Annotated in this window: 59 protein-coding genes and 3 pseudogenes (2 of these 62 cut by a window edge); 47 read left to right on the top strand and 15 right to left on the bottom strand. The window is 38.5% G+C overall.

Annotated features, from left to right (window positions below; genetic code table 11):
* The 3 genes from bioD to htpX all read left to right on the top strand — a co-directional run.
* Positions 1-659 carry the 3' portion of a dethiobiotin synthase gene (bioD, locus tag PSH50_RS00575; protein WP_273587311.1) on the top strand. The gene continues 25 nt to the left of window position 1, outside the view, so the window shows 659 of its 684 coding nt (coding positions 26-684); its start codon lies off the left edge, out of view; the stop codon is at positions 657-659.
* Positions 660-804: 145 nt separating this feature from the next.
* On the top strand, positions 805-2376 hold the full coding sequence (locus tag PSH50_RS00570; RefSeq protein ID WP_273587310.1) for an FAD-dependent oxidoreductase: 1572 nt from the start codon (positions 805-807) through the stop codon (positions 2374-2376).
* Positions 2377-2605: 229 nt separating this feature from the next.
* Positions 2606-3469 (top strand): protease HtpX, encoded by an 864-nt coding sequence (htpX, locus tag PSH50_RS00565; protein ID WP_024033579.1) that lies wholly within the window; start codon positions 2606-2608, stop codon positions 3467-3469.
* 82 nt (positions 3470-3551) lie between these two features.
* On the opposite strand, the gene gloA is transcribed toward htpX, so the two are convergent.
* The 3 genes from gloA to PSH50_RS00550 form a co-directional block, all read right to left on the bottom strand.
* Positions 3552-4079 carry a lactoylglutathione lyase gene (gene gloA, locus PSH50_RS00560; protein ID WP_024033580.1) on the bottom strand — a complete coding sequence of 176 codons (528 nt, stop codon included), beginning with the start codon at positions 4077-4079 and terminating at the stop codon, positions 3552-3554.
* Positions 4080-4249: 170 nt separating this feature from the next.
* On the bottom strand, positions 4250-4735 hold the full coding sequence (locus PSH50_RS00555; RefSeq protein WP_273587308.1) for a hypothetical protein: 486 nt from the start codon (positions 4733-4735) through the stop codon (positions 4250-4252).
* Between the two features lie 19 nt (positions 4736-4754).
* A complete protein-coding gene (locus PSH50_RS00550) occupies positions 4755-5534 on the bottom strand; it encodes a hypothetical protein (protein WP_273587307.1) in 780 nt (259 codons plus the stop codon).
* Between the two features lie 284 nt (positions 5535-5818).
* Between PSH50_RS00550 and PSH50_RS00545 the strand changes: the two genes are divergently transcribed.
* The 10 genes and pseudogenes from PSH50_RS00545 (at position 5819) to PSH50_RS00500 (ending at position 13422) form a co-directional block, all read left to right on the top strand.
* Positions 5819-7825: a DNA/RNA non-specific endonuclease gene (locus tag PSH50_RS00545; RefSeq protein WP_273609214.1), complete on the top strand. Its 2007-nt coding sequence runs from the start codon at positions 5819-5821 to the stop codon at positions 7823-7825.
* A gap of 9 nt (positions 7826-7834) precedes the next feature.
* Positions 7835-8587, top strand: a complete 753-nt coding sequence (locus tag PSH50_RS00540) for an immunity protein YezG family protein (protein ID WP_273587305.1) — start codon at positions 7835-7837, stop codon at positions 8585-8587.
* A gap of 130 nt (positions 8588-8717) precedes the next feature.
* Positions 8718-9104 carry a hypothetical protein gene (locus tag PSH50_RS00535; RefSeq protein WP_273587304.1) on the top strand — a complete coding sequence of 129 codons (387 nt, stop codon included), beginning with the start codon at positions 8718-8720 and terminating at the stop codon, positions 9102-9104.
* 48 nt (positions 9105-9152) lie between these two features.
* Positions 9153-9724, top strand: a pseudogene (locus PSH50_RS21190) (hypothetical protein).
* A gap of 302 nt (positions 9725-10026) precedes the next feature.
* Positions 10027-10473, top strand: a complete 447-nt coding sequence (locus PSH50_RS00525) for a hypothetical protein (RefSeq protein WP_273587302.1) — start codon at positions 10027-10029, stop codon at positions 10471-10473.
* Positions 10474-10481: 8 nt separating this feature from the next.
* Positions 10482-11408 carry a hypothetical protein gene (locus PSH50_RS00520; RefSeq protein ID WP_273587301.1) on the top strand — a complete coding sequence of 309 codons (927 nt, stop codon included), beginning with the start codon at positions 10482-10484 and terminating at the stop codon, positions 11406-11408.
* 70 nt (positions 11409-11478) lie between these two features.
* A complete protein-coding gene (locus PSH50_RS00515) occupies positions 11479-11871 on the top strand; it encodes a hypothetical protein (RefSeq protein ID WP_273587300.1) in 393 nt (130 codons plus the stop codon).
* A 148-nt stretch (positions 11872-12019) separates the two neighbouring features.
* Positions 12020-12403, top strand: a pseudogene (locus PSH50_RS00510) (DNA/RNA non-specific endonuclease); the annotation flags it as partial.
* 9 nt (positions 12404-12412) lie between these two features.
* On the top strand, positions 12413-12805 hold the full coding sequence (locus PSH50_RS00505) for a hypothetical protein (protein WP_126009393.1): 393 nt from the start codon (positions 12413-12415) through the stop codon (positions 12803-12805).
* A gap of 95 nt (positions 12806-12900) precedes the next feature.
* Positions 12901-13422 (top strand): hypothetical protein, encoded by a 522-nt coding sequence (locus PSH50_RS00500; RefSeq protein WP_273587299.1) that lies wholly within the window; start codon positions 12901-12903, stop codon positions 13420-13422.
* Between the two features lie 1200 nt (positions 13423-14622).
* On the opposite strand, the gene PSH50_RS00495 is transcribed toward PSH50_RS00500, so the two are convergent.
* Entirely contained in the window at positions 14623-14814 is a 192-nt protein-coding gene (locus tag PSH50_RS00495; RefSeq protein WP_273587298.1) for a hypothetical protein, read from the bottom strand.
* Between PSH50_RS00495 and PSH50_RS21185 the strand changes: the two genes are divergently transcribed.
* The 5 genes from PSH50_RS21185 to PSH50_RS00470 all read left to right on the top strand — a co-directional run bounded on the left by PSH50_RS21185 (position 14771) and on the right by PSH50_RS00470 (position 17479).
* On the top strand, positions 14771-15055 hold the full coding sequence (locus PSH50_RS21185) for a hypothetical protein (protein ID WP_337939318.1): 285 nt from the start codon (positions 14771-14773) through the stop codon (positions 15053-15055). The genes PSH50_RS00495 and PSH50_RS21185 overlap by 44 nt on opposite strands.
* A gap of 86 nt (positions 15056-15141) precedes the next feature.
* Positions 15142-15675 carry an RHS repeat-associated core domain-containing protein gene (locus PSH50_RS00485; protein WP_273587297.1) on the top strand — a complete coding sequence of 178 codons (534 nt, stop codon included), beginning with the start codon at positions 15142-15144 and terminating at the stop codon, positions 15673-15675.
* A gap of 329 nt (positions 15676-16004) precedes the next feature.
* Positions 16005-16205 carry a hypothetical protein gene (locus tag PSH50_RS00480; protein ID WP_273587296.1) on the top strand — a complete coding sequence of 67 codons (201 nt, stop codon included), beginning with the start codon at positions 16005-16007 and terminating at the stop codon, positions 16203-16205.
* On the top strand, positions 16206-16958 hold the full coding sequence (locus PSH50_RS00475) for an Imm49 family immunity protein (protein ID WP_273587295.1): 753 nt from the start codon (positions 16206-16208) through the stop codon (positions 16956-16958).
* 23 nt (positions 16959-16981) lie between these two features.
* Complete coding sequence (locus tag PSH50_RS00470; protein ID WP_273587294.1) at positions 16982-17479, top strand: hypothetical protein; 498 nt, start codon at positions 16982-16984, stop codon at positions 17477-17479.
* A 144-nt stretch (positions 17480-17623) separates the two neighbouring features.
* Here the strand turns inward: PSH50_RS00470 and PSH50_RS00465 are convergent.
* Positions 17624-18716 (bottom strand): annotated as a pseudogene (locus PSH50_RS00465) (IS3 family transposase).
* Positions 18717-18809: 93 nt separating this feature from the next.
* On the opposite strand from PSH50_RS00465, the gene PSH50_RS00460 reads away from it, so the two are divergent.
* The 12 genes from PSH50_RS00460 (at position 18810) to PSH50_RS00405 (ending at position 25440) form a co-directional block, all read left to right on the top strand.
* On the top strand, positions 18810-19313 hold the full coding sequence (locus PSH50_RS00460; RefSeq protein ID WP_273587293.1) for a polymorphic toxin type 15 domain-containing protein: 504 nt from the start codon (positions 18810-18812) through the stop codon (positions 19311-19313).
* Between the two features lie 95 nt (positions 19314-19408).
* Positions 19409-20092 (top strand): GAD-like domain-containing protein, encoded by a 684-nt coding sequence (locus PSH50_RS00455; protein WP_273587292.1) that lies wholly within the window; start codon positions 19409-19411, stop codon positions 20090-20092.
* Positions 20093-20170: 78 nt separating this feature from the next.
* Entirely contained in the window at positions 20171-20644 is a 474-nt protein-coding gene (locus tag PSH50_RS00450; protein ID WP_273587291.1) for a hypothetical protein, read from the top strand.
* A 78-nt stretch (positions 20645-20722) separates the two neighbouring features.
* Positions 20723-20878 (top strand): hypothetical protein, encoded by a 156-nt coding sequence (locus tag PSH50_RS00445; RefSeq protein ID WP_273587290.1) that lies wholly within the window; start codon positions 20723-20725, stop codon positions 20876-20878.
* Between the two features lie 143 nt (positions 20879-21021).
* On the top strand, positions 21022-21405 hold the full coding sequence (locus tag PSH50_RS00440; protein WP_273587289.1) for a hypothetical protein: 384 nt from the start codon (positions 21022-21024) through the stop codon (positions 21403-21405).
* Positions 21406-21485: 80 nt separating this feature from the next.
* A complete protein-coding gene (locus PSH50_RS00435; RefSeq protein ID WP_273587288.1) occupies positions 21486-22016 on the top strand; it encodes a hypothetical protein in 531 nt (176 codons plus the stop codon).
* Between the two features lie 55 nt (positions 22017-22071).
* Complete coding sequence (locus PSH50_RS00430) at positions 22072-22506, top strand: hypothetical protein (RefSeq protein WP_273587287.1); 435 nt, start codon at positions 22072-22074, stop codon at positions 22504-22506.
* A gap of 160 nt (positions 22507-22666) precedes the next feature.
* Positions 22667-22951: a hypothetical protein gene (locus PSH50_RS00425; RefSeq protein ID WP_273587286.1), complete on the top strand. Its 285-nt coding sequence runs from the start codon at positions 22667-22669 to the stop codon at positions 22949-22951.
* Positions 22952-22989: 38 nt separating this feature from the next.
* Positions 22990-23469: a hypothetical protein gene (locus PSH50_RS00420; protein ID WP_273587285.1), complete on the top strand. Its 480-nt coding sequence runs from the start codon at positions 22990-22992 to the stop codon at positions 23467-23469.
* 332 nt (positions 23470-23801) lie between these two features.
* Positions 23802-24272, top strand: a complete 471-nt coding sequence (locus tag PSH50_RS00415) for an SMI1/KNR4 family protein (protein WP_273587284.1) — start codon at positions 23802-23804, stop codon at positions 24270-24272.
* A 242-nt stretch (positions 24273-24514) separates the two neighbouring features.
* Complete coding sequence (locus PSH50_RS00410; protein ID WP_273587283.1) at positions 24515-24823, top strand: GNAT family N-acetyltransferase; 309 nt, start codon at positions 24515-24517, stop codon at positions 24821-24823.
* Positions 24824-24930: 107 nt separating this feature from the next.
* Positions 24931-25440 (top strand): DUF421 domain-containing protein, encoded by a 510-nt coding sequence (locus tag PSH50_RS00405; protein WP_096041721.1) that lies wholly within the window; start codon positions 24931-24933, stop codon positions 25438-25440.
* 70 nt (positions 25441-25510) lie between these two features.
* Here PSH50_RS00405 and PSH50_RS00400 read toward each other — a convergent pair whose 3' ends face one another.
* Complete coding sequence (locus PSH50_RS00400) at positions 25511-26131, bottom strand: trimeric intracellular cation channel family protein (protein ID WP_058550084.1); 621 nt, start codon at positions 26129-26131, stop codon at positions 25511-25513.
* Positions 26132-26547: 416 nt separating this feature from the next.
* Here PSH50_RS00400 and PSH50_RS00395 point away from each other — a divergent pair, with 416 nt between their 5' ends.
* Positions 26548-27144, top strand: coding sequence for a cold shock domain-containing protein (locus PSH50_RS00395; RefSeq protein ID WP_273587282.1), 597 nt, complete (start codon positions 26548-26550; stop codon positions 27142-27144).
* A gap of 304 nt (positions 27145-27448) precedes the next feature.
* Entirely contained in the window at positions 27449-29161 is a 1713-nt protein-coding gene (locus PSH50_RS00390) for an AIPR family protein (RefSeq protein ID WP_273587281.1), read from the top strand.
* A gap of 1081 nt (positions 29162-30242) precedes the next feature.
* On the opposite strand, the gene PSH50_RS00385 is transcribed toward PSH50_RS00390, so the two are convergent.
* Both PSH50_RS00385 and PSH50_RS00380 read right to left on the bottom strand, forming a co-directional pair.
* Positions 30243-30845: a thiamine biosynthesis protein ThiC gene (locus PSH50_RS00385; protein ID WP_273587280.1), complete on the bottom strand. Its 603-nt coding sequence runs from the start codon at positions 30843-30845 to the stop codon at positions 30243-30245.
* A gap of 401 nt (positions 30846-31246) precedes the next feature.
* Positions 31247-31948 (bottom strand): metal-dependent hydrolase, encoded by a 702-nt coding sequence (locus PSH50_RS00380; RefSeq protein WP_273587279.1) that lies wholly within the window; start codon positions 31946-31948, stop codon positions 31247-31249.
* Positions 31949-32251: 303 nt separating this feature from the next.
* Here PSH50_RS00380 and PSH50_RS00375 point away from each other — a divergent pair, with 303 nt between their 5' ends.
* From PSH50_RS00375 to PSH50_RS00360, 4 genes are all read left to right on the top strand, one after another.
* Complete coding sequence (locus PSH50_RS00375; protein WP_273587278.1) at positions 32252-33067, top strand: ABC transporter ATP-binding protein; 816 nt, start codon at positions 32252-32254, stop codon at positions 33065-33067.
* Positions 33067-34515, top strand: a complete 1449-nt coding sequence (locus PSH50_RS00370; RefSeq protein ID WP_273609213.1) for a DUF3526 domain-containing protein — start codon at positions 33067-33069, stop codon at positions 34513-34515. The genes PSH50_RS00375 and PSH50_RS00370 overlap by 1 nt, the downstream gene beginning before the upstream one ends.
* Complete coding sequence (locus tag PSH50_RS00365) at positions 34512-35774, top strand: DUF3526 domain-containing protein (protein ID WP_273609212.1); 1263 nt, start codon at positions 34512-34514, stop codon at positions 35772-35774. The genes PSH50_RS00370 and PSH50_RS00365 overlap by 4 nt, the downstream gene beginning before the upstream one ends.
* A gap of 90 nt (positions 35775-35864) precedes the next feature.
* Positions 35865-37973, top strand: a complete 2109-nt coding sequence (locus PSH50_RS00360; RefSeq protein ID WP_273587275.1) for a TonB-dependent siderophore receptor — start codon at positions 35865-35867, stop codon at positions 37971-37973.
* A gap of 53 nt (positions 37974-38026) precedes the next feature.
* On the opposite strand, the gene PSH50_RS00355 is transcribed toward PSH50_RS00360, so the two are convergent.
* Together PSH50_RS00355 and PSH50_RS00350 are read right to left on the bottom strand one after the other, a co-directional pair.
* Positions 38027-38785 carry an ABC transporter substrate-binding protein gene (locus tag PSH50_RS00355; protein WP_273587274.1) on the bottom strand — a complete coding sequence of 253 codons (759 nt, stop codon included), beginning with the start codon at positions 38783-38785 and terminating at the stop codon, positions 38027-38029.
* A gap of 137 nt (positions 38786-38922) precedes the next feature.
* The gene (locus PSH50_RS00350; protein ID WP_273587273.1) at positions 38923-39837 is read right to left on the bottom strand and encodes a 2OG-Fe(II) oxygenase family protein; all 915 of its coding nucleotides are present in this window, start codon (positions 39835-39837) and stop codon (positions 38923-38925) included.
* A 187-nt stretch (positions 39838-40024) separates the two neighbouring features.
* Here PSH50_RS00350 and PSH50_RS00345 point away from each other — a divergent pair, with 187 nt between their 5' ends.
* Positions 40025-40321: a hypothetical protein gene (locus PSH50_RS00345; RefSeq protein WP_273587272.1), complete on the top strand. Its 297-nt coding sequence runs from the start codon at positions 40025-40027 to the stop codon at positions 40319-40321.
* A 46-nt stretch (positions 40322-40367) separates the two neighbouring features.
* On the opposite strand, the gene msrA is transcribed toward PSH50_RS00345, so the two are convergent.
* A complete protein-coding gene (gene msrA / locus PSH50_RS00340; RefSeq protein WP_273609211.1) occupies positions 40368-40967 on the bottom strand; it encodes a peptide-methionine (S)-S-oxide reductase MsrA in 600 nt (199 codons plus the stop codon).
* 236 nt (positions 40968-41203) lie between these two features.
* Between msrA and PSH50_RS00335 the strand changes: the two genes are divergently transcribed.
* Positions 41204-41398: a CPXCG motif-containing cysteine-rich protein gene (locus PSH50_RS00335; protein WP_004586615.1), complete on the top strand. Its 195-nt coding sequence runs from the start codon at positions 41204-41206 to the stop codon at positions 41396-41398.
* A 63-nt stretch (positions 41399-41461) separates the two neighbouring features.
* Here the strand turns inward: PSH50_RS00335 and PSH50_RS00330 are convergent, their stop codons facing one another.
* A complete protein-coding gene (locus tag PSH50_RS00330) occupies positions 41462-41665 on the bottom strand; it encodes a hypothetical protein (RefSeq protein ID WP_004586614.1) in 204 nt (67 codons plus the stop codon).
* Between the two features lie 99 nt (positions 41666-41764).
* On the opposite strand from PSH50_RS00330, the gene PSH50_RS00325 reads away from it, so the two are divergent.
* On the top strand, positions 41765-42247 hold the full coding sequence (locus PSH50_RS00325; RefSeq protein WP_273609210.1) for a GNAT family N-acetyltransferase: 483 nt from the start codon (positions 41765-41767) through the stop codon (positions 42245-42247).
* A gap of 172 nt (positions 42248-42419) precedes the next feature.
* Positions 42420-43034, top strand: coding sequence for a MarC family protein (locus PSH50_RS00320; protein ID WP_273609209.1), 615 nt, complete (start codon positions 42420-42422; stop codon positions 43032-43034).
* A 294-nt stretch (positions 43035-43328) separates the two neighbouring features.
* Here the strand turns inward: PSH50_RS00320 and PSH50_RS00315 are convergent, their stop codons facing one another.
* Together PSH50_RS00315 and PSH50_RS00310 are read right to left on the bottom strand one after the other, a co-directional pair.
* Entirely contained in the window at positions 43329-44465 is a 1137-nt protein-coding gene (locus PSH50_RS00315; protein WP_154944475.1) for an MFS transporter, read from the bottom strand.
* 203 nt (positions 44466-44668) lie between these two features.
* The gene (locus PSH50_RS00310) at positions 44669-45880 is read right to left on the bottom strand and encodes a porin (protein ID WP_273609208.1); all 1212 of its coding nucleotides are present in this window, start codon (positions 45878-45880) and stop codon (positions 44669-44671) included.
* A gap of 636 nt (positions 45881-46516) precedes the next feature.
* On the opposite strand from PSH50_RS00310, the gene PSH50_RS00305 reads away from it, so the two are divergent.
* The 5 genes from PSH50_RS00305 to PSH50_RS00285 all read left to right on the top strand — a co-directional run bounded on the left by PSH50_RS00305 (position 46517) and on the right by PSH50_RS00285 (position 53781).
* On the top strand, positions 46517-48106 hold the full coding sequence (locus PSH50_RS00305; RefSeq protein WP_083901794.1) for an ABC-F family ATPase: 1590 nt from the start codon (positions 46517-46519) through the stop codon (positions 48104-48106).
* Positions 48107-48256: 150 nt separating this feature from the next.
* A complete protein-coding gene (purE, locus tag PSH50_RS00300) occupies positions 48257-48739 on the top strand; it encodes a 5-(carboxyamino)imidazole ribonucleotide mutase (RefSeq protein WP_024033606.1) in 483 nt (160 codons plus the stop codon).
* Between the two features lie 2 nt (positions 48740-48741).
* Complete coding sequence (locus PSH50_RS00295) at positions 48742-49893, top strand: 5-(carboxyamino)imidazole ribonucleotide synthase (RefSeq protein WP_273587267.1); 1152 nt, start codon at positions 48742-48744, stop codon at positions 49891-49893.
* A 115-nt stretch (positions 49894-50008) separates the two neighbouring features.
* Positions 50009-51172, top strand: a complete 1164-nt coding sequence (locus tag PSH50_RS00290; protein WP_273609207.1) for an endonuclease/exonuclease/phosphatase family protein — start codon at positions 50009-50011, stop codon at positions 51170-51172.
* Between the two features lie 104 nt (positions 51173-51276).
* Positions 51277-53781: a prolyl oligopeptidase family serine peptidase gene (locus PSH50_RS00285; RefSeq protein ID WP_273587265.1), complete on the top strand. Its 2505-nt coding sequence runs from the start codon at positions 51277-51279 to the stop codon at positions 53779-53781.
* A gap of 70 nt (positions 53782-53851) precedes the next feature.
* Here PSH50_RS00285 and rrtA read toward each other — a convergent pair whose 3' ends face one another.
* Positions 53852-54436, bottom strand: a complete 585-nt coding sequence (gene rrtA, locus PSH50_RS00280) for a rhombosortase (RefSeq protein ID WP_273587264.1) — start codon at positions 54434-54436, stop codon at positions 53852-53854.
* Between the two features lie 97 nt (positions 54437-54533).
* Between rrtA and ggt the strand changes: the two genes are divergently transcribed.
* Both ggt and PSH50_RS00270 read left to right on the top strand, forming a co-directional pair.
* Positions 54534-56312, top strand: a complete 1779-nt coding sequence (gene ggt / locus PSH50_RS00275; RefSeq protein ID WP_004586603.1) for a gamma-glutamyltransferase — start codon at positions 54534-54536, stop codon at positions 56310-56312.
* Between the two features lie 142 nt (positions 56313-56454).
* Positions 56455-57671, top strand: partial view of an NAD-dependent malic enzyme gene (locus PSH50_RS00270; RefSeq protein ID WP_004586602.1) — the 5' portion only. 478 nt of this gene lie beyond the right edge of the window; the window shows 1217 of its 1695 coding nt (coding positions 1-1217); the start codon lies at positions 56455-56457; its stop codon lies off the right edge, out of view.

Below are 57671 nucleotides of genomic sequence, written 5' to 3'. Positions count from 1 at the left end.
CCGACACCGACGCCGGAAAAACCCACGTGACTAGTTTGCTATTAAAGCTACTTGCCCAACATAAAAAAAACGCAATTGGCTTTAAGCCACTTGCCGCAGGCTGCAAAATGGCGTTTGATCAGCTAGTAAATGCTGATGCACTAATGCTAATGGAAAGCGCCACGGTCAGTGCCAAATACGATGTAATAAACCCCTTTGCCTTTGCGCCGCCCATTGCGCCGCACATAGCCGCAGAGCAAGTAGGGGTTAACATTACGCTCGATAAACTAAGCGCAGCGTACTCAACACTCAAACAACAAGGTGCCGATTACCACCTAACCGAAGGCGCTGGTGGCTGGGCACTACCAATTAATAACACCGATTATTTATACGACTGGGTTAAGGCCGAGCAACTACCCGTAATTTTAGTAGTAGGCATGAAACTAGGCTGTTTAAACCATGCTTTACTTACCGCTGCCCATATGCAAAGTTTAGGCATTAATTGTGTGGGCTGGATTGCCAACCAAGTAGACCCAAATATGGACGAATACCAAGCTAACCTTGATTCGTTAAAAGCACGCTTGCCATTTCCTATTTTGGCTATAAGCCCATACAGCGAGCAAACCCCTAAACTGCAAATATACAAAACCTTACTTAATACCCTCAATATACAGAGCTAATTGTGGCTGCTTTGCGTTTTTAAATGCAAAGCAGTTTTTATATTAAATACATGAGCTTATTAATTGCATTTACGGCTTGAAATTACCCCCTTTAGTACACATATTACAAGTTAAAGCTATTGTTACTAAGGAAATAAACCGCTACATGACGCACCCATATATTAAACGCTTCGCTCAAAACACACAGGTAACGGGTGAACCCGAGGTAAAGCCAAGTGCTCAGCCTAAGACCCGTGTGGGCATTTTAGGTGGCGGCACAGCAGGGGCAACAATAGCTATTCGATTGGCAGCGCTAGGGATTCATACCACTATTTTTGAGAAAAAAAAGTCACTTATAGATGGCCCACCTATGTGCCATTTACACGCCGGTGGTAATTTATACCGTGAAATACCAGACGAAGACTGCATAGATTTACTCAAACAATGTATTGATATTTTACGGCTATACCCCTACACCATAGACGTACGCCCAACCGTGTTTGCAGTGCCTACGCGCGATGACGATTCACCCGATGATTTACTACCACGATTAAATAAAATCACCAACGCGTATAAAGAGTTAGTTGAGCAAGATCCTAATAACAAAGTACTTGGCGAGCCCGACAATTACTACCAGCTGTATAGCCATGAACAAATGATAGCGCTGAGTAAAGAAGAGCAGGTTGCAGAGCCTAAAACGCTAGATGAGTGGATGATCCCCGTTGCTAAGCACCTAAACTTAAACAAAGTAAAATACCCGCTAATTGTTGCTCAAGAATACGGATGGAATATTTTTAGGTTATCGGCCAGCGCCCAACTTGCGCTTGCCCAGTACGAACACGCTAATGTACTTACCAGCACAGAGGTAAAGCAAGTTAGCCAAGCTGAGCAAACCAGTGCCAATAACCAATCGCCAACTTGGAAAATTGAATACCAAAATAACCAAAGCGACTCTACGCAAACAGTAGAGGTAGACTACCTAATTAATGCCTGTGGCTTTCAAACCGGTATTGTAGATGACATGGTAGGCGTAGAGGCCAAACGTATGGTCGAATTTAAAGCCTCTTACATTACGCATTGGCAAGGTGCTGGCGGGCAAATTCCAGAAATTATTATTTATGGTAACCGTGGCACGCCAGAGGGCATGGCACAGCTAACGCCTTATCCTAATGGCTATTATCAAATTCATGGTATGACCAACTCAATTACCTTGTTTAACGATGGCCTAGCCGATACCAACGAGCAAAGTGCACAGCCGCAATTGCCAGCTAAATACTTAAATTACATAAACAATGGGTGGGATCAGCAGGTACTAAAAGCACGTAGCCAAAAAGCCATTGATTATGTAGCCGAGTTTGTTCCGGCATTTAAAAACGCCAACACGCAAAATAATGCCTTGTTTGGTGGCCAGCAAATCCCAGGAGAAGACGATACCTTGCGCGTTGCAGATGTTAGCTTATATTCGCATATTAGCTACGCACGAGCCGAAAACGTAAAAGCGTCATCTACCTTAATCGCTGCCGATGAAATAGTGGCTGAATTTACTAAACTTGGCCTAATAAGCGACGATGCGCACATAAATGAGCATCGTACTCATCACCAGTGGACGTATCTTCAACAACACAACCATGCAGATATAACCAAGGTTGCACAATTACTTGCAAAAGAGCGCGGCTTTCCTACAGATATGGCAACAATTAATAATTGCATTACAAGTAGCGGCATAACCAGCAACTAATTGTTTTTATTGGCGTAACGAGGTTTAATAACTGCGTTACGCCACACTAAACTCCCTTTTTAAACTCCCCAAAAAATTTATTAATAAACCTGCAAATAACCCTTGCGTTATGACATAGTTTGTCACAGAATAGCCCCAACGCCATGACATAGTGTGTCATGGCGTAATGATTGCTTTAACCTAATTTTATTTTATGTTCGGTGATCAAACCTATTTTTGTGAGGACAATATGAAACGTATATTTTTGTTTTTATTAACTAACCTAGCGGTTATGTTGGTATTAGGTGTAGTGCTTTCAATAATAATGAGCGCGCTGGGTTTAAGCCATCGTAGCCTTGGCGGAATATTACTTATAGCCTCTGTATTCGGCTTTGGTGGCTCGTTTATTTCGTTATTTATGTCTAAGTGGATTGCTAAAAAATCAACGGGCGCACAGGTAATTACTCAACCACGCAACGAAACCGAGCACTGGCTTGTACAAACTGTATCAGCACAAGCTCAAAAAGCAGGTATAAAAATGCCTGAAGTAGCAATTTACGACAGCCCAGAAATGAACGCCTTTGCAACCGGCCCAAGTAAAAACAACTCGCTGGTGGCGGTCAGCACTGGTTTATTACATAACATGAATCAAGACCAAGCCGAGGCCGTACTTGCCCACGAAGTATCGCACGTTGCTAATGGCGACATGGTAACGCTTACGCTAATACAAGGCGTGGTAAATACCTTTGTAATATTTGCCGCAAAAGTACTGGCAGGCATAGTTGATAACTTTTTAAATGGCGATGAAGAAGAGGGCGGTAGTAGCTGGTCTTACTTTTTATTCGATATGTTATTCCAAGTTGTATTTGGTGTGCTTGCAAGCATAGTGGTAGCAAGTTACAGCCGTAAGCGTGAATTTGCAGCCGACAGTGGCGCAGCTAAATTAGTAGGTGCAGACAAAATGCGCTCAGCTCTTGAGCGATTAAAGCAAAACCACCCATCGCAATTACAAGGCTCAATGATGGCCTTTGGTATAGCAAGTGGTAAAGGGATGGCTGAACTGTTTTCATCTCACCCACCGCTTGATGCGCGAATAGACGCCCTGCGTAAATAAGCTAACCCTTATTTAAAAACACAAAAGCCAGCTAATTAGCTGGCTTTTTAGTATGTGGTAAACGGTTTATCAAGCGTTCAGATTATTTACCAAAAATAATATCGGTAATTCCCTCAGGTGAGAGTATTTCTATCCAGTAGCCGTCAGGGTCTTTTATAAATGCTAAGCCTTTCATTGAGCCATCATCTGGCTTTTTAACAAATTCTACATCGTATTTTGCAAAGCGCTCACTGGCGGCGTATACATCGGGTACGCTAATACCAATATGGCCAAAGCCTTTAGGCTCTTGGTTACCGCTGTGGTAGCCCTCAAAGCTATCGTCGTCTTCTGTGCCCCAGTTATGGGTAAGCTCAATTAGCGCAGGGCGACCAAATACCCATTTAGCTTTGGTTTTATCATCACCTTGCGGCTGCTCTGGCTCGTACCCTAAAAAGTACAATGTAAACTTCATTTCAGGAAAGTCATACTTACCTAACAGCTTCATACCTAATACATTTTGATAAAATTCGAGCGACGGTTTGGGATCTTTAATACGCAACATAGTTTGCTGCATCACATAGCCTTTAGTGGCTTGTTCTATTTGCTCTGGAGATTCGTTATAGCTAGACATGGTAATCCTTTGTATAAATTAAGAAGCGAAAACTTAGATATAATGCTTAAACCAACATAATCAACCGTAGTTTAAATTTAAATATACAAGTAAAACTTTCAGGCTAAGGCAGCATGTTATAAACACAAAAAAGCCAGCTTAAGCTGGCTTAAAAATAGGAAATTAAACCTTTAATATAAAGCTTTAATTTTTTTCGCAAAATCAGAAGCACTTCTTGTCATCTTATGGCCAGACTCAACCTTTAAAACAGTATCATTTAATGTAAAGTCACTGCTTGAGTCTTTAAAATCCTGTTTTGCAGAAACTTCAATTTTAGTTAAAAGCGCAAGTTCTTCTTTATAATCAACGTCATCTTTACAAATTTGTGATATTGCTTCTAAAACAGAAACGGTACGTTGGCCAGAGTGCGTAATGACCCATTCACTTTTGTATCGATCATCTGTTAGCTTAGTTTCGTTAGCTGCAATCATTTTTTTGTAGTCATCCCAGTTAACATTTACATCTAACTTAGCATTTCCACATGAAGCTTTAACCTTTGCAGTTTCTTCTGCAATACTGGCATCTGCAGCGCGCATCGCTTTTTTATCTTTAATTGAAGCATAAGCAGATGTACTAAATACAGCAATTATAAGTCCAGCTAAAATTTTTTGTTTCATTACTTCTTCCTTTTAGTGATTAAAAAATATCATAAATAAGTTTATGACTGGTTTCGGGTAAATTTTCTACTTTATTTCCTAAACGAATAGTTAGCTTGCTACTAGATAATTTTGCACTATGTGTTTCAGGTGTATCTGAGGGCATTACTTTGATTGTTTTTATATTTTTAACGGCCTCAGCGTAGTCTTCATCTATTGCACAAATAGCCTCTAAAGATTGTAAATAAGCTGAAAGCTTAGATGGGGCCGTTTTGATTTTCATCTTTTCAAAAAGGTTCCAATCAATATCGACGTCAATTGAAGAATTACAGTTTAATACGAGTGATTCCAAATGTTTTTTATACATTTTTTTGGCTTCAATTTTACTAAATGTTTCGAATTGCCTTTTTTTGTATTGCTCAATAATTCTTCTATCTTTAGCTCTGTCTGTTGTACCTTGGTAAATAACTTTAGTAACGGTATCGTCGTCTAAATACACATTTGAATACGATACCACCGTACCAGAAATTATTGTTTGGTCACCGTCATTTCTAAAATTAACATTGGGCATACCTACTAGCTTAAAATGATAGCCTTTGCCGATATCGTTTTTAGATTTTTTATATAGTAAGGTTTCTCCATCAAAGTGATGCTCAAATCCTTGGTAATTTAAGTAGTAGGTATCTTGTTTTTTACTCGGAACAACGAATAGAGTTGCTTCACGTTCGGAGTCGAAACTATAATAAATTTTAGAAGTTTCTGTTGCAGAAAAAGCATGGGTAGATATAAAAAGGGTTGATAAAATTAGAGGTAGCTTCATTCTTTAATCCATTAATAATGTTGGTAAATTGATATTACATCCCGCAATATTTTAGGTACTATACTTCACTCTTTTAATTGGGTCAAAAATTTACAGCTTTTGTTGCTTCTTATAAATAAAGTGGTTTTTACTATTACTCCCAAATAACCAATTAGACTCAGTAATGCAAAGCCACCAACGCTATGTAAAAAAGAGCGTGACACCTTTGGTCATGTAACTGAGCAACACGCAATCCTTGTAGGCATTTTTAATACAACAGCCTCGGCCAGTTAATACAACAAACATTGGCAGGCTCACGTGCTGATATAACCACACACTACCAGTGGGATAGCTTTGGTAACTCGCAAAGTCAGACTGTTCAATTAAACACAAGCGATGCAGACCTTAGAGATACAGGCGAGCAGGGTATAGAACATGATGCAGCCAGTAATAAGCATACAGCCAGTTCTTCTATTGATTTAACACACGCCACCCATACCGAATACAATGAGTTAGCACCAAACAGTAATGAAAGTAGTAGTAAAAATAGTAGCAATGCTGACTCCGTAATAAACAATAAAGGCATTAACAACACCACAATAAACAGTGCCACCGACGCCGACCGCCTAACACACTTTGGCGACAGCGACTTTTACTACGACGAGTTTGGTAACCAAATACGTGAAACCGGCAAAGGCATAAAAACCCGCCGTGAATACAACGCGTTTAACCAGTTAAGCTGTTTTAACAACAACGGCACGCTCACCCAATACGACTACGACCCACTCGGTCGTCGTATTGCTAAGCACACCGAGCACGGTAAAATTGACTACATTTGGGATAACGACCAGTTAATCGGCGAATGCCAACACGGTGAATATACCTGGTATATCAACCTGCCGAATCAATTTCACCCAGTAGCGCTTATTAAACAAGGTGAAGTGTACTACTACCACCTAGACCAGCTTAACACCCCACGCTTTGTAACCAACAACAAAGCAGAAGTCGTATGGGAAAACCAAGCCGATGTGTATGGTTATGAAGAACCAGAAGCCGAGCCTGACACTAATAAAGAGCATAGCTTCTCTCAGCCAATACGTTTTCAAGGGCAATATTTAGATGAAGAGAGCGGCTTACATTACAACCGTTATCGCTACTACAGCCCCAAACAGCAACGCTTTATAAACCAAGATCCGATAGGGTTAGTGGGTGGGATAAACCATTACCAATATGCGCCGAATCCGGTGAATTGGGTGGACCCGTTTGGGTTGAGTTGTAAGGAAAGCTCTCCAACGGATAATCTAGTTCCTGTAATTGGCGCGTCTGGTAAAATAGTTGAACATATATCACGTGATACTAAATTAGTCAGATTCGAAAGTCCTCTAGAAAGTACGCCGATGACACCGCATGAATCACCGTTTTTTGACGTTTCAAAGGCAATGGAATACGGCTTGAAACCTGATTATTATCAAGCTTTATTTGCAGCTTCGGAACCAAATCTCGACGAACTAACAAAGCTAAGGAAGAAGCAGGGGTATTTTGATGATGATGTGGAACTAAAACAAGCAACGGTAGGTGAGTTGTTGGATAAAAATCCTAATGCAAAAGTGTTATCTGATTTTAGATTTAACGGCTCTGTTTTAGGTAAAAAATCTGGGGGTTATATTGTAGTCACAAATAATCAACCAGAAAAACCAAAAGAGCCAGAAAAATCTAAAAAACTCAACTTTAAAAAGCCAAAAGCTGAGAGTGAAAAGGTAGATAAGCCAATTGTAAAAATTTTGGCTGGAAGTGCATCAGATAAGCCAAGAGGAAGAGGTAGTTGGGCGAAAGAACTTGAAAATCCGGAACCTAATACTATATACGAAGTTACTTCTATCCATGATGGTCAACCTGCAACTTATACTTATGAAACAGATGAACAAGGACGTACAATAAGAGTCAAAGGAAAGCTTGTAAAGTCAGCTATTAAAGATCGAAAAACAAGGGATAAAAAACATCGCAGTGCGAAACAGAGTAGCTACGGCGGTGATGACCCTAACTATGATGGCGGGCATTTAATTGGTACCCTATTTCAAGGCCCAGCAGAAAAAATAAACTTAGTACCTCAACTAAAAGATCAAAACCGCCATGGCGAATGGCGACAAATGGAAAGAAAGTGGGCAGAGCATTTGGGAGACGGTAAAGATGGGAAAGACGTTCAAGTGGAAATATTGATAGAATACGATGGTGATGCCACTAAACCAAAGTCATTACGTGTAACCACCACCTTAGACGGGGTAATGCAAAACCCCCAACACTTTGATAATTAAGGAATTGATTTGTTTGATGATATAGATGAAATATATAACCATATTGGGCAGAGTATGTTTGAACACTTACCTGAAAAATGGGACAAAGCATACTTAGAGGTGAATTTATACAGATTAAATGTGTCAATATCGATTGGCTCTAAATACACTTATGCTCAACAGACTTTTGATTTTGATTTAGATGTCATTAATGGTGTTTATAAGAATTCAATGTGTAATAAGGCCTTTTATGCTCTTTATATGATTATGCAAAAGGATGAAGATGATGTGCCTTGGAATAAAGCACGTTTTGAAATAACATCCGATGGCGACTTCTCAATTGATTTTAAATATGATGAAGATTTTGCTTATTTAAATTCATTAGATCCTGATAAAGATAAGTATCCCAGTTCGGATGAAATTTTAGCAATAGAAACATGGGAAGGTTTGCCTGAAAGTTATCCTAGATATTGGGCAAAAACGTTATTGGTGCTTCCAGATGTAGATACGTTAACGAGAGCAGATGTTTCTGCATTTACTTTAAAACATAATAACTCTGCATTGTTGAAAGAGCACTGGCAAGATAAGTACTCCGATAATGCAATGCGCTTATGGGAAGAGGTCAAGCAAGCCTATAAAAATAAACTGGAAAGCAAGTACAGTATAGAAGAGTTAATATTTGTCCTTAATTATGATTTTGCTGTTATGCCTTATCAAAACTCTAAGGAAGATGATTTAGGGTTTTATAAATGGATATTTATTGAAATTTCAAAACTAAGTTAAAATATTTTAGTTTTTTCATATTTTATTTATAAAAATTTAAATAATATAAATACTCATCTTAAATGATTGATGTTCACTTACCGATGACTAATCGCATCTAAAAGAGATAACGTTAAAAATGGATTTTTAGATGTCATTAATAAGAATAGGAAAATCGGTTGGATTAGGCGGCTTTAACAGCTCAACTGATATAATAGCTGTACAAACCACGCTAAATAAATCACAAAGGCTTATCTCGCTTACACAAGCTTTAATTTGTGTTTTATTACTTGCGATAAGTCATATCGCTTTCGCGTCAGAATGTTTAAATATAAAAGTAACTAAGCCTATAAAAGTTGATGACAAAACAGGGCAATTGCAGTCATTGAAGTTTGAGCAAGTTAAATTACTCCACAAAGATAAGTCAGGTATTTTCTTACCTACGAGGGACACCTACATTTTGTCTTTTAGTGAAGGGATCCCTTTTATTGCAAATAAACAAGACTCCCATCCTAATTTTTGCAGTTTGGCTAACTAAGCACTAGGTTTTTGTCAGTGCAATAAACAAGTAGGGTGTCTTATGGCAATGGCAATGGCAAGAAAGCGTCAAGTAAGTTTGGCTGATACAAAATATTACCACTGTATATCACGTTGTGTTCGGCGTGCATTTTTATGTGGCGAAGACCATTTTATGGGTCAATCTTACGCGCATCGCAGAGGGTGGGTTGAAGACAAACTGCTTGAGTTAGCTAAGATATTTTCTATTGATGCGTGTGTTTATGCAGTAATGAGTAACCACACCCATTTAGTGCTTATGTAGATGATAAAAAGCGAATCGATTAAATGACAAAGCGATTGTCATTCGCTGGCATAAACTCTGTAAAGGCACGTTACTCTCGCAAAAATACATATAAGGCTAAAAGCTAAGTAAAGCAGAACTTACCTTTTTTAATCAAACAGTCAAACAATACCGCGAACCATAATTACTCTTGCTCGAAAGAGTCAATATTCCCCCAGAAACTGGTTAAAATTCACCACACAATTTACGCGCGTATTTCACGTCGAAGTGGGCGACTCAGCTCACAAGGAAATTACTGTGAAAGCTTAAACAGAAAAGGGCGAACGAATATCAGTAACTGCGAAAAGCTACTGGCATAGACTTAAACTATTCATTAATAAATCATAACTGCACCAATGCAGTTATTTTTATGCGTATAATTTAGGTTTATAGATGAAAGTGGCTTATTTAGTAGATGAAAAGAAGTAACGCAGTCATAAAAAATAAATCATTAACCTAAAAAAATAAATCTAGTAACACAGCTTTGCTTGCTAAATTAGAGCGGGTGTTTTGTTTAATTTTTTATGAAAAGCATGAAGTAGTCGTTGGTCCTTATAAAAAATTACAAGGGATAATAAAGAAAGGCTACCAGCGGGAGCACTTTATTCCCCACTCTTGTTTTATGGAAAGAGCTAAGTATGCAAATGAAAAACGGTCTAAAGTTCCTATTAGCAAAGACTTTGGTAATTATAATGAAGCCGATGCGATAACATATTTTGTATTTGATGATCAAAGTAAAGGCACTGAGCACAGATACCTTACTGATGTTGAAAAAGATTATGCAAAATCGCTTGATAAAAAAGGCGAGTACGCCACAGTGAATGAGTGGCTAGATCATATGGAGAGTGAGACGGCAAAGTCGCTTAGTATGGAGACAATTGAAAGGGCGCCAGGCGTATATGAGGCGAGGATCCCAGAAGAGGAAGCAGCTTTAGTGGCCAAGGCGATTCGAATAGATGCCGAAAGCTACTTAGACAGTGCTGGGGTTGATAAAGATGCACAGATGTCTAACTTAGTCGGTGGTGGTGATGTACCTGATATTGAAGATAAGATTATAGAAGAGTTCTAAGGAATATAATGGCAAACAATTACGATATTTCACATGTTATTGATTTATGTTACTCCAGTCTGGGAGAACATATACTGTATACATTTTACGATGAAGCTAACCCAATGGCAGCCGTTGGAGCAGTAACATTAAGCCAAGGTTTGAAAAATCAAAAACTATTAGGCGTAAATTTTCAGCTTAACGCTATGTGGTCGTCACAAGATGGTCATTTATGGGTTGTAGATGATCAAGGTGACGTATTTACTAATGCCAACATTAATTTTAAGCAGCCGCCATTCGAGCGATTAAAATTTAATTCAGGTAGTTTTGATATTAAGTGGAATGTTACCGAAGTATTTAAAGGCCAGTTAAATGCTATTTGGGGAACAACAGACGAAGATGTTTGGGTTACCTCCTTTGCAGGCCCAGCATTTCATTGGGACGGTCAGTCTTGGGCAAAGTACACACTTCCAAAAGCGCCAAATGCAATAGATGGCTCAGTTTCTGATGACGTATACGTAGTTGGTTATGATGGAAACATACATCATTTCAATGGGAGTGCTTGGGCTAAAATAACATTACCCTCAGGCATTCCGCAGCAAGATGCATTTACCGATGTAAAAGTACTTTCACGAGAAAAGGTTTTTATTACTGGTCGAAGTGGCTGTTTATTAATGGGTAATGCAAATGATGGCTTCACAGATATTGGGTCTGCTAAATATTCATGGTATGGAGTTGGGGCAATAGACGAGCGCATTTTTCTTGCCGGTGGCGAGCAAGGTATATTCGAATTAATTGATGGGCAATTTGTATGTCTGAAAGATAAAGGGCAGCCTGTAGGTGTATTTGAAATCCCTAACGCCATTAACTTTATACCTGCAGAGCAACAACCAAACCCATGGTTTGTAAGGTATGAACCAGGAGCTAGCAGAGAATGGACGAAAGTAAATACTTAAATAGCTAGCAAAACCTGATTCTTATAAAAGTCAAATTTCAAAGTATATTTAATAGAGTTGTTTAGGATTTATGAAAATAAAAAGAGTGTTTAACAGAGAAGGTGACTCACCTAGTTCAACCCTGTCATGGGTCTATGAAGGAGAGCTAATTGAAATAAATTTTAGCTTTGATGCTAGTGCTGTTTTTTCTAAAAAGCTAAATCTAGTTTTTGTTGAAGCATATGCCGATATGGAAGTTCAGCTTTTTAAGTTAAATGGTAATTATGTTGAAAAATACAAAATTGCTACTTTAGAGCATTATAGCTTCCGCGGTTTAAATCAAAACATGGATTCAAAAACAGGTGTTTCACTATTATTTCACCCAGATACTAATGAAGTTGGTAATGAATGGGGAGACACAGAGCAATATGAATTTATAAAAGAGGATAATACTTTAGGTAAGTATCTTGATATTTATAGATAAAACCTATTTTGGCGAGTTCATAAGATTAAATATGGATATAAAAGTAATTGCCTTGTACAAAAAACAAGAAGCTATCTTGTAGAGTTAGCTTTAGAGTAAAGGTAGGCCTATTTCAGTTTAGGCAACATTAAAATCTACTTATCATGGCAAGCGCTCATCTAAAGAAAAAAAAGCACAAAGTGAAGCTGGTGGTGAAGCTAGGTTAACTGATGATGGCGGTCATTTAGTTGGCCATCGCTTTATGAGTAATCAAGGAGAGAAAAACTTATTTCCACAAAACTCTAACTTTAATCGAGGTAGTTATAAGTCGATGGAAAATGAGTGGGCAGATTGGACCGAAGCTGGATATGAGGTCAAACTAAAGGTTTCGCTTGAGCCCCCTGGATCAGCTCGACCTACTGATGTAATTAGTGAATATGAAGTATTTGATCCTAAAAGTAAAAAAAGGGTATATAAAAAACGTCATAAGTTTAATAACCAAAATGGGCAAACTTATGTGCGAGTCCCAAAAGAAGTAATGCAAAAAATGTAGAGGTTAAATGTGAATATAAAAGATGAAGCACTCATGGATATTGCGCAATTATTTTTGCGCTGTTCTGATCTTATTGACTATGAGTGGAAGGAAGTTACTTTTGTTTTTGAGTTTGGCGAGGGGTGTACTTCTAACTCCGGCTTTTTATATGATGGTGAAGAGATTACACCTGCCGCAGCTTCAATTGAAGATGAACAATTGCTATTAGATAATACTTTAGAGCAATTAAGAGAAGATATTTATCAGCAATGCGGTGAAAAGTTCAATCAACTATTGTTTCAAATGGAGAATGAAACAAAGCGCTTTAAAGTAGACTTTGAATTTGATAATCCAAACCGGTGGGCTATTACACCTAGTAATATGTTCGAAATGCGAGAGAAACTTCGTCCTAAGTTTGACTGAGTTTTAACGTAATATTAATAAATACGTAGAGTATTATAATTAAGTCTAGTAACACTTTTATTAGACTTAAACCTTTTTAAACTGGGAAGTCGTAGATGAAACCAGGCAAAAAATTAAATTTTACTATTAATTCAAGTGAAAAAGTGTGTAGTCATTTACATGAATTTATTGATAAAGAAAGCGAAATAATTCCAAAACCATATATTATTGGAATCAGTGCTGAGCATTATACTCTGACTTGGTACTGTGAACTTTGTTGTCAGCAATATTCCTTGCCGACTCAGGGAGTATTTTTATTTGACTTTCCTGAAGATAAAGAAGAGTACGACGACCTTGCTTCTTTGAAAGAGCTTTATAGTTTTAAAGATTTAAAGTCATACGTTGATAGTTTACTTAATTTTAAAGTATCAGAAGTATGCGATAGCAATCCATTTTTAGCATTTGATAAAGATGAAGGCTCTACTCCAAAACACGTTAATCAAGAACTATTTTATTCGTTATCGAGATTAAACGATGAAAAAGTAGAGCAGATGGTAGAGAAAACATTAATGGTGCCATTTGGTACTGAGGTTGTCTTAGACGATTCAAATAACAAAAAAACAGGAGACATACTTTAAATAGCAGATGTCGATTTACTGATAACATGTTGTCATAAAAAATATAACACTAAAAATAACGAAATAATATAATGCTGTCATTGTAAATACATATTACAAATAGGCTCTTTAATAACATGGATGTTGTAGGCGCTTAGATTTTTAGCATTAGCCATTATCTCTAATACCCGCCAAAAAGTGAAGTCGGCTATTCAAGTAAGCGATAATACAAATGCTGGCTCAGTAGTTAAAAACTCAGCTAAAAAGGGTGAGTCACCCGCGTTAGGTAAAAGGTAAGCGTCCTAGCAACGACACCTAGCATAATAAATTTAATTAATAGAAAATACCGTCAGTTTCTACTGTTGGTATTATGCAAAACAGAACCCTTAATGACTAATACTAGTCACTTAAGCTGACTGGTGTTTTTCTTTTTGATGGAGTATTTACTTGGTTTGGGTTTGATCCTCCGAGGGTAGAATCTGTCTCTAGCCTCGTCGGAAGCTCGTAATAAGTTAGCAGATTTGCACAGATACCTTTACGTGTAGCCGCTTCGGTTATAGCCACTCTTATCAAGTTGTAAGCAAGCAGTACCCGCCAAATAATAAGGTGTCTTTAGTCTGGTCTTATATGGGTGAGTTGAATACTTCTAACATAAGCTTTGTGAGTGCTTTCGAGCACAGCTTAGCATCACCAAAGAAAATGCCGCCGAAACTCTCTTTAATTATTTCAAATGACGATGAGCTACGCTTAGCAAAAGCGAATAGTTGGGAAGAAATGAGTCATATTATAAAAATGGAGTCTTAAATAAAGATCAAGCTATTTACTATGACAATAGTGTTGAAAAGGGGAGTTACGGCTCTACTTATAGTTATGTAGTTACACGACTAGCCGCGGATGCGCCATATACCCTTCTTAAGCAATTTTAATTTTATCGTTTAGTTACATATTAATTAACATGAAGAAAACACTTACCTCAAAAGTGGTGTTTTCATAAGATAAACTTGACATCCATTCTAATTTCGTTTTTTTATACTTGCACGTACAACTACGACAGTGTAAACCAGCTTATAGCCCGCAAAAACGAAGGCGTAAGCAGCCAAAACATCAATTTTGAATACAGCAGCCTCGGGTAGTTAATACAACAATCACGGCAAGCTCAGGTGCTGATACAACCACACATTACCAGTGGGATAACTTTGGTAACCCGCAAAATCAGACTGTTCAATTAAACACAAGCGATGCAGCCAGTAATGAGCATACAGCCAGTTCTTCTATTGATTTTACACACGCCACCCATACCGAATACAATGAGTTAGCACCAAACAGTAATGAAAGTAGTAGTAAAAATAGTAGCAACGCAGACTCAGTAATAAACAATAAAGGCACTAACAACACCACAATAAACAGTGCCACCGATGCCGACCGCCTAAAACAATTTGGCGACAGCGACTTTTACTACGACGAGTTTGGTAACCAAATACGCGAAACCGGCAAAGGCATTAAAACCAGCCGTGAATATATCGCGTTTAATCAGTTAAGCTGTTTTAATAATAACGGCACGCTCACGCAATACGACTACGACCCATTAGGCCGCCGCATCGCCAAGCACACCGAGCACGGTAAAATTGACTACATTGGGATAACGACCAGTTAATTGGCGAGTGCCAACACGGTGAATATACGTGGTATATCAACCTGCCGAACCAATTTCATCCAATAGGACTGATTAAACAAGGTGAGGTGTACTACTACCACCTAGACCAGCTTAATACCCCACGTTTTGTTACCAACAACAGTGCGCAAGTCGTATGGGAAAACCAAGCCAATGTATATGGTTATGAGGAGCCAGAGGCCGATTCTGACACTAATAAAGAAAGCAGCTTCACCCAGCTAATCCGTTTTCAAGGGCAATATTTAGATGAAGAGAGCGGCCTACATTACAACCGCTACCGCTACTACAGTCCAAAACGACAACGCTTTATAAACCAAGACCCGATAGGCTTAGTAGGTGGCATAAACCATTACCAATATGCGCCAAATCCGGTTAATTGGGTGGACCCGTTTGTGTTGAGTTGTAAGGAAGACACTGCCACAATTATAAAAATTGGGCATGGTAAAAACATGCATTTTGCGATTCAGGTTAAAACAAGATTCGATACCACTAAAACTCATCAGCATGGTGGCATTGAAGAGGATGGCACAAGAACTAATACACTTATCATCGGTTTTGATGAGGAAGACTTTCAGGGCAATCGACTGAAAAAGGACACTTGAAAAGCATGTAGAAGCAGTTGCTGCGTATAGAAAGCGTTACGAAAATCGACTGGCTGAATCGATAGATAAAGGTGATTCTAAGAGAAGGCAAGGTGCTTTTAAAGCCAAGATTACAGAGGCTAAAGGTGAACTTGGTGCTTCCATGTATATGGAAAAAGAGTTTTAGGCCCACCACCACCTGCAACCATGGAGATGGGTTTTGGTCCGGGTCCAGGAGTCGATCAAGTATGGGCTAAACGAGATAAGGACAACAAAGTGATAGAGTACTTTGTTGTTGAAGCTAAATGGCCTGGTGCAAAATTACAGAAAACAAAACAAAAGGGCCGCAGATGTCAGATGAATGGATTGATAGCAGCTTAAAGTCGATGAAAAAGTCTAAAAAAGACAACGGTAAAAATAAATTAGGTAAGAATATTTTAAAAGCTATAAAACTAAAGAAGCCAAAAGTTACCAAACTAGTTATTGAAGCTGAAGAGGTTAATGTTGAAGTTATAGGTGGTGTAATTCAACCACTTCCAAAGGAAGAATAGATGTTAAAACTTAATAATTATGATTTCGAATTTGAAGAACTTTTTGAAGATGCACCTATGTTTATTGAGGTTAGGCTTGCTGATATTAATAATCATTTAGCTTCCCAAAAAGATAAAAAAGACGCTGCGAGAATACTTTCCGGAGAATATCAAGAGCTTGCATACGCATACTACGTTTTAGAAAACTATAAGGAAGCAAAACTATACTTAAAAAAAGCAACACCATTTGCTTACTTAAGCGGCTTTGACCCTGAGCTTAAAAATGTATTTGGTGATTGGAATATCCAGCATCGAATTAACTTAGTGATATTATTTGGTGATGTGGCGACAAAGCAAAAACTGAAAACGGTTGGTTGGAGTTTACCTACTGATAATATTATACATCAGGCTTGTTATTTATATGATCATTTACTGATAAAAATAGGGACAGGGCAAGTTTTATCTCAAAGTGAAATACTAACAGCGTTAACTGAGGCTAAAAATACAAAAGACAAAGACGTGCAACAATATATATTACCGTTGATTGAAGCCATTAATGCACTAACTATGGAAGAACAAGCACTGTGGCAAGCGAGTATTGAGAAAGTTATTACGTGGCATAAAGATGCCTGTAAGTTTGGCGACTACAAAGAAGATATACAAGGAACTATGTCATTAAACGCATTAACCATGGCAAAGTTGGGTAAGGATATACATAGCTGGGAGTGCACGACAGATTCCTTATATTTACCTTTATACCTGATTAATGAATAAGTTTGTGATAAGGAAAAATTGTAATGAGTAGTTTAATTCATTTATTCATTGTAGATGAAACGGTATACCCCAACACATTAGATACAAGTGATGAGCAAAAATACCAAAAGTTGTTAGATATAACTCAAAAAGAAGCTACAAGGTGGCAATCAATAGAACTTAACATGCGTGGTTTTATTCCAGCTATTGAGTTACTTGATGCAGTAGTAGGTGCCCAGGGATTGTTACCAGTTTGTTCATTTAACTATTTTCCTCATCAATTAATTGGCCCCGATGCTAACATAAGTGGTTCTTTTGGCTTTTTTTCAAGTGAGATGGTGCAAGACCTATTTCCTTTGCTAAAAAAGTATTTTGAGGTTGATATAGATAATAGTGAAAATAAAGGCCTAGTAGATGATGTTGAGCATAGGGCTGGTGAGCTCGACCCTCAAGCTTATGAAATAGTTCGCGATCGCTACTTTGTTACGTTTAGAGACGCCGCAGAGCAGAATCAATCTATCGTAGTATTGATAGAAGAGTAAAACATTCAATCGATTTTAAAAGATGCTTTAATATTTTTCTTAGATGAAAACGGAGAAATAATGCCTACAAAAGAAGAGATAAATAAATTTATTACAGCACAAAAGGTGTGTAGTCATTTAGCAAAATGGACTTCCCAGCTTTAACTAGACAGTTTCTAACTCAGAAAAATACGCTTCCTCAAACTTAGCAGGTGAAACACCGCCTGTGTGTGAATGGCGTTTTTTGGATTGTAGAACATTTCTATAAAATTGAGTATCTCAGCTTTCGCATCTTCCCTTGTCGAATATATCTTACGCTTAACTATTCGCTTTTTAATCGTCGCAAAAAAGCTTTCAGCAACTGCATTATCGTGAAAATTCCCAGCTCGACTCATTGAGGGTACAAGGTTATGTTCTTTCATAAAGGCTAAGTAATCAGCACTACCACACTGGCTTCCTTGATCACTATGTACCATTACGTCTGCTTTGGGTTGGCGCTGATAAACTGCGATGAGCAATGCTTTAATTACTAAGTGCTTGTCCATGTTTTTATCCATCGACCAGCCTACGATGCGCCTAGAGAATAAACCCATGACAGTTGCTACATACAAGAAGCCTTCATAGGTTCTCACATAAGTAATATCACTTACCCAAGTTTGATTCGGCGCAGGAGGATTAAACTGACGAGCTAGCAAGTTATCTGCAATGCGCGATGTTTTACCGCCTTTAATATGGCGACGTTTATACCCTATTTGCGCTTTGAGTTTATGTTGGCGCATGATCTTAGCTACGCGATTAACACTACATTGCTGACCAGCTTCACGTAAATCTGCGTGTATCCAAGGACTACCGTAAGTGCCACCACTGGCAACGTAAAACTCTCTAATAAGCTTAAGCAAACGATTATCTTCGATTGCTCTGTCACTCAATGGCTTCTTTAACCACGCATAAAAGCCACTGCGGTGTAGCTTAAATAGTTTACACATCACAACAATAGAAAACTCATTTTGATGCTCACGAATAAAAGCGTACTTTACTCGGGGGTGCTGGCAAAGTACCTTGCGGCCTTTTTTAGAATGTCGCGTTCCTCCGTGACACGTTTTAGCTCGGCCTCAAGTTTGGTGATCCTTAGTTGTTCATCTGATGATTTGGTTTGTTTGAGTTTCCCTGATAACTGGCTTCGCCAGTGATATAACGTTTTGGTACAAATATCTAATCGTTCTGATACTTCAGCAACTGAATAACCACGTTCAGTTATTTGTTTAACTGCTTATATTTTAAATTCTTGGGTATACCGTTTGCCTTTGCTCATAAAACACCTCTAATTAGAAGTTACAATGTAACTCATTGGGTGTCTAGCAAACTATGGGAAGTCCAATCTGATGAAAATGAAAAAACAATGGAGTTGCACGAGGTTGCATGTTTTAAGAAAAATGCAAAAGGTACAGAAGCAGAATATGATCGCCAATTGAAAGGCCAACAAGACGGCATCAATGATATGACAGTTAGAAACTATCTAGATAATCGCGAAGCTTACAAGAAAGTTGGTCGAAAAGGTACTGGTGCAGCGCAAAGGAAAGCAAGAGAACGATTTAAATCGAATTTAATAAAAGAATATAAAAAAGAGCTCAGAAAAACTGAAAAATTGAGAGGTGAACCGCTGACAATTAAAGCTGGATTATTGGCCAAAAGAGATATGAAAACACTTAATGCGCTTCATAATCCTGATATGATTGCTGGTGGTAATGATTATAATGACGAATTACTTGACTTAGGTGATGCAAGTGTTAACCAATCAATTGGTTCCCAATGGAAAAATAAAGGGGTTAACGATATTGGAGATCAAGAGTCTTGAGTCGAGTCGAAGCTATGGACGCCCAAGCTAAAAGTGCATTAGAAGAGTTGAGACCAGATGCAATGATGAATGTAAATTTACATAGGTGCAAATAAATGAATAAATTTTTCGATAACTTTTATAATTATAAAGGGTTTGGTCCAGCTATTAATTCAAGGCTACCAGATCAAGAAACACTTGATTTTTATAAAAATAGACTGCCAGAACGTTTAATAGAATACTGGAAAGAATATGGCTTCTGTGGGTGGGGAGATGGCATTTTTTGGCTAGTTAACCCTAGTGAGTACCATGACATTCTGCAAACGTGGTTGCAAGGAACTGAATTTGCTAAACGAGAAGAACAAGGTATCGATAGTTATTATGTTATTGGGCGAAGTGCGTTTGGGGATTTAATTGTTTGGGGTAACACATCTGGTCAGAGCATTGATATTAATTCAAATTTTGGAATGATTTTCCCAACCGATTACTCAGAGAAATTAAAAGAGCGAGGGGAGGAAAGAACAGTTGATTTATTTTTTGCTACCATGAGTAAGAATTCTTTAAATGAAAAAGACGTCGATGAGGAGCTATTGTTTGAAAGAGCCTGTAAAAAACTAGGTCCCTTAGAATTTGATGAAATGTATGCGTTTGTACCTGCATTGGCCTTAGGTGGCACAAACAAACTAGAAAATCTAAAAAAGGTAAAGCTTATTGAGCATTTAAACTTTTTAGCTGACTTAGGTGAAAAGCGGGTAATGGCTGATATTGTTGCTATGTCAAATGAGTTACATAAAAAGTAGATACGATTTTAGTAAGCTGCTAACTAAAAATATAAGTGAGCAATTACACCTAGACTGTCATTGACTAAGAGATTTTACATGACAAATTTATTTGAAGCTTCTATACAAAAACATGAAACAAATAGCTTTTTTCGTGGAGAAAAAAACTATTTTGTTAGGACCCCCGATTTTGGCCAGCATAATCATGGTCCAAACCTTGGCGGGCATGTTGAATCTTTTTTAAGATCGGGTAATGGCAACGCTGAAGTTTTCGATAAAGCTTTTCTAAAGTTTTTGGAGTCTTTAAAGGTAACTAAAGAAGATTTGACACATTGTATGGCCAATCTTTCAGCGTTTTTTGCTTTAAAAAATAGAGATAGATTGGAAGGTTCAACGCTCTTTAGAAGCCCGGATAGCAATGAATCAAAATTAGTTAAAAGCTATTTAACACATATATCGAACACTGATATATATCTTACTGAAAAAGATAGGTTATATATACATGCAAATTTTATCTCTAAAAATGGTAACGATATTTTATTAAATACATTGAAAGAAATAGACAGGGGATAGGTTGAGCTTTCCATCTTTCACTAACTTATATTTAAATATTAAACGAGCTATATAAAAACTCTAAAAAGGATTTTATTGATGTCATCAATAAGAATAACTCAATCTGTTGGATTGGGCGGCGCTAACAGTTTAAACGATGTAAAAACGGTACAAACCGCGTTGAATAAATTACTGAAACTTATTTCACCTATTCAAACTTTAATTGTCGATGGTCGCTTAAACCCTCGCCCATAAAACTCAAAAACTATTGCTGCTATTAAGTTGTTCCAAAGCAAAGTCTTAAACATGGCGCGGCCTGATGGAAAAATTAATGCTAACGATGCTACTTTTCGCAAAATTAATGAGAAGCTTGCCTTATATAGCTCTCAAAAGCAGGAATGAAAGATCCTCAACTTTTTTTGAACAATGTAATAAAACCAACGTTGTTAAAAATTGGTTTGTCATCAAAAAAAACAGAAATCTTATTGTTGGGTACAGCGATTCAAGAAAGTCGATTGAAGTATCGTCAACAACTAGGCGGTGGACCTGCTTTGAGTTATTTTCAGATAGAGCCTGCTACTCATGATGATATCTGGGATAATTACCTAAGCTACAGAGGAGAGTTAGCATTAAAAGTTAAAAGCTTAATGACTACTGAAGATAAGTTAAAAAAGCTAAAAGAGAATGATGCTTATGCATGCGCCATTGCTAGAATCCACTATTTAAGAGCACGAGCCGCCTTGCCAGAAGCTAATGATACTAATGCGCAGGCTCAGTATTGAAAAACTTATCACAATACGCCACTTGTAAAGGGTACTGTGCAAGAGTTTATCCATAATTGGCAAACATATGGAGTAAGTATATGAATGTTTTTAAGGTCTTAATTTGCACTCTACTATTAACGATAAGTCATACCGCTTTCGCGTCAGAATGTTTAAATATAAAAGTAACTAAGCCTATAAAAGTTGATGACAAAACAGGGTTATTGCAGTCATTAAAGTTGGAACAAGTTAAATTACTCCACAAAGATAAGTCAGGTATTTGCTTGCCTACAAGGGATACTTACATCTTATCTTTTAGTGAAGGCATCCCTTTTATTGCCACTCGATTAAAAGGTCACACGCCAGAAATAACATTGCTCGAAAAAGGCAAAAATTATTATGCATTAATAAAGTATTATGCAGGTAATAAATTGCAAGTATTAAAGGGATATCAAATCATCAACTCAGAGCTATACGCACTCCCTAATTTCACTTTAAGTAGTAATGTAAGCAATATGAGTATTGATGAAGGGGTTATTAGCGTAAAAAGCACTAAGTTAGTTGAAGAGCACTCAATTGATTCAGTCACGCGTTATAACTTTGATTTATTAGGTGTATCAGTTAAACATTAAGTACTGTATTTACTAAACAACTATAATATTAAAGTACAGAAGGTATTTAAAAAGCATGATAAAAAGTAACCTATATAAGCTTCTTCAGATTAACCTGTTGTTTTTTATTGCACCATGTAATGCAGCTCAAGGCGTTTCGCAAGTTATATTTAAATGTAATGCTAGTCAGCCCATACCTATGGAGTTAACTGTAAGTAAAGTAGGTAGTAAATTTTACTTAGATAAATTTAATACAAATGAAGCTTTATTTATCAATTTTGTTGAGCTAAAAAATGTAGAAAAGTCGAGCTATCGTCGCTTTTTAGTTAACGAACACAGTTTGATTTTTAAAATAAAGGGAAGTGAAATTACATTGAGTGATTACAGTAGTGAGGAATTCGATACAGTAACAAATGAAAAAATAGTTACGCTACAAAATAATGACACAATAAAACACTGGTTCTGTAACAGTATGGCTATTAGTAAATTAGCTTCAATTGATGATTTTTAGCCAACTAAAAGCGCTGATTGCGTACACTTTTTTAATAAGTTTGAGCTTTAGTACTAAAGCTCAGCATATTCATTTATTAAAGCTTGATGGCTTTAAAGAAGCGGTTAAAAGTACTGATTATTAAGCTTAAGTAACTATTGTTAAAGTAGATGCTTTACAAATGGTTAATGAATCCCAAAAGTATGTATTTACTGCTGATGTAATTGCTACTTATAAAGGGGAGTCTTATAAACAAATCACATTTGAAATGTTAGTTGAGAAAGCTGAAGATGTGGCATTTAACTCGACGCCTATTTACTTAGCACTTTGTAAGAGTTCAAGTGGGACTTACTATTGGCCTGGTACGGGCTCATATTTTAAATCTAGCCCTGCAATCGATACCTGGATAAATAACAATAGAGGAACAATTCAAATAGCTGGCACTTTTTTAGATTGGTGTAACTAGAATGGCTGTGTGAATGGCATTATTTAAGAGGTGAATAAATGTCTCAAAACGATATGAAGGTTTTATTGTTACCTCCATGGAAACTTTTAATTAGGTTTCTATTAGTAACGACTCTTTTACTTTTAGGGACGGCTTACTCTGGGATGACCTTATTAACTCAATACCTTAATACCAGCCCTGAATGGCTGTTAGGTATTTTATTTTCAGTTGGGGTAGTATTTTGCCTCTTAAACTTCAAAGCAAGTCGCGGCTCTTTTATTTGTACAAATATACTAAAATACTATGCGCTTTTTTTAGCGTTTATATGTTTGCCATCTTTTTTTGTTTTAGATGGGCATGGCTACCATATAGCTTCGGCTACTAATATAGCTTTAATGTTAGTTTCTTTTTACTTAATTAAAGGGAAAAATTATCAAGAACTTATTCAATATCAATATGATTTTTTTAAAGGTATAAAAACCTATCGTGCAGCTATTGATAAAGAAATTGCTAAAACAACACCTAGAAATAAAGTATAAAATACCTTTAAATTAAAGTTTAAGATATTTATAAGTAACAAATATAGCGCTTTATACTGGTTGTTATACAAAAAAATTAAAGCTTACCTTTTTTAAATAATAACCACTTCATTCTTTTTTATTGTCTATCAATAATTAACGGAGGTTTTATCCCTGTTCCCTCCATGATCTTTTAGTTAAGGTGTGAAAGGTTGATAAGTATGTTTGAATTTAACTTTAAAATAGTTAATGTATCTTTATTTTTCTTTAGTTAAAACTTACTTAATGACTTGTTAGCTGAAATTAAAACAGAATAAAAATTAAGAATTTATGAGTTTATTTAGAGGTGATATATGTCGATAGAGAAAGTTAAGTTAGCTATTAAGATGATGGAAAACACAGGGGAGGAGATTTTATTCACAGGCGGTGTTTCTGATAAATATATAATTGATGCTGAAAGCCGTTTAGGTTTAGAATTTCCGTTCGATTATAAATATTTTTTAAGAATGTATGGGGCATTATCTTTTGAAGGTGAATGCTTTTATGGCTTAACTAAGTTTGGGCTAGATGCGGCTGGAGTACCTTGCGTTATTTTTGCGACGGAATCAGCTCGAAAGCTAAAAAATATTTCAAAAAAAATGATATATATTAAAGCGTCTGGTTACGGCCCTTTGTTTAGTTTAAATGTATCAGAAGTCGAAAAGTATTCACCCGTTGTTGAAACCAGCTTATCATACAAAAGGGACCATGAAGTTAAAGTTTTGGCAAATAGCTTTGGAGATTTTTTCTACGATGAAATAAAAGCCGCAATTGAAGATTTATAATAAGAGATGTTTAACTATTTTTACTAATTTAAAGTTAAAGCCATCACTCTAAAACTTTCCGGGTGATTAATTCTTCTAATCGCGAGCCTCGCGGACTTATAAAATAGGAATTGTATAGTCATCACAATAGCCTCAGGCACAATTGACGATGTAACCGCAGTGAGTAAATATATCCCTGATTAACCACTATTGATAATCAAACAGTACAAAAACGCTTAAATAATAAAAAAGCACTTATATTAGTGGCCTACCTTGAAGATACATTAGTCGGTTTTAAAATTGGCTATGAGCAATCAACTACACAATTTTATAGCTGGCTTGGTGGCGTACATTTAAAATACCGTAGGCTTGGTATAGCTAAAAAGCTACTTATACAGCAGGAACAATGGGCCGCTGAGCAAGGCTACACGCATATACATGTAAAATCGATGAACCGGTTTCCTCAAATGCTCACTATGTTAATCACAAACGGCTATCACATAGGTGGCTATGTCGATAAACAAAGTACGGTGCTAAGTAAAATTAAGTTTGTAAAACAATTAGCAAAATAAAATAGGGCGCTTTATTCATCGTTATTTAACTATGTGCCATGTAGGGTTTAATTAACTATTGCAGGAACTGCTTACAGTAAGTAAATAACGCATATAAAGGAGTGACTATGTTTTTTGATGATATGCAGGGCTTAATACGCGTACTTATTATTGGCGTGCTGGGTTATGTAGCGCTAGTGTTTTGGCTGCGTATATCGGGTAAGCGTACGCTTTCTAAATGGAACGTGTTTGATTTTATTGTCACTATTGCGCTGGGATCTATTTTAGCCTCGGTGATCATTACAAAAAGCGTTGCGCTGCTAGAGGGCATGCTCGCGTTTGTTGTATTAATAGGGCTGCAATATTTTATTACATGGCTAAGTGTGCGCTCATCTAAATTTGCTTCGCTTATAAAAGCAGAGCCTACGCTATTGCTGAGTAATGGTGAATATTGTACGGCGGCACTTAAATCGCAGCGGGTAACTAAATCAGAAATTCGCGCTGCCATTCGTGGCGCGGGTATATTAGCCATAGAAGATGTAGCCGCTGTAGTGCTAGAAACCGACGGCAGTTTTAGCGTACTAAAACAAAATAACAGTGGTTTAAAAACGGCGCTGAGTGATGTAAGCGAGCAATAAAGTAAGGCGCTAGTACTTATATTAATTAAGGCAGGTTTAATACCTGCCTTAAATTGTATTAAAGCCTAATTTATTTAGCGTGCTGCTCTAACAAACTAAAGGTAGGTAAACGCCACTTAAAGCGAATTGATGCCATACGTATTAAGTAGCCTGCAACAAGGCTTACAATAATGCTGATGTTGTCATCAATATTGTAATGGTGCAGTGCCAAGAATAAGCAGGCAACAAGTAACGATACACTCGCGTATAGCTCGTTATGTAGTACTAAAGGTGCTTGTCGACATATTAAATCGCGCAGTAAGCCACCAAATACACCGGTTACAACTGCAGCCACAACACAAATACCATAGTGCAGGCCCATATTTAGCCCCACTTGGCAGCCAATAATGCTAAACGCCGCAAGCCCTAGCGCATCTAAGCGCATAAAAATGCCTTTAAATTTAACCACCCACTTAGCAAGCCACGTAGTCACAATGCCAGCTATACAAGTAATTAAAAGGTACTCAGGGTGCTGAACCCAGGTAAGTGGGTAATTGCCAAGTAAAATATCTCGCACACTGCCACCACCAATTGCTGTTGCACTGGCAACCAGTACAACGCCAAACCAATCCATTTTCATTCGCCCAGCGCTAAGTGCGCCGGTCATGGCTTCTGCAGTAATACCAATAATATAAACAACGGTTAATAGCATGAGATAATCACTTGAAAATTGCACGTAAAAATAAGGTGTGGATTGTATAGATAAATTAAGTAAATAACGAATGAAAAATCACACTAAAAACGCTTAATTCAGATAGAAATAACTAATAACAAAACCGAGTGTAAACAAGCTGTTAAGCTAATCGCTTCGCAAAAGTTAGCAGTCCTAGAATAAAGGACAAATGGCCGTAATTTATAAAATAAAACAGGCTATTTTATTGCTGCATTTTAAACCTCAAAGCTCGGTATTTTCCCTATATGGTTAAGTGTTTTGCCAACTAATTGGTGTGTTTAAATTAACCTAATATGAATATTTGGTTGCGTGGTAGCAATTTAGGAACGTATACTAACGATTCTTAACTTAAATGGAATTTGCGTAATCGCAGCTTAATCAGCACAGGTAAATACATGAACAAAGGACTGTTAAAAGCGTGGAATGACGAAAAGGGCTTTGGTTTTATTAAATCAGACACCTTAGCGCACGACACCTTTATACACATTTCAGCGCTCAAACATATGCGCCGCAAGCCAAAAGTGGGCGACACCATTTATTTTGAAGTCGCTACACAGCCCGATGGTAAATCAAAAGCCGTTAACTGCCGAATTGAAGGTGTAGCTGCGCTTAAAGTTACGCCTAAAAAAACAAACCATCATCGTGTTGCTAAATCTAATTTTACCGACAGCTTTTTAGGCAAAGTCGCCTCAATTGGTTTTATCGCCGTACTTGGCTTTATCGCAGTAAATAAATACAACCATTATCAAAGTAGTGAGCAATTTAATAACCACACACCTGTTATTACTAACGCCGATTTAGCTACGTTTGATGAGCAATACCCACAAATTGTGATTCCAAAAAGCACACAAAATTTTACCTGTGACGGGAGGCAGCACTGTAGCCAAATGACTTCACGTGCAGAGGCGGTGTTTTTTATAAATAACTGCCCCAATACAAAAATGGATGGTGATGGCGATGGTGACCCATGTGAGAACGATACACGATTTTGAAGCTAGGGTATTTATAAGTTTTGTAGATAAAGTTTTAGTGAAGATAGGTTTTACTAATGTGGTCTACAAACACAGTAATTGGCGATTGGTCCCATAACATCATTAAAAGTCGTTTTGGGGTTTAATATTAAAGACCATAAAATAACTTTCGTAGTTAGGTGTTACTAATAGAGTCGTTTAAGCAAAATACCGAACAATGTGATAGGTGCCGTTTTTGGGTGTTATTACAAACTAAATTGGGTTCAATAAGCTGTAAGTTTGCTCTTTGGCTGCAATGAATACTTTAACTAAATAGGATTTTTGAATGGATAGAATTACAAAAAGTTACATGAACGATTTCTGTAATAGTCACGGGGTAGAAGGTGAGGAGTATTTAAAGTACGAGCATTTTATCAACTATATTATTATTGAACAATATAGTTATGAGCGTTTTAGCTTTGAAGATTTAAATATTGGCGATAAGGGAACTGTCGGAATAGATGGTTTTGCTATATTAATTAATGGTATTTTTGTCGATTCAAAAGAGAATTTGCTTGATGTCCTTCAGTCACATAAAGAGCCAGAAGCACAAGTTGTATTTATTCAAACTAAAACCTCACAAAAATTTGATATTAAAGACATCGGAAATTTCGGATGGGCTGTTACTGATTTTATTAGCGAAAATCCAACTATTAAATGGAGTAATGAGGTTCTTGAAAAAATAGATTTATTTGGTACTTTGATAGAAAATTCTAGTCAATTAAAAAGCAAACCCACTTGCCATTTATTTTTTGCAACGACAGCTAAAAAAGTAGATGACCCTCTTCGTGAAAGTAAAAAAAATTCGATTTTAGCAGATATTTCTAATGAAAATGTTTTTCAGGAAAATATTGAATTTGAGTTTTTAGGGGCAAGTGAAGTCCAAAGGAACTATAAAAAGATAGGAAAAAAATACAAAGCAAAGTTTAATTTTCCAAATAAAGTTATTTTGCCCGCAGTTGGAGATAAAATCCCAAAGTCTTATCTTGGTACCATACCTGCTAAAACTTTAGTAGATATTATTTCAGATGGTAATGGGGAAATAATCAGTGAAATTTTTTATGATAATGTCAGAGATTATCAAGGTGGTAATAAAGTAAATACAGAAATTTCCACTACATTGAAATCAGAAAATAAAAGTATGTTTTTTGCCATGAATAACGGAGTAACAATTATTTCGGAAGAAATACATGATAGTCGTGATTCAGTTGAAATAGAAGGTTATCAAATCATAAATGGTTGCCAAACTTCCAATGTCATATTTGAAAACAGAGATGAATTAACTGATGAGGTCTTTGTTCCAATAAGGCTGATTTCAACTTCCGATGAGACTGTAATGTCAAAAATAATTCGTGCAACAAATAGACAGACAGAGGTCAAAGAACAAGATTTAATTGCATTTACGGATTTTCAAAAAAGCTTAGAAGATTATTATCTATCAGTTGAACACCCTCATAAGCTGTATTATGAAAGACGAGCTAAACAATTTAATAAGTCGAATATAGAGAAGAAAAGGATAGTAGACAAAAATATACAAATTAAGGCCTTTACAAGTTTTTTTCATGAAAGGCCTGATATGGCAACTCGATATTTTGGGACGTTATTTAATCAATTTGAAGATCAGTTATTTAAGAAGGACCATTCTTATTCTGCCTATTATATGGTTTCGTATTTATTATTCATTATTGATGAATCAATTCGAAAAGGATATGTAGATAGAAAATATAGAAAAGTTAAGTACTTTATCTTAATGATGATTAAATATGAATTAAGGGAACTCTTATCAATTGAAAGTGAACCTAAAGTCAATGCAAAAAAATTCGATTCTACTTATTGTAATAAAGTTTTATTAAAAGCTTATAAACATGAAGATTTGTACGTAATTATCAATAATATTGCAAGAAAAATAGACACTCTTGATTTTGATATAAATGATAGAGATATTGGAAAGTCTAAAAACTTTAAAGAAAGTTGTTTAGATATATATTCTTTAAACTAATAACAGGGTATAAATAATAAATTAACTAGACACCCATTTAAGTTTTTCACTTTTTAAATTTAGAGTCTAGTTTTTATTTAGTACAGAAAGTAATTAGGGTGTTTTATTGTTTTCTTAAGAAAACAATAAAACTTGGTTTAAACACAAAAATATAATCTTTCAGGTTTGCCCGCTTCTTTTTCCTCACTGCTAAAGCTATGGGGAATCTTGACCTCAGACATCAAAATATTTTTGGTTAAAAGCTTTTAATTTAAGTTATTTATAATCTCTTAAAACTCAGCGGCTCTTATCCTCTTTGTGAATCGGTCTTGAGATAGTTATTTGGTTTTCGATCATGGTGGTTGATTTAGTCGTGTCAAAGTTGAGACATTTTAAGTACATATGATGAAAATTTACTACGAAACAACAATAAGCTTTAATTGCCTTGAATTTTTGCCACATGTGTTTTTTATAGTTATCAGTTTAATTTTTATTGGGAGGCTCAAAAAATTATACGATTTATATATTAAACGTTTTTTTAAGTTTAATTTCTTCATCTTACTTTTTATATTTATTCTTTACAATCTAGCTTCCATAGCTTCTTTATATTCGAAAATACAATACATAGCTAAAGTAAGATCGCATGAGCAGAGAGTTGTAACAGGCGAAATTGAAAAATTAGTAGAAAAAGAAGGAGCAAGTCGAACACAGAGTTTTTCAGTATCAGGAGTGGCTTTTAAGTATAATAACTATCAAACTGCGCCATATTTTTTTGCAAACCGGAAATATAACAATAAGGTTATTTTTAATGGAGGTTATGTTGAAATACATTATATCCAAGATAACGGCAATAATTATATCACCAAGTTATTTATAAGAAATAATTGAGCATTTTCAGTCAAAGAGAGCGTCTAACCATATAAATTTTGATTCAATCTATTAGCCCTCTAAAAGCGAAGCGCCTCTAATCCTCTTTGGGAATTAGTCTTAAAAATAAGATGGCAGTCACTTTAAACGTAAAACATCGGCGAATTAGCACTCTAATACACGCCGATGTTTATATCTTATTTAAATAAGCAAATTACTTGTAAGCTATTAAGCCTTAGTCTGCTTTACGGTTAAGGCTTATTAAACAAATTGCTAAAAGCAATGTTGCAATCATGCCTGATGCGCCAGCAACGCCTGATGGCAGGAATCCATCACGGCCAGCAATAATTAATACTGCATTGGCAAGCATTGCAACTGCGCCTGCTAGGGCTGTAAGGCCGCCAATGGCTTTGCCACCTTTAGCTAAGTAAGACAGGCCAAAAACAACAGCTGCTAAGCCTAGTAGTAATTTAGCTGCGTAGTAAATCATGAATGACAAAGACACCACGCCACCAATTAAAGGTTGTGCGCCTTCTACTGCGCCCGCTACTTTGCCAAATGTTGAAAACAACGTTAGGCCAATGCTTACCTGTACTATGTTAAGTATTGCGCTAAATGTGATAGCCGACCAACCTAGTTGAGCGTTTTTAGCTTGCACCATAGTGGTACTTGCAAAGGCCACAAGCACAGTAAACAGCACGGCTTCTAGTCCCCATGCATACTGTCTTGAAAAGCTAATTTCAGCACTGTAAAGGGCAGTAAAAATAGCTTGGGTTATCGCCAACGCCAACAATAACGATGCTGTAATTAGGGTGGTGCGCTTATGTGTAAATTCCATTATGTACCTCTTATAATTTTATATTTGACGCTTTAAAAGTTGCAGTCGCTTTGCATACATCAAACAGATGAAAGTATTGCTGCTATAAGACAGGTAAAGCGGAGTAATTATTTCACTAAAACCAATAAAAATAATAATTAATATCAAATAGGCCAAAACTTGCGCTTTTAATGAACTTAAATTGGCAAAGCCGCATTGAGTTAAGCTATTAAGCCTTTAAAAATTCAGTGACTCTTATCCTTTTTGTGAATTAACCTTTAAATTAAATATTGGGGTGATTTCGGCTAACTAAGCTGGCTGTTTATTATAAAGCAAATTAAAACAACCACTTAAATAAGCATATATACCCACAAACAATGTTTATGGGTATTTTGTGTGACTAAGCCTATAAATTTTATTTATTAAGATAAAAGCCTAAAATGCGACCAATCACTTAATGCGGTAATAGTTTGCTCTGTAGGCGGGGCTACATAGATTAAACCTGCAATGGCAATTATTGATGCCAAGGTAATTAATTTATTGTCGAAGTCGGCTATTTTTAACGCGGTGCCAAAGGAGCGTTTAATGGTGACATTGCTTAAATCTACACTGTAAATTTCATCGAGTAATAAATGAATTAACCCGCCGATTAAAGTAAACCCTCCTGTTAACCAGGCAAAGGTGGCTGCTTGTGTGGTTGTTTGCTCGTTTAGTTGCCACGTTACTTGCGTTGTTAACAGCGCGCATAGCACTAAAAATAATAACGAGTGGCAGCTGCCTCTATGTACAGTGATCCATTCAAAAATGGGCCTAATAATGTATTTCATAAACCCGTACACCAATAACGGCACTACGATTAGCTCTAAAAATCTAATTTCGATTATTAGCTCGGTGGTTATGTAATGCAGCACCAGTAATACAGCGCTCAGTGCGAATAAGTTAAAAATAGTATTGAGCGAGGTTGAGTTATCTGAGTCTATGTCGGGTAATAAGCCGCCAATTGAGCCTAAAAACCATAACCAAAGTGCGCCGTTTAAATCAATATGGCCTGCAGTTAATAAAGTGGCCGAGCCTAAACCTGTGATGATGACTGCAGTATTAAGATGAGTATTGAAATTTGCCATTGTATCTCTTGATAAAAAAATAGGTTGGCATTTTAGCAATTGAAAAGTTCATTGTTCAATTTACTTTAAAGGTAAGGCGTAAATAACTTAAGTACTTAATATTAAACGCTGCGTTATGAATGATTTTAACCTAAATGGCTATGGATTTTGTAATAGGCAAAACCCGTTGAATAAATCAACATGGGTAACACTATTAAAACCTCTGCATCATTTGTTAATTATTGATATGTTATAGTGTTGCAATATGCATTTGATATAGTATAACATTCATCACATTCTAATTTCCCTTAATAGAGTTTGAATGTGAGTACACCTACAGCTGTTAATCAAACATCACCGAAAGAATCTCCACGTGTGGAACAAACACGTAATGAAGCCCTAAATACAACTCAAGCAGGTAAAAGCGAAGCCATTATTGAAGTGGACTCGTTAAGTTTTAGCATTAAAAACAACGCCATTTTAAAAAACTTAAACTTTAATGTGGGCTCGGGAGAAATTTACGCGTTACTTGGCGGAAACGGGGCGGGTAAATCAACCACGTTAAAAACTTTGCTTGGGTTTAATAAACCCACTCAAGGCTCTGTAAAAGTAGCGGGCAAAGAGGTAACACAGGCACTTGATTTTGTACGCGGTAAAACGGCGTACTTACCTGAGTCGGCAACGTTATATCCGCATTTAACTGCCCGCGAAAACGTGGCGTATTTTTTATCGCTTGCTGATATTAAAAAAACCGATGAGCAAATTAATGCTGCGTTTAACCGTGTAGCGCTACAGCAAGCTGCATGGGAGCGTCCTATGCAAACGTATTCTAAAGGCATGAGGCAAAAAACCGCGATTGCACTGGCTATTTTACGCCAAGCCCCCATATTTTTACTCGATGAGCCTACATCGGGCCTTGACCCTGTTGCTATTGATGAGTTTAACCAGTTAGTGCGTGAGCTTGCATTAACCGGCGCTACTATTTTAATGGTAACGCACGATGTATACGGCGCATGCCAAGTTGCAAACCGAATTGGTTTATTAAGAGCGGGCGAGCTGGTGGGCGAATTTGACGCGCCAGAAAACGGCCGAATTGATACCGAGCAAGTTCATGCCGCGTTTGCACAAAGAGGCGCGTAATGAGCAAAAATAACTTTTCAAAGATGGTGATAGTTGCCAAAGATGAGTGGCGCTATTGGCTTCGCTCAAAACTGGCGATGACCGTTTTAGCCATAGGTTTATTACTTACGCTTTCATCTGTGGTGGTTACTGCCATTACAATGCACGAACTTAGCCACACTCGTAATGAATTACAAAGTAATGCCGAGCAAAGCTTTGCTGAGCAGCCCGATCGCCACCCACACAGAATGGTGCATTACGGGCATTACGCTTTTAGAACACCAACCCCACTGAGCACACTCGACCCAGGTATAGATGCTTACACAGGTAACTCAATATTTTTAGAAGGACACAGGCAAAATAGTGCAATGTTTGCCGAGCAGCGCCAAGGCACAGCTTTAACAAAGCTTGGCAGCTTAACGCCTGCTTTTATTGTGCAAACATTAGCGCCGTTACTGCTTATTTTAATTGGTTACAGCTCTATTAGCCGTGAGCGCGAATCGCAAACGCTGTCGTATTTATTGGCGCAAGGCACCAAGGGCAGCACGCTGATAGCGGGTAAAGGGCTGGCGCTTTTGTGTGTTGTTGGGTTAATTATTGCGCCATTAGCGGTGTCGGCGTTATTTACGCTGGGCGCGGGTGAGAGCCTTTTAGCAGTTGTTAGTTTTATTGTGGGCTATGCATTGTACTTAAGCGTGTGGGTGTTAGTTGTTTTATTAGCATCGAGCGTGTTTAGTAAAAATAGTGGCAGCTTTACAGCGCTTGCGTTTGTGTGGATTTTACTGTGCATTGTTATGCCGCGCGTAGCAAGTACCAGTGCCTCTACGGCTGTGCCATCGGCCGGTAAAATAGAAACCGACTTTGCAGTAAAAGCTGAGCTTAGAAAACTAGGTGATGGCCATAACACCAACGATCCCGCCTTTAAGCAATTTAAACAATCTCTACTTAAAAAATACAACGTAAACAGCATTGATGAGCTGCCAGTAAACTTTAGAGGGTTAGTGGCCAGTGAATCAGAGGCCAAACAAACTAAGGTGTTAAACCAGTTTGCCGAGCAGCGCATGCAAAGTGAGCTTAAACAAACGCAGGTATCGCGTTACTTTGGTTGGGTATCGCCTATGGTGGCTATTCGCTCGCTGTCGATGATTGTAGTGGACACAAGCATAGAAACCCATCATCGCTTTTTACGCGAAACCGAACAGCTGCGCTTTGATTTTGTGCAAGGGCTTAACAAAGTACACATTGAAAAGCTTGATTACCAAGTTGATATGAACCGCAACGCCAATACCGAGGCCACTAAAAAAGCGCGCGTAGGATCAGAGAACTGGCAAATACTGCAAAATTTTACCTTTGATGTAGATAGCGCTGATGTTCGCGCGCAAAGAAGTGTATCTGCTTTTTTACAGTTAATACTGTGGATTGTAGTACTTGTAGCCGGTATTAAATTGGTAGGAAAACGTTTGATATGAGTTATTTAATTACACAACTTACACGAGAATGGGGCTTTTTACTGCGTCAAAAGTACCTTGTGGTATTGCTGTTATGTAGCTTTGTTTTATCGGGCTTTGCAATATATAGCGGGCTTAGCGAAGTAAGCGCGCAGCAGCAAACAATAGAGCGTTTAAAAGAGGCAGATCAAAGCGATCGCGCTAAAGTGCAGCAAAAGCAAGACGATCCGGGCATGTTGGCTTATTACAGTTTTCATTTAACGTATTCTCAGCCATCTAACCTTGCTTTTGCAGCATTAGGGGAACGCGATATATTCCCGTGGAAACACCGTATTAATTTATTGGCCATAGAGGGCCAAATTTACGAAAGCGATGCACAAAATGCCGAATTGGCACAAGCCGGTAAAATTGATTTTGTATTTGTAATTAGCGCCTTAGCACCACTGGTTATTATTTTGCTGTTTCATGACTTATTTGCAAATGAGCGCACCAGCGGCAGGCACGACTTACTGGTTACTACGGCTAAATCGTACTTTGCTTTGTGGGGCGCACGTATAACGGTAAGGTTTTTAGCAGTAATAGTGTGTTTAATGCTGCCATTTTTTATAGGTGCATTTATAGCTGGGGCAAGCGAGTTTGAAATTGCGTATGTATCGCTACTTTGTATTGCATACCTTGCATTTTGGACTGCGCTGAGTGTGTGGTGGGGAAAAAACGCGACTAGTGCGCCGCGCGTGGCCTCTGGCCTAATTGGTTTATGGGTATTATTTGCTTTTATTATTCCTATTTTAGGCGACCTTGCTATAAACAAGTCGGTGCATTCGCCTAAGGGTGGCGACATTATGCTTACTCAGCGTGAGGCGGTAAATGATGCCTGGGATTTACCAAAATCTGCCACTATGCAGCCTTTTATTAAAGAGCACCCAGCACTTGCGCCATACATTGCTATGAGCAGTGAGTTTGAGTGGAAATGGTATTACGCATTTCAGCAAATGGGCGATTTAAAAGCAGCGCCGCTCTCTAAAGCATACCGAGACGCAGCCGCTAAAAAATATGACTTAGCAGGCGTTGTGTCGTGGTTTTCGCCACCGCTGTTATTGCAGCGCAGCTTAACGCGAGCCGCCCAAACCGACTCAGTAGCGGCGTATGCATACGAGCAGCAAATTCGTGATTATCATCAGCAATTACGTGAGTTTTATTACCCTTGGTTATTTTATAAGGGTAACCCGCCTAAATCAGTTCTCAATTACATGCCACGCTTTGAGGCTATAGCAAAGTAATCCTTACTAGGTGCGCTAAACGCCGTTTTTTAGCGCACCTAGTAACAACACCATAATTATAAAATACTTATATTACTAACAAGGTTAACAATGAAAACCAACACAACAGGGCTTAAGCTCACCTATTTAAGTGCGTGCCTAGTAAGCTTATTTAGCAGCCAGGCTTTGGCTGCTGAGCAAAACCAGCAAACACACAGTGCTAACACAAATATTGAAAGGCTGTCTGTGGTTGCTACGCGCCAAGCTTACCAAGGTAACTTTAGCCAACTAGAAACTCCACAATCAGAGCTTAAAATTGATTTAGAAGCCCTTGAAAATGCAGGTGCAGTAAGCCTTGACCAAGCGCTTGATTTATCGGCCTCTGTTGCACGGCAAAATAACTTTGGAGGGCTTTGGAATAGTTTTTCGTTACGTGGCTTTGTAGGCGATGAAAACCTACCGAGTAACTACTTAGTAAATGGCTTTAATGCTGGGCGCGGTTTTGGTGGCTCGCGTGATTTGTCGGGTATTGAGTCGGTTGAGGTTTTAAAAGGCCCACGCGCGGCTTTATTTGGCCGTGGTGAGCCAGGTGGTACAGTAAACTTAGTTACTAAACGCCCAACGTTTGATACGCAAGGTGAAATTAAGCTCTCGGTAGCGAGTTTTGATACTTACCGCGCCGATGCTGATTACACCACAGCGCTTAACGATGACGTTGCAATTAGACTGGTTGGTTTTTACGAAGACGCCGAGAGCTTTAGAGACACCATAGAAACCACTAAACACGGTTTTAGCCCGTCAATAGTGTGGAATATTAACGACAGCAGCCAACTTGTTTACGAGCTTGAATACAGCGAGCAAGAAGTGCCGTTTGATAGAGGCGTATTAGCCATAGATGGCGAACTTGGGCTTATACCACAAAGCCGTTTTTTAGGTGAACCGGGCGATGGCCCAATTGAAGCCGATGTACTAGGGCATCAGTTAGAGTACATTCATGACTTTGATGATAACTGGAGCATTTTATTTGGTGCAAACTACCGTGATACCTCTATGGAAGGCTTTGTAACCGAAACCGGTTTTGGCGGCGTAGTTGATGGCGAAGTAAATCGCTTTAGGCGCTACCGCGATTTTGATGCTCAATACCATGTATTGCGTGCAGAGCTAAGCGGCAGCCTTGAGCTGGGCGGTTTTGAGCACCGTTTAATTATGGGTGTTGACGCTGATAAATTTGAAAACGATCAATTTATTTTACGTGTACGGGGCGATCAATACATTAATGTATTTAACCCTGTATACGGCGCGTATGAATTACCAACGCCTACATCTAATACCGATCGCGTAGAGATTCAAGAGTCACTAGGGGTATTTATTCAAGACCAAATAAGCGTAACCGATAAGTTAGATATTCGTATTGGTGCCCGTTTTGATGATTACGAGCAGCGCTTAAATAACCGTTTAGCAGGCACTAATACTAAACAAACGCAGTCGCGCTTGAGCCCGCAGTTTGGTGTGGTGTATGAAGCCGGTGATTATGTATCTGTATATGCAGCCTATGGCGAAAACTTTCGCCCGCTTTCGGGTGCTGATGCCAATGGCGATGGTTTTGAGCCAAACCAATCTACCTCTGCTGAGCTAGGTGTAAAATTTACCCTTAACGATGGCGCTTTATTTGGTACCGTTGCCGTATTTAAAGTAGATCAAGATAATATGCTAGTAGTAGATGACCCAACAGCGTTTACTTATGCCGCCATTGGTGAAGCACAAAGTAAGGGAATAGAAATAGACCTAACGGGTGAGCTTAGCGATAGTTTAGAAATTTGGGCGTCGTATGCGTATGTAGATGCCCAAATAGAAAACGCATTTTTTGATGCTAACTTTGGCTACACAGTAGAGGCCGGCGAGTCACTTTTAAATGTACCAGAGCATCAACTTAGCTTGCAGCTTGTTAAATCGGGCGAGTTATATGGCAATGCAATTAAATTTGGTGGCGGGCTATTATTTGTAGATGAACGCAATGGCTATTTTGGTACCGACTTTAAACTACCCAGTTATACTACCGCGCGTGTATTTGTAAATTACGATGTAACAGACGCGATTGGTGTTACGGCTGAGGTAAGTAACCTGTTTGATGAAACATATTACACAAACTCGTTTGCCGATGCATGGGTACAACCTGGTACACCACGTAACGTTAAATTTTCTGCCTCTTATAAGTTTTAATTGGTATTTTGCGCTGTAAACGTAAAAAGGTCGCTTAGTTAAAGCGACCTTTTTTATTTGGCGTGTTTGTATTTTTTTAATATTTTAGAGTACTCGCCTGAATTTTTTAACTTTTGCAGCTGAATATTAAAGTTATCACGTAATTTTTTTGATTTAAATAAATAGCCACTAGGGCTTTTACCAAACAGCGCAAAGTGATCTACAGGTTGTGTGCTATCAATACCTTTAAGGGTTGAGCGATAGTAATCAAAACTTTGTTTATCCATTTGAATCACATTAGCCTTATTTGAAAAAAGCATTTTAACTTGAAGAGATTGGTCGTGCACTTCGTAATATTGTGTATTGGCTTTTGCCATTTTTGCATATTCTTCACCTAAATGTATGCCGGCGCTGGGCCACGAGATTAAGCTGTAATGTGTTAAATCTGAAATTTTAGTAAAGTTAAAATGCTTGCTCCTTAGGGCTATCGCAACGTTTTCGTATTCATAGGCTTCATTTGAAATATAACCGCTTAGGAGATTGCCGTTTTCTGTGCTTAAGTTTATGTCGGCTAATATGTCGAGCTTTCCATCTATATACCCTTTAGCGCGGCGAGTATAAGGGTAATAGCGTGGCTCTATTTCATACCCTAAAGGGGTTAACGCGGCTTTAATAATATCGAGGGTTAGCCCGCTGTTGGTATGTGACATTACAAAAGGCGGTAGTGTTTCACCAAAACCAACTACTAATTTTTGTTTAGTAGGCGATGCACAGGCAAAAGAGGATACAAGCAGGGTAGTTATTGTCGTTATTATTAAAAAGTTTAACTTCATTAGGCTGTTTAAATTAACTTGGCATACTAAAAAGATAGTAACTAAGTGGTTATGCAACAAGTTAATAGCCCATTAAAGTATTATTAAATGTCTTTAATGGGCAAGTTCTTGGCACAAAAAGCTAAAATCGGCACCGTTTAAAAAGGTGCGTAGCCGTCTGGCGTTGTTTTTGGCGTGGTCCAACGCTCTTTTGCATCAATATCTGTACGTTTTGAACCCGGCGCTGGTATACGGCCATTATCGCCAAAAAGCCATAACACTAGGTTTGTTCTGTCGCCACTGGTTATAGGTTTTGCCGCGTGTGGTACATTGCCTTTGTGGATCATGGCGGTGCCTGGTTTAAAGCTAAGTTGTACAACTTTTGCGTTTACTTGGTCGTAAAAATCAAGCTCTGATCCGCTAAATTCTTCCCCAGGTAAGTTTAAATTAATATTTAATGTTACTGATGATGCATCGGTATGCGGACGAATAGACGCATCTGTACCTGGGTCGTAATAAATAGAAAAACCAAACGTTTGCGTATCGTAACCTATGATCTCAGGAAACAGTAAACGTGAAATAGGGCGCATGTATGTATTTAATACTTGGTTATAAAATGCCTGAAAACTAGGAGCAGCTAAATAGCCCTCTGAGCGTTTGTCGAGCATGGCGCCGCGGCGGTTTAATACAATACCATACGGTGGACGCATAGGAATGTTAGCATTCCATACTTTTTCTAGGTAACCACGTAAAACTGCTAGGCGCTCAGGATCAAAAAACTGAAACTGATACACATCAGTCGCTACTTCTTCCAGTAGTGATTTTACTAAATGCTCTTTTGATGGATCTTGCCATGCTGCATTAACGGCTTCACGTAAGTTTTTATCTAGTAATGAATCGTCAAGGGTAAAGGTGGTTGTATCTACTTCGGTTTCTTCCCACTCTTTCCAGGCTTGTGTAAGTAGTTGGTCGTTGTTGTACCAAAAATGCTGTACAGAGTGCTCACGATTTAACATGGCCTCTCTTGAAGGTAACGCTAGAGCACGAGCAAGTTGTAATTGGGTGGCAGACATAATGTGTAACTCCAGTTGTTGAATTAGGTTTTATCAATCTAGGAGTGCAATTTATTATATTTATAAAGTTAGATAAATAAGCTGTTTTAGGAAACAGTATCAAAATAATGTTTATAATTAGGGGCGGAATGAATAGAATTAGCAGATAGCTGTTACTTAAACGCTAAAACTTTTAAAAGGATTTTGTATGTTACCAAAATGTCTGAATTGCCAAAAGAATATATCATTAGCTTGGTTTGTTGTTGCTCGTATGTCTACAAAGTATAGGTGTGCTGAATGCGGGGCGCTCCATGAGTTTACCCAAAGGCATAAGCTGATTGGTATTATTGCTATAATTCCTCTGATAATTTTAGTGAATATTTTAGAAACTATTATTCCATCTTCAGTATTAAGGTTTGTATTTCTTTTAGCACTCGCAGTTACTGTAATGGTTTTTATACCTAAACAATATAAACTTTCAGAGCATGATAATTTGAAAGAATAGGTTAGATGGGTTTGTGTAAACCCATCAAGCGTTTAACTATAGATTTTTAATGTGTGACTCTATCGCCCCAAATTTCTTCTAGGCGGTTATCGCGTCCGCAGCGCCAGCGGTAGGTATTGTAGCGTATGGGGTTATTTTTATAATAATCCTGATGGTAGCTTTCTTTACCTTTAATTGGGTAAAAAGTGCTGGCATTAAGTATTGGCGTGACTACTGTTTGATTTGGGAACTCTGCTATCACGGCCTGTTTGGTTTGCTCTGCTATTTTGCGCTCTTGATCGTTAGCTACAAATATGGCGCTTAAATAACTTGGGCCTTTATCGCAAAATTGGCCTTTGGCATCAAAGGGATCAATATTTACCCAAAAATGATCAAGTATGCCTTTGTAGCTTACTACATCAGGGTCGTAAGTAATTTGTACTGCTTCATAATGGCCTTGATGGTTACCATTGTAGGTCGGGTTTTTAATTTTACCGCCTGTAAAACCCGATATAACATCTTTTACGCCTTTGAGCTTTTCAAAGTCGCTTTCCATACACCAAAAACATCCACCGGCTAAAACTGCTTTTTCGGTTTTGGCTGCATGTGAAAAGGTGCTAAACAACATTGCGGCAGATGTTAATGCAAGCGTAAGTGATTTTTTCATAAAATAATCTACCTCTAGTATGAGTTTAAATACATATTCTTAATAGCTAGACCTTTTAACTGTAAAACCTATTTCATTGTTTTTAGTAGGCTAACGCCAATAGCGGAAAAAGTAATATACGTAATGGTTTGTAATTACGGCCATACGTACATTAGCTAACCTCTGTAGCACAATGTTGTATTATTAGAGTGTGTTTAATAAAGTGAAAGTATTGAGATAAAAGTAACAGGTGTTAAATGAACCAGTTAACCGAAAAATCGATAAGTTGCCCGTATTGCGGCGAAAGCATAGAAGTATTATTAGACGCGGCAGATATTGGCGAGCAATACATAGAAGACTGCCAAGTATGTTGTAAGCCTATTTCGTTTGTTGTTTTTGAAGATGAAGACGAGTTAAAAGTAAATGTATACAGTGAAGACGATACATTTTAATCATTAGTTACTCTTTATATAGGTGGCTGCACAGTGGCAGCCACTACCGTTTATACACGGGTGCTAGCTATTATTTTGCTCTCGGGCTAGTTGGTTTGGTAACAGCTCTTCTACTATTTCGCGTGCGGGGAGTGTATAACGTGTGCCGTCAAACATTACCGAGGTAAACTCGTTTATATTAGTAATGCCTGTTAGGGTCCAGCCCTCACCACGTTTAGGGCAGTATACGGTTGTGGTAGGTTGAATTACTTTAAAATCGTCGCTCATTATTGCTCTCAATATTGGCTATAAAGATAATGCTTGTGAATACGCTATGGTAAGTTAATAATGCTTAACCATAAAGCGCTATTTTAACTCCTGTATAAAATGTTTAAAACAACTCAGCTTGAACGCGTTACATTGCGTTTAATTACTCATAAGCATGCCCCGCAGTTATTTTCTATTTTGAATCACCCGCAAGTGAGCGAATTTAACGACTATAAAACCCCATTAAGTAAATGCCAAATTAAGCAATTAATACAAGACGATATTACCGCCTATTACGAAGGCGAAGTGATAAGAGTGGCTATTGAACATAATATAAATGGCAAACTTATGGGAACCTGCGGGCTTTATAATTTATCGCCTTGTAAAAGTAGGGCGTTTATTGGGTTTGAGCTTGATCCTATGTATTGGGATAAGGGCATTATGTTTGAGGTAATAACCGGCTTTGTTAAAACGCTTAAAGAGGTTATACCGCTTAATTACTTAGCGGCGCAGGTAAGTGCACATAATGCGCGTTCGCATAACTTATTAGTTAAATTAGGCTTTAGCTTGGGTGAGCATTCTATTTGGTATAAACACGTTTAGTACTGCATTAGTCATGTATTAGTGCTGCATTTACATTATACACGTTAGTAAATTTCATCATAAGAGGAACAAATGCAATATAAAAAATAGCCAATTTGGCTTATAGTTAAGCGTAAGCAAATGAATTTGTTACCCGAGTTTTTAAAACGTGTTCGCTTAACAAGGATTTTATATGCTAGAAAAACTATCTCAAGATGCCCTCGTTATTTGGGCTACTATTGACCCAATAGGGACTATGGCGCTTTTTGCTGCGCTCACTTCTCATTTAAGTGATCAACAACGTCGTAAAACTGCGTTTAAAACTGTGCTATATGCAGGCGCTGTATTACTTGGCTCTATTTTAATAGGGCAGCTTATTTTAAATGCGATGGGTATACGGCTGGTATCGTTTCAGTTAGGGGGCGGGATAATTTTATTTTTGTTTGGCTTACAAATGATATTTGGCAATGATTCAAATAAAGCAAAACAAGACCCAGGGCACGATATCGCGGTGTTTCCGCTTGCTATACCTGCTACTGCCACACCAGGGGCTATTTTAGCCGTTATATTACTTACCGATAATCACATTCACCCAATTACAACCCAAATAGGCACAGCGTTAATTACACTGGCAGTGTTGGGTGTAACCTTAATTTTGTTGTTGCTGTCGAGCAAAATTATAAAGCTAATTGGTATTGGCGGGGCGTCTATTTTAACCCGTGTGATGGGGATGATACTGGCCGCTTTTTCTGTAGAGCTGATAATGACTGCACTTGAAGTTAAGCAGTGGGTAACACTAGGGCCCTGATCAACCTTAAGGTTTGTTATAAAAAAGGCATGCACTGTATTTATATACAGTTCATGCCTTTTTGCTTATAATCGCTTTAATTAATACTTGTTTGCTAAGGCTAAAAAACTGACTTTACAATGCAATTAACTAAAGCAACAACCATTGCTGGTGGCTTTATAGTAAAAGAACACATCATACTAAATTGTTATTAAGTGCTTAACTTAGCTAAAGAGTAAGGAGAATAAAAGTAGCCAATAAATAGGGGGTAATTGGCTACTTAATTTAATAATTTTACCGGTTATTGATTGCTGCTTAGTGCGCTTTAGGTTTTACAAGAAGGGCGATAGCTACAACGGCGCTTAAAATACTGCATATTATAAATACGTTATGTTCACCCCCAGGTATGTACTCCATAAAAGAGGTAAAAAACTGACCGGAGAACACCGCCATAGTAAAATACGATAAGTTACGTCCGCGAACATTTTCAGGGCTTAGCTCTACGGTCATGTGGTTTAAAAGAGGAATGCTAAAACCAAAGCCAATACCAATTAATAGCGCGCCTAATACTAATATCAATGTACTTGATTGTATAAAGCAAAGGTATGATAAACCAAAGGCAAAAAATGCGATTGCTAATACATTTTTCTCACTAAGGCGTTTAGTTGCTTTAGGCATAAATCCCGCTGTAAATACCGCAATTAACGATATAAAAGCCAATAGTTGGCCTATTTCAGACTCGTTAAAATTTAGTGCGTGCAAGGTAATAGGTAAAAGCACGGTTGAGGTAAAAAATATGGTCATAGCTAGGGTTGATACTATATACACCCCTTTAAGCGTTAATGCGTTTGAATGGCTCTTTTTTATTTGTTGAGTTTGCTCTGTGTTTTGGGCGTTCAATTGCTGCTTACGGGGGACAAACATGAGCAACATAGCTAAAAATACCCAAGCAATTAAATATAAAGCAAGGGGTAATCCCCAATACATTGACGCTAAAACACCGCCTAAAAATAAAAATATAACGCCACCTAGCTCTATCGCCATACCTTGTTTGGCAATCATATTCAGTCGGGCTTCGCCGCTGTACCACGTTGAAATTAATACGGTGCAACTTGCCATCACTATTGCTGTAATACCACCTAATGCAAAACGATTAATAAATACTAAGGTTGGGCCATGTAAAAAGTAAGCACATGCACCCACTAATCCGTATAAAAATAAACCTATTATAAGTAAAGGATATGCGCCGTACTTGTCTATTAATCTTCCGGCTAGTGGGGCAAACACCACCGCACCTAAAGAAGGTAAAGTAATTAATAATACGCTGTTGCTTTGTATGCCTAGGCCATCAGCAATGGTAACTAAACCCGGCGCTAATAGGGTGCCAACCATTATGGTTAAGCTGGCAATGCATAGTAGAGTAAAATTACCGGCGGTTTTGAGTGAACTCATTTTCTCTCCATTAATTTTCGGGTGAATTTGTAAGCATGTTTACAGGCATTATTAATACGCAGCGCACACAGCTTTTATAAAGTGTTATAACAAATAATAGCGATTGTTAACGCATTCAAACATTTAAATTTTTTCATCATTTAACGTTTAAAATAAAAAAGCCCAGCATATAGCTGGGCTTTGTGTGTTGTTATGGTGGGAAATTAAAACTTGTATCTAAAACCAAATGCAATCCCGTCGTCTTCTGACGCTTCCATTTGTGATTGCTGGTCTTTGTCATCACTTTCAAAGTCGCTAAAATCTTTACGGGCTTCAGCGTAGGCAATGGTGTTTTCGTCAATTAAGTAATGAACACCAATCACAGCAAATTGACGTTTGAATACATCATTAGGATCGGTATTAAAGTTAGGTTGAATAACGTAATCGTCACCGGCATCTAAAATGTTATAAGCCACAAAAGGGCGCACATCGTTATCAAAACGGTACGACATAAAGGTTTCTACACCAATAGAGTCTTTAATTAAGCGCCCTAGATTATCGGTATCGTGGTTTTCGCTTTTATTTATGTTAGCGGCAACGTATAAACCTGGTTTTTCAATGCTGCCCCACATTACACCCGCACCAAAAATTATGTCTTCAACAGTTTGTGTTGTGCCATCGCCATACGTTACATCAAATTCACCACGGTTTACGCCTGCTGTTAACGTTAGCATGTCGGTTGCGTTATAAGTTACAGACCCACCAAAGGTGTAGTTAAACTCTACTTCTTGAGCTGCGCTGTCGCCATCATTCCACAGGGCTTCACACGCTTCTTCAGAAATGTCATCAACATCACAGGTATAAAATTCGCTGTTTTTAAGTTGCGCTTGAACTGCAAAGCTAAAGTCGTTGTAGCTATTACGGTATTGAATTAGTTTATCACCACGGCCAGTACCATTTACTGCACCGTCGTCTTTATTGTATGTGTAAACACCCGCAGCATTACCATCCCATACAAAGCTGTTATTGGTGCCATAAACTACGTCGTACCACGCACCCCATTGTTTACCAATGGTAATTTGCCCGTACTTTTCGTGCGAAAGGCCAGCATAACCTAAACGGTTATATAAAAACTCATCTTGAATAGATTCAAAGCGGTTATTGTAAATAATATCGCTACTACCAACAGGGTTTACACCCCATTCAACTAGCGCTAGTGCCGACCAGTCTTTTTTAAGTTGGCGAGTAAAGCCAAAGTTTATACGCGATGTACCATTTACCACTTCGGTTTGGTTTTGCGTATTAATAACGCGCACATCAAGGTAACCACCTACTTTAATAGTGTTCTTTTCATCCTTATAGAGCTCTACTGCTGAAGCAGCTGGCGCAACTACTATGCTTGTTCCTAATAGTAGGGTTACAAAGTTTTTAATCATTTGTGATGCCTTGTGTGTATTAACTTTAAAAAGTGACATTAAATTTATAAGGCATGAAGACTAGCAAAGCCCTAATGGGCTCAAAAGTGAAAAATAATCAATGAAATTAGCGCCAAAAATGAATAAATATTCACTGGAGGTTAATGGTGTTTTTTATCTGTTAAGGGATATGTTTTTTTTGATTAAAAACTACGTAAATAGTGCTGAAAATAGCGCAAGTAAGTGGGTATTAAATTGAGTTTTTTCATGTTGGATAAAAATAAAACGCTAGTGCAAAAACTCTAAAAAGCATTTTATATCATAAATATATACCCAGTTATCTGTTTTTTAAAATGCTTTGCGATAAACAATCGACTTATTAAGTTAAACGGGTTTATTAATTAAAATTTAAACCCTGATATGGCGCACAAATCGCGCTATTATTTTTAGCTAAGCGCATTTTTTTAGTTGAATAAGCATTCACTGGCTTAATTACGTTTTTAGGCACTATTTGTTAGGCATTAATTTACGCCTTTAATGAGTGGAATAGGGCATAGTTCATACGCTTTCAACCTTAAACTTTCATAGAAAAAAAGCTGTATTTAGTTTAAACTGCGCGCAATTTAAATACATCATGTCCCCTTGGAGGGTAGCGCTATTATTAGTACAGCTAACATCACCATGCAATTTGGTGCTAAACCGTTATTTGAAAACATATCTGCAAAGTTTGGCGAAGGAAACCGTTACGGTTTAATTGGTGCAAACGGCTGTGGTAAATCTACATTTATGAAAATCCTAAGTGGCGAACTAGAGCCCTCTGCAGGTAACGTAAGTACAGATCCAAATGAACGTGTGGCTAAACTAAACCAAGACCAGTTTGCTTACGAAGAATACTCTGTAATTGATACTGTGATCATGGGCCATAAAGAATTATGGGATATTAAACAAGAGCGCGATCGCATTTACTCATTACCAGAGATGAGTGAAGAAGACGGCATGAAAGTAGCCGATTTAGAAACTGAGTTTGCCGAAATGGACGGCTATTCAGCTGAGTCTAAAGCCGGTGAGCTTTTATTAGGGGTAGGTATTTCAACAGAGCAGCATTACGGCCCAATGTCTGAAATAGCACCCGGTTTTAAACTACGTGTGTTACTTGCCCAAGTGCTGTTTTCTGACCCTGATATTATGCTACTTGATGAGCCAACCAATAACTTGGACATTTACACCATTAAATGGTTAGAAGATGTGCTTAATCAACGCGACTGCACCATGATCATCATCTCGCATGACCGTCACTTTTTAAACTCAGTATGTACCCACATGGCTGATATTGATTACGGCGAGCTTCGTATTTACCCAGGTAACTACGATGAGTACATGTTTGCAGCAACACAAGCACGTGAGCGCCTATTAAGTGAAAACGCGAAAAAGAAAAGTCAAATTGCCGAACTACAACAGTTTGTATCGCGCTTTTCTGCAAACGCGTCAAAGGCTAAACAAGCAACGTCACGCGCAAAACGTATTGATAAAATTCAACTAGAAGAAGTAAAAGCCTCTTCTCGCCAATCGCCGTTTATTCGCTTTGAGCAAGAAAAGCAGCTATTTCGTAATGCATTAGAAATGACCAACCTAAGCCAAGGTTTTGAAGACAATACGTTGTTTTCAAATTTAGAAGGTTTAGTAGAAGTAGGCGAGCGCATTGCTATTATCGGTGAAAACGGTGTAGGTAAAACAACATTACTTAATACGCTTGCTGGGCGTTTAGCACCTAAGTCGGGCGAGTTTAAGTGGTCTGAAAATGCCAATATTGGTTACTACGCGCAAGATCATGCTGACGAGTTTGAAAAAGACATGAACTTGTTTGAGTGGATGGAGCAATGGCAACAAGAAGGCGACGACGAGCAAGTGGTTCGTGGCTTTTTAGGACGCATGTTGTTTTCGCAAAACGATATTAAAAAGTCTGTAAAGGTTATTTCAGGTGGTGAACAAGGCCGTATGTTATTTGGTAAAATTATGATGCATAAACCAAATATATTGTTAATGGATGAGCCAACAAACCACATGGATATGGAGTCTATCGAGGCGTTAAACCTTGCATTAGAAGCGTACGAAGGCACATTATTGTTTGTATCGCACGATCGCCAGTTTGTATCATCGGTTGCTACCCGCATTTGGGAGATAAAAGACGGCCAGGTGATTGACTTTAGAGGCAACTACAGCGAATACCTAGCAAGCAAAGAAGTATAAGCACTTTGTAACTGCAACCCTTTAAAAGCCATGTTTAAACGTGGCTTTTTTTGTTTTTGTGAGTCGCAATTAAACTTGGTTTGGGTATAATACCCGCCTAAAACCGGACATAAGTCCGCTATTTTTAAAATACATTACTGAGGAGTATTTATGACTGTTGGCATTATTATGGGTTCTAAATCAGATTGGCCAACCATGGAACACGCAGCGCTCATGCTCGAAAAATTTGGTATTGAGTACGAAACAAAAGTGGTCTCTGCGCACCGCACTCCTCAACTTCTTGCAGATTATGCAAATTCAGCCGCAGATCGAGGCATAAAAGTGATTATTGCTGGCGCCGGTGGTGCTGCGCATTTACCGGGTATGGCAGCGGCATTTACATCGCTTCCTGTGCTTGGTGTTCCGGTTAAATCTAAAGCTTTAAACGGTGTAGATTCATTGTTATCTATTTGCCAAATGCCAAAAGGCGTAGCCGTGGGTACACTGGCTATTGGTGAGCCAGGCGCTGCTAACGCTGGTTTACTTGCTGCACAAATTTTAGGGTGCCAAAACCCAGAAATTTTTGCAAAAATTGAAGCATTTCGTAAAGAGCAAACCGAGACTATTTTAGCTAACCCTAATCCTGCAGAGTAAAAATGAAAATTTTAATTTTAGGTGCCGGCCAACTTGCACGAATGATGAGCCTAGCAGGCGCCCCCCTTAATTTAAATGTGGTTGCGTACGATGTAGGCAGCCAAAAAATTATGCATCCGCTAACCGGTGAAATTTACACAACCACACTTGAGCAGGCAATTAGTGACGCTGATGCGATTACCGCAGAGTTTGAGCATATCCCCGATGATGTACTTACACTGTGCTGCAACAGTAATAAATTTTACCCAGGTAAAGCTGCTATTAAAACCGGTGGCGACCGCGCATTAGAAAAAGCGCTACTAGATAAAACAAACGTAGCGTGTGCGCCGTATCAACTGATAACAGAAAAAGCCCATTTAGAGTTAGCGGTTAAAACCCTAGGCAAACCGCTGGTTATTAAAACGTGCCAAGCAGGGTACGATGGTAAAGGGCAGTGGCGTTTAAAATCAGATGACCAAATAGAGCAAATTTGGTCAGAAATGGCTGATTTTATTGCCTCTGGCACACAAGATGCGCCCCACAGCATTATTGCTGAAAAAATGATCCCGTTTGACCGTGAAGTCTCTATTATTGGTGCACGCGATAAGCAAGGTAATGTGGCTATTTACCCAATTACTGAAAACGAGCACACCAACGGCGTGCTTACTTTGTCGATTGCGGGTAAAAATAACACACTGGTTGAGCAGCAGGCCCATAGTGCATTTACAAAAATTGCCAACGAGCTTAATTATGTTGGCGTACTTGCCATTGAGTTTTTTGATGTAAACGGCACTTTACTGGTTAACGAAATTGCGCCGCGAGTTCATAACTCAGGACACTGGACACAGCAAGGCTGCCATTGTTCGCAGTTCGAAAACCACATGCGAGCTGTAGCGGGTTTACCACTAGGTAGTACAGAGCTTAAGCATATTACCGCCATGATTAATGTATTGGGCCAAGGATGTATTCCTACCGAGGTTTTAACAGTCAGTGATGTAACCAGCCACTGGTACGGAAAAACGGCAAAACCTGGACGTAAAATGGGGCATATTAATGTATCTGCAGATAACATTAATAACCTTGCCGATAAGCTTGGGCAACTTACCGATTACCTACCTGAGCAAGAGTACCCCGGCATTTTAAAAGCTGCTACTGCACTTATGCTAAGTGAGTAAAGGCTGCAATTAACTGATTAAATACCGGCTTAAGCCGGTATTTTTTTGTCATAAAAATAGGTATTAATTGTGTAATACTGGTAAAGTCTATTTTTTAATTTTTTGAAGTAAAAAAATGAAACTAAACATACTTTATGGCGCATTAGCCATTGCCGCTTCATTTAGTTTAAATGCTACAGCCAGCCAAAGCCTTCGTATTGCCACCTTTAATGTGAGTATGGATGCAACTAATCACACGCCAAAAGGCGAGCAAGTTAACCCCGATGCGCTAGTTAATGGTCTAAAATCAAACCACCAGCAAATAAAAAATATAGCCGAAATAATTCAGCGTGTTCGCCCTGACATTATTTTATTAAACGAGTTTGACTACGTACCCAAAGCGCAAGGTATAGATTATTTTAAACGCCAGTTTTTAAATGTAAGCCAAAATAAACAAGCCCCCATTGATTACCCATACAGCTTTATTGCCCCAGTAAATACAGGCCTTGCTACTGAGTTTGACCTTGATAACAACGGTAAAAAAACCGCTGTAATGGGCGATGCTCAAGGTTTTGGTTTTTTTGAAGGCCATTACGCGATGGCTATTTTATCTAAATACCCCATTAACCTTGAGAAACTGCGCACGCTTCAAACGTTTAAATATAAAGATATGCCTAATGCGCAAATGCCAATAGACCCTAAAACAAAAGAGAATTGGTATAACACGCAAGAATGGCAAGCGCTTAGGCTTAGCTCTAAATCGTTTTGGGATGTACCTGTTGTAGTAAACAATAAAACGGTGCATGTGCTTGCCTCGCACCCAACCCCGCCGGTGTTTGATGGCGATGAAGACAGAAACGGCAAACGTAATCATGACGAAGTTAGGTTAATTGCCGATTATGTTGCTAATAAAGCCTATATTTACGACGATAACGGCCAAAAAGGCGGATTAAAAGCAAACTCGCGGTTTGTTATTTTAGGTGACTTAAACGCTGCGCCTGAAGGGGATAAAGCACGGGTTGAAACCACCAATCAAATTTTAAATAATCCACTTATAAATTCGCAATTTATACCGCAAAGCGCCGGTGCTAAAGAGCAGTACCCGCAGTCATACGCAAAGCACTTTACAGCTAACTGGCAAGCGCGTGTAGATTATGTTTTACCCTCTACCTATGGGTTTAAAATACACGATGGCGGGGTGTTTTGGCCCACTAAAAACAGCGAGCAATATAGATTAATAAAAGATAGAAACGCATCGAGCGATCACCGGTTGGTGTGGCTCGATTTGCTAATAGAGTAAACTCAGCTTTACCGTGAAAATGCGTTATTTATCTTAAAAAATTGCAATAACTCAAGTGCTTCTGCTTAAATACGGCTCAATTATAATAACCGTATAGAAGCACTATGATTTTTAACCTATCGTCATCAAAAACATTAGTAGCGCTTGCTGTAACCTCTAGCATTATGCTTGCAGGTTGTAGTGCTACCGCCAATACCTCTTCATCACAGCAAAGCGCTTTACCAGCAACTCCCGTTGCTGCGGTTGTAAACACACCTGCTGATGCTGGCTCGCAAAATATTACGCTAGAACAAGCCATGGCAAACCCTGATTGGATAGGTAACCAGCCTAAAAATGCGTACTGGGCAAGTGATTCAGCCACCATTATTTATGCTCAAAAGCAGCAAGGCAGTAACCTAAACGATATTTATAGCCAGGCAATTAACAGCAAAAAAGCGATGCAAGTATCACTTGATAAACTGCATACTGTAGGTGCTTCTAAAGCGGTTTATTCATCAGATAGAACACTTCAAGCTTATACGTTTAAAGGCAATGTATTTGTTAAAAACCTTACAACGGGTGAACTTAAACAAATAACAGCCACCTCAGCAAATGAGTCTAAACCACAGTTTTTAAATAATGGCGATTTAGTTTACCGCCAAGGTAATGTGTTTTTTAAAGTTGATTTAAAAACAGGGCTAAGTACAGAGCTTGCTAACTTAAAATTGGGCGATAAGCCAAAAGGCTTACAAGAGCCAACTAGTTACATAGCAAAAGAGCAGCATAAACTGATTGAGTTTGTGGCGCTGCAACATAAAAACAAACAGGATACACAAACACGCAATGAGCAAATAAACGCGCAAAATAGCTCCATTGCTAACACCGCTTTTTATTTAGGTGATGGCAATGTAATTAAAGAAGCGCAACTATCGCCAAGCGGTGATGCTTTAATTGTTGTGCTGCAAAAGCAGCAATCGTGGCGTGATAAAGGCGATATTATGCCTAACTACATCACCGATGATGCCACTATTGAGCCTAAAAAAGTTCGCCGTCGTGTAGCTGATGCAAAAGAGCAAACATCATCTGTGATACACATTAACCTTGTGGATAAAACACAAACGCCACTGAGCTTTGATACGCTACCGGGCTTTGATGAAGATGTTTTAGCCGAGGTTAAAAAAGAAAACTACGCGCGTGATGGTAAAACGTATAAATCTAAAAAAGCGCCACGCGGTATTAACTTAATTACTAATTGGGGTTTAAACCAAGCTCCCATAGTGTGGAACGATGACGGCACGCAAGTTGCCATTATGCTAGAGGCGTGGGATAACAAAGACCGCTGGATAGCCACAATCGACTTTGATAAAAACGAGCTTGTGTCGCAGCACCGCCTACATGATGATGCTTGGATAGCTTACGCGTTTAACAATTTTGGCTGGTTACATAATTCAAACACCCTGTATTACTTATCAGAAGAGTCGGGCTATAGTCAGCTTTACAAAAAACCGCTTAACGGCAAAGCAACCGCTTTAACTAGTGGCCAGTTTGAAGTATCGGACATTACGTTAACTCATGATAATAGCGCTATTTATTACAAGGCAAACGTAGACCACCCAGGCCTTTACGAAATTTACCGTGTTAACCCACAAACAGGTAAAAACGAGCAAGTGACAGACCTTAACGGTATGACCGACTACACGTTAAGCCCAGACGAAAGTAAATTACTGCTTAAGCACTCTAAAATAACAATGCCAACAGAGCTTTTTGTTGCCGATGCTAAAGCAAACACCACAGCGACACAGCTCACCCATACAGTGTCGGATGAATTTTTAGCTAAAAAGCTCACCGCACCTAAAATTGTTGCCGTACCCTCTAGCCACACAGAGCAACCTATTTATGCCAAGGTATATTACCCAAGTGACTATGTAGAAGGTGAAACAGGCAAAACCCGTAAAGCGGTTATTTTTAACCACGGAGCAGGGTACTTACAAAACTCACACATGGGTTGGTCTGTGTATTTTCGTGAGTTTATGTTTCATTCATTACTTGCCGATGAAGGTTACATAGTGATGGATATGGATTACCGCGCTTCTAAAGGTTATGGCCGCGATTGGCGTACTGCGATTTATCGCCAAATGGGTACACCTGAAACGCAAGATTTAGCAGATGGCGTTAAATGGATGGCGCAAAACGCAAATGTTGATACCAACGCAGTAGGCACATACGGTGGCTCATACGGCGGGTTTATGACCTTTATGGCGCTATTTACTGCCCCTGAGCTATTTCAATCGGGGGCAGCACTTCGTCCAGTAACCGATTGGGCGCATTACAACACCGCTTACACGGCTAATATTTTAAATCACCCAGATGTAGATCCCATTGCGTATGAGCGCAGCTCGCCAATTTATTACGCTGAGGGCTTAAACAAGCGCTTATTAATTAACGCACCTATGGTTGACGATAACGTGTTTTTTCAAGACTCAGTACGTTTAGTACAGCGATTAATTGAACTTGAAAAACAAAACTTTGAAACGGCTATCTTCCCGGTAGAGCCGCATGGCTTTGTACAGCCATCAAGCTGGTTAGATGAATACCGCCGTATTCATAAATTATTTAAAGAAACACTTTAATTTAAAAATTAAAGTGTAAAAACAAAAACGCCGCGTTAACTAACGCGGCGTTTTTATTAATATTGAGAACTTAATCGCTATTTTTTAAGTATTTAATTGCTAAAGGTATGCCAAGCAATGTGCCGCCCACCGCGCCAATTAAGTGCGCATCAATGGCAACGGTTGAATCAATTAATTGGCCAATACTGGCATCGGGGCCGTTTACTTGCTCCATTATTATTTTTATCCACACACCTATAAATAATAAATAACCCGATTTAAGCGACAGGGTAATGTCTTTTACCGCTCCCCAAATAATGACACCATGCAATAGAGCGCTTAACCCCGTGTATATAGATATAGCAGGGCAAAACCATAATACGCCGAGCCCACACCACAGTGCTAAAAAACACACATTAAAGGCATAACGTGCAGGTGATGCGTATTCGCCATGCAGTAACCAAATTAAAAATACGCCTAATGCGTTTAATCCTAAATGCGCCCAGTTAGCATGTACAAATTGACTGGTAAACACTCGCCAAACTTCACCGTTTTCAATGAGCGCTCGGTTAAATTCAAGTAAATTATTTAAATCAAATGCAGCAAAAACAATACTAAAAAGCATCAAAAATAATGGCGGAAGTAAATAACGAGGTTGTAGCGGTAAATTAAGCATTTTATTATGTTTTTTTAGTCAAAATTTTTGCATATTGTGCCCGTTTAACTTTAAGATGCCAAATACAACTACGTAATTAAGTGTTTTTAGTATTTTTATGCATTTTAAACTTAAGTCATTATTTACTATTGGTTTGTTTGCAGTAACGCTGCCAACAATAGCAAAAGAACCTGCAAAATTAGAAATTCGTGAGCCAGAAGCCACCACCTCAATTGTACAAAAACAATTAGTAACTGGTGATCAATACATGGTGGCCGCGGCCAACCCGTATGCCTCACAAGCCGGACAACAGATTTTAGCTAAAGGCGGAAGCGCGGTAGATGCGGCAATTGCAACGCAATTAGTGCTTACCTTAGTTGAACCACAATCATCGGGCATTGGTGGTGGTACATTTATGATGTACTACAACAAAGCCGATAACCTACTTACAAGCTTTGATGGCCGTGAAACCGCGCCACAAAATGCTGACGAAAATCTGTTTTTAGATAAACACGGTAAAGCCGTTAAGTGGATTGAAGCAGTTGTTGGCGGTCGCTCTGTGGGTGTGCCAGGTATTTTGCATGCCTTTGCAAGTGCACATCAACAATACGGTAAACTTGCGTGGAGCGAGTTATTTAAACCCGCTATTAAACTTGCCGAGCAGGGGTTTGAAGTGTCGCCACGTTTACATGGTTTATTGGCTCGCCAATTAAACCCAGGTGTAATGAGTATGCCAGTGATTAACGAGTACTTTTACCCTAATGGCGAATTAATTAAAGCTGGTACTATTAAAAAAAATCAGCCCTTAGCAAATTTATACAAAGACATTGCTAAACAAGGCATTGATGCATTTTATAAAGGCGATAACGCTAAGCAAATGGTAAACGCAGTGCAAAATTCAAAAATTGCACCGGGTACATTAAGCGAATCAGACCTAGCTAATTACAAAAGCAAGCAACGCGACGCAGTATGTATTAAATACCGTGCTTATAATGTGTGCTCTATGGCACCACCGAGCAGTGGTGGTGTAGCGGTATTACAAATTTTAGGCTTGCTTGAACACAAAGACATGAGCGCGCTTAAACCTAATAGCGAAGAGGCAATTCATTACTTTAGCCAAGCCTCACGCATAGCATTTGCCGATCGTAATATGTACATGGGCGACCCTGATTTTACACAAGTGCCTACCAAGGAGCTGTTAAATAAAAAGTACATTGCATCGCGCGCCAAGCTTATTACTGAGCAAGACACAAAAGCAGTAGCTGGTAACCCAGTAGGCTATTTAAGCTACGCAAAAGATGATTCTTTTGAGTTGCCATCAACATCGCATGTATCCATTGTAGATAGCTTTGGTAATGCCGTATCAATGACCAGTTCAATTGAAATGGCGTTTGGCTCAACTGTGATGGTTAATGGCTTTATTTTAAATAACCAATTAACCGATTTTGCGCTTTCGCCACGCATTGACGGCAAATTAGTAGCTAACCGCGTTGAGGCGGGCAAGCGCCCACGCAGCTCTATGTCGCCAGTAATGGTGTTTAACAACGACGGCAGCTTACGCTTAGTGGTTGGCTCGCCAGGTGGCAGCCGTATCATTGATTACGTAGCGCAAGTGGTTATTGGTGTGCTGGATTGGAACTTATCGGCACAAGAGGCGATTAACCTGCCAAGAACCACCAATCGTAACGATTACACGAGCCTTGAAAAAGGCACTGCGCTTGAAGCCATAGCCCCACAATTAACTAAACGCGGCCATGCGGTACGCGTACTTGATTTAAACTCTGGCTTACATGCCGTAGAAGTTAAAAACAATAAATTGTATGGCGGTGCCGATCCGCGCCGTGAAGGGGTTGCTTTGTCGGATTTAACTGACAAAAACGCCACTATCAAATTTTAATTTATGTATAATAGCCATGCAGGCAGTGAAGCCTGCATGTGTTTTCTCTCAATGGTCTGACAAGCTTAATTGTCATTGCAATTTAACCTTTTACAATGATAATGGCAGATCATAACTTAAGACTCCGTTAAAGCCTGGAAATATGACAACTAATACTGATCCTAACTACCTTTATATTCCTTACTCTGGCCCTGGCCTAATTGAAACTCCGCTTTTAAACAAAGGCAGCGCGTTTAGTAAAAAAGAACGCGAAAACTTCAACCTTGCGGGTTTGCTTCCTCCACGTTTTGAAACAATTGAAGAGCAGGTTGAGCGTTGTTATCAGCAGTATTCAAGCTTTAACGATAACTTAAACAAGCATATTTACTTGCGTGCCATTCAAGATAACAACGAAACACTTTACTACCGTTTAGTGCGTGATCATCTTGAAGAAATGATGCCAATTATTTACACGCCAACGGTTGGTGATGCCTGTGAAAAATTCTCAGATATTTACCGCAGTGCACGTGGCTTATTTATTTCTTACGAAGATCGCTATCAAATTGACGACATTCTACGTAACGCCACCAAAGGCAAAGTAAAAGTAATTGTGGTTACCGATGGCGAACGTATTTTAGGCCTAGGCGATCAGGGTATTGGTGGCATGGGTATTCCTATTGGTAAGTTATCACTTTACACAGCGTGTGGTGGTATTAGCCCAGCGTACACATTACCTGTAATGCTTGATGTAGGTACTAACAACGAAAAACTTCTTAATGATCCTATGTACATGGGCGCGCGTCATAAGCGTATTGCGCAAGATGAGTACGATGAGTTTTTAGACTTGTTCATTAAAGCGGTTAAACGTCGCTGGCCAAATGTATTACTGCAGTTTGAAGATTTTGCACAGCCAAACGCTATGCCATTACTTAAACGCTACCGTAACGAAATTTGTAGCTTTAACGATGACATTCAAGGTACTGCAGCAGTAACTGTAGGCTCTTTATTAGCTGCGTGTCGTGTTAAAGGCTCAACCCTTAGCGAGCAAAAAGTGGTATTTGTTGGCGCAGGCTCAGCCGGTTGTGGTATTGCCGAGCAAATTATTAGCCAAATGGTGTTTGAAGGCATTAGCGAAGCACAAGCGCGCAGCCAAGTATTTATGGTTGACCGTTTTGGCCTACTCACTGAAGGCATGGAAGGCTTACGCGATTTCCAACAAGCTCTAGCGCAACCACAAGCTGCATTAAGCGAGTGGACTTACAGCGGCGAATACGCTTCATTATTAGATGTAATGCACTGTGCAGCACCTGATATTTTAATTGGTGTATCGGGTCAACCGGGCTTATTTACCGAGCAAGTTATCCGCGCTATGCACTCAGG

This window comes from Pseudoalteromonas sp. Angola-7 (assembly GCF_028599255.1).
Lineage (GTDB): Bacteria > Pseudomonadota > Gammaproteobacteria > Enterobacterales > Alteromonadaceae > Pseudoalteromonas > Pseudoalteromonas atlantica.
This window is presented reverse-complemented; position numbering and strand designations above follow the sequence as displayed.

What these genes read in the sequence shown, in the direction of transcription:
- PSH50_RS00390 (WP_273587281.1), top strand. Translation starts at nt 27,449, where the DNA reads ATGGATAGAATTACAAAAAGTTACATGAACGATTTCTGTAATAGTCAC.
- PSH50_RS00430 (WP_273587287.1), top strand. Translation starts at nt 22,072, where the DNA reads ATGATAAAAAGTAACCTATATAAGCTTCTTCAGATTAACCTGTTGTTT.
- PSH50_RS00350 (WP_273587273.1), bottom strand. Translation starts at nt 39,837, where the DNA reads ATGTCTGCCACCCAATTACAACTTGCTCGTGCTCTAGCGTTACCTTCA.
- PSH50_RS00525 (WP_273587302.1), top strand. Translation starts at nt 10,027, where the DNA reads ATGGAAAGAGCTAAGTATGCAAATGAAAAACGGTCTAAAGTTCCTATT.
- PSH50_RS00290 (WP_273609207.1), top strand. Translation starts at nt 50,009, where the DNA reads ATGAAACTAAACATACTTTATGGCGCATTAGCCATTGCCGCTTCATTT.
- htpX (WP_024033579.1), top strand. Translation starts at nt 2,606, where the DNA reads ATGAAACGTATATTTTTGTTTTTATTAACTAACCTAGCGGTTATGTTG.
- PSH50_RS00500 (WP_273587299.1), top strand. Translation starts at nt 12,901, where the DNA reads ATGAAACCAGGCAAAAAATTAAATTTTACTATTAATTCAAGTGAAAAA.
- PSH50_RS00520 (WP_273587301.1), top strand. Translation starts at nt 10,482, where the DNA reads ATGGCAAACAATTACGATATTTCACATGTTATTGATTTATGTTACTCC.
- PSH50_RS00570 (WP_273587310.1), top strand. Translation starts at nt 805, where the DNA reads ATGACGCACCCATATATTAAACGCTTCGCTCAAAACACACAGGTAACG.
- msrA (WP_273609211.1), bottom strand. Translation starts at nt 40,967, where the DNA reads ATGAAAAAATCACTTACGCTTGCATTAACATCTGCCGCAATGTTGTTT.
- PSH50_RS00515 (WP_273587300.1), top strand. Translation starts at nt 11,479, where the DNA reads ATGAAAATAAAAAGAGTGTTTAACAGAGAAGGTGACTCACCTAGTTCA.
- PSH50_RS00555 (WP_273587308.1), bottom strand. Translation starts at nt 4,735, where the DNA reads ATGAAACAAAAAATTTTAGCTGGACTTATAATTGCTGTATTTAGTACA.
- PSH50_RS00470 (WP_273587294.1), top strand. Translation starts at nt 16,982, where the DNA reads ATGAGTAGTTTAATTCATTTATTCATTGTAGATGAAACGGTATACCCC.
- PSH50_RS00355 (WP_273587274.1), bottom strand. Translation starts at nt 38,785, where the DNA reads ATGAAGTTAAACTTTTTAATAATAACGACAATAACTACCCTGCTTGTA.
- PSH50_RS00405 (WP_096041721.1), top strand. Translation starts at nt 24,931, where the DNA reads ATGTTTTTTGATGATATGCAGGGCTTAATACGCGTACTTATTATTGGC.
- PSH50_RS00425 (WP_273587286.1), top strand. Translation starts at nt 22,667, where the DNA reads ATGGTTAATGAATCCCAAAAGTATGTATTTACTGCTGATGTAATTGCT.
- PSH50_RS00550 (WP_273587307.1), bottom strand. Translation starts at nt 5,534, where the DNA reads ATGAAGCTACCTCTAATTTTATCAACCCTTTTTATATCTACCCATGCT.
- PSH50_RS00365 (WP_273609212.1), top strand. Translation starts at nt 34,512, where the DNA reads ATGAGTTATTTAATTACACAACTTACACGAGAATGGGGCTTTTTACTG.
- PSH50_RS00395 (WP_273587282.1), top strand. Translation starts at nt 26,548, where the DNA reads ATGAACAAAGGACTGTTAAAAGCGTGGAATGACGAAAAGGGCTTTGGT.
- PSH50_RS00295 (WP_273587267.1), top strand. Translation starts at nt 48,742, where the DNA reads ATGAAAATTTTAATTTTAGGTGCCGGCCAACTTGCACGAATGATGAGC.
- PSH50_RS00385 (WP_273587280.1), bottom strand. Translation starts at nt 30,845, where the DNA reads ATGGAATTTACACATAAGCGCACCACCCTAATTACAGCATCGTTATTG.
- PSH50_RS00360 (WP_273587275.1), top strand. Translation starts at nt 35,865, where the DNA reads ATGAAAACCAACACAACAGGGCTTAAGCTCACCTATTTAAGTGCGTGC.
- PSH50_RS00400 (WP_058550084.1), bottom strand. Translation starts at nt 26,131, where the DNA reads ATGCTATTAACCGTTGTTTATATTATTGGTATTACTGCAGAAGCCATG.
- PSH50_RS00435 (WP_273587288.1), top strand. Translation starts at nt 21,486, where the DNA reads ATGAATGTTTTTAAGGTCTTAATTTGCACTCTACTATTAACGATAAGT.
- gloA (WP_024033580.1), bottom strand. Translation starts at nt 4,079, where the DNA reads ATGTCTAGCTATAACGAATCTCCAGAGCAAATAGAACAAGCCACTAAA.
- PSH50_RS00420 (WP_273587285.1), top strand. Translation starts at nt 22,990, where the DNA reads ATGTCTCAAAACGATATGAAGGTTTTATTGTTACCTCCATGGAAACTT.
- PSH50_RS00335 (WP_004586615.1), top strand. Translation starts at nt 41,204, where the DNA reads ATGAACCAGTTAACCGAAAAATCGATAAGTTGCCCGTATTGCGGCGAA.
- PSH50_RS00440 (WP_273587289.1), top strand. Translation starts at nt 21,022, where the DNA reads ATGAAAGATCCTCAACTTTTTTTGAACAATGTAATAAAACCAACGTTG.
- PSH50_RS00480 (WP_273587296.1), top strand. Translation starts at nt 16,005, where the DNA reads ATGTCAGATGAATGGATTGATAGCAGCTTAAAGTCGATGAAAAAGTCT.
- rrtA (WP_273587264.1), bottom strand. Translation starts at nt 54,436, where the DNA reads ATGCTTAATTTACCGCTACAACCTCGTTATTTACTTCCGCCATTATTT.
- PSH50_RS00285 (WP_273587265.1), top strand. Translation starts at nt 51,277, where the DNA reads ATGATTTTTAACCTATCGTCATCAAAAACATTAGTAGCGCTTGCTGTA.
- PSH50_RS00310 (WP_273609208.1), bottom strand. Translation starts at nt 45,880, where the DNA reads ATGATTAAAAACTTTGTAACCCTACTATTAGGAACAAGCATAGTAGTT.
- PSH50_RS00415 (WP_273587284.1), top strand. Translation starts at nt 23,802, where the DNA reads ATGTCGATAGAGAAAGTTAAGTTAGCTATTAAGATGATGGAAAACACA.
- PSH50_RS00380 (WP_273587279.1), bottom strand. Translation starts at nt 31,948, where the DNA reads ATGGCAAATTTCAATACTCATCTTAATACTGCAGTCATCATCACAGGT.
- PSH50_RS00455 (WP_273587292.1), top strand. Translation starts at nt 19,409, where the DNA reads ATGAATAAATTTTTCGATAACTTTTATAATTATAAAGGGTTTGGTCCA.
- purE (WP_024033606.1), top strand. Translation starts at nt 48,257, where the DNA reads ATGACTGTTGGCATTATTATGGGTTCTAAATCAGATTGGCCAACCATG.
- ggt (WP_004586603.1), top strand. Translation starts at nt 54,534, where the DNA reads ATGCATTTTAAACTTAAGTCATTATTTACTATTGGTTTGTTTGCAGTA.
- PSH50_RS00345 (WP_273587272.1), top strand. Translation starts at nt 40,025, where the DNA reads ATGTTACCAAAATGTCTGAATTGCCAAAAGAATATATCATTAGCTTGG.
- PSH50_RS00320 (WP_273609209.1), top strand. Translation starts at nt 42,420, where the DNA reads ATGCTAGAAAAACTATCTCAAGATGCCCTCGTTATTTGGGCTACTATT.
- PSH50_RS00475 (WP_273587295.1), top strand. Translation starts at nt 16,206, where the DNA reads ATGTTAAAACTTAATAATTATGATTTCGAATTTGAAGAACTTTTTGAA.
- PSH50_RS00450 (WP_273587291.1), top strand. Translation starts at nt 20,171, where the DNA reads ATGACAAATTTATTTGAAGCTTCTATACAAAAACATGAAACAAATAGC.
- PSH50_RS00330 (WP_004586614.1), bottom strand. Translation starts at nt 41,665, where the DNA reads ATGAGCGACGATTTTAAAGTAATTCAACCTACCACAACCGTATACTGC.
- PSH50_RS00315 (WP_154944475.1), bottom strand. Translation starts at nt 44,465, where the DNA reads ATGAGTTCACTCAAAACCGCCGGTAATTTTACTCTACTATGCATTGCC.
- PSH50_RS00370 (WP_273609213.1), top strand. Translation starts at nt 33,067, where the DNA reads ATGAGCAAAAATAACTTTTCAAAGATGGTGATAGTTGCCAAAGATGAG.
- PSH50_RS00445 (WP_273587290.1), top strand. Translation starts at nt 20,723, where the DNA reads ATGTCATCAATAAGAATAACTCAATCTGTTGGATTGGGCGGCGCTAAC.
- PSH50_RS00325 (WP_273609210.1), top strand. Translation starts at nt 41,765, where the DNA reads ATGTTTAAAACAACTCAGCTTGAACGCGTTACATTGCGTTTAATTACT.
- PSH50_RS00535 (WP_273587304.1), top strand. Translation starts at nt 8,718, where the DNA reads ATGTCATTAATAAGAATAGGAAAATCGGTTGGATTAGGCGGCTTTAAC.